Annotated in this window: 47 protein-coding genes and 5 pseudogenes (2 of these 52 only partly in view); 33 read left to right on the plus strand and 19 right to left on the minus strand. The window is 63.5% G+C overall.

Annotated features, from left to right (window positions below; all coding sequences use genetic code 11):
- Both X760_RS48305 and X760_RS48310 read left to right on the plus strand, forming a co-directional pair.
- Nucleotides 1-324 carry the final stretch of a class II glutamine amidotransferase gene (locus tag X760_RS48305; RefSeq protein WP_023717933.1) on the plus strand. It extends 477 nt beyond the left edge of the window, so only the last 324 of its 801 coding nucleotides appear in the window; the start codon falls outside the window, past its left edge; the stop codon is at nt 322-324.
- 156 nt (nt 325-480) lie between these two features.
- Complete coding sequence (locus tag X760_RS48310; protein ID WP_023717934.1) at nt 481-1,854, plus strand: amidase; 1,374 nt, start codon at nt 481-483, stop codon at nt 1,852-1,854.
- Here X760_RS48310 and X760_RS48315 read toward each other — a convergent pair.
- Nucleotides 1,848-2,924, minus strand: coding sequence for an FAD-binding oxidoreductase (locus tag X760_RS48315; RefSeq protein ID WP_023717935.1), 1,077 nt, complete (start codon nt 2,922-2,924; stop codon nt 1,848-1,850). The genes X760_RS48310 and X760_RS48315 overlap by 7 nt on opposite strands.
- A 117-nt stretch (nt 2,925-3,041) precedes the next feature.
- On the opposite strand from X760_RS48315, the gene X760_RS48320 reads away from it, so the two are divergent.
- Nucleotides 3,042-3,632 (plus strand): TetR/AcrR family transcriptional regulator, encoded by a 591-nt coding sequence (locus tag X760_RS48320; protein ID WP_023717936.1) that lies wholly within the window; start codon nt 3,042-3,044, stop codon nt 3,630-3,632.
- A 4-nt stretch (nt 3,633-3,636) separates the two neighbouring features.
- Nucleotides 3,637-4,563, plus strand: a complete 927-nt coding sequence (locus X760_RS48325) for a haloalkane dehalogenase (RefSeq protein ID WP_023717937.1) — start codon at nt 3,637-3,639, stop codon at nt 4,561-4,563.
- 1,747 nt (nt 4,564-6,310) lie between these two features.
- On the opposite strand, the gene X760_RS48335 is transcribed toward X760_RS48325, so the two are convergent.
- A complete protein-coding gene (locus X760_RS48335) occupies nt 6,311-6,784 on the minus strand; it encodes a VOC family protein (protein ID WP_023717939.1) in 474 nt (157 codons plus the stop codon).
- A 54-nt stretch (nt 6,785-6,838) separates the two neighbouring features.
- Here X760_RS48335 and ilvD point away from each other — a divergent pair, with 54 nt between their 5' ends.
- The 3 genes and pseudogenes from ilvD (at nt 6,839) to X760_RS48345 (ending at nt 11,436) form a co-directional block, all read left to right on the plus strand.
- On the plus strand, nt 6,839-9,028 hold the full coding sequence (gene ilvD / locus X760_RS48340; protein ID WP_348633210.1) for a dihydroxy-acid dehydratase: 2,190 nt from the start codon (nt 6,839-6,841) through the stop codon (nt 9,026-9,028).
- Nucleotides 9,029-9,056: 28 nt separating this feature from the next.
- Nucleotides 9,057-10,331 (plus strand): amidohydrolase family protein, encoded by a 1,275-nt coding sequence (locus X760_RS0137330; protein ID WP_031193659.1) that lies wholly within the window; start codon nt 9,057-9,059, stop codon nt 10,329-10,331.
- A gap of 114 nt (nt 10,332-10,445) precedes the next feature.
- A pseudogene (locus X760_RS48345) lies at nt 10,446-11,436 on the plus strand (DMT family transporter).
- Here the strand turns inward: X760_RS48345 and X760_RS48350 are convergent.
- The gene (locus tag X760_RS48350) at nt 11,433-12,335 is read right to left on the minus strand and encodes a phosphotransferase family protein (RefSeq protein ID WP_023717941.1); all 903 of its coding nucleotides are present in this window, start codon (nt 12,333-12,335) and stop codon (nt 11,433-11,435) included. The pseudogene X760_RS48345 and the gene X760_RS48350 sit on opposite strands and share 4 nt — an antisense overlap.
- 104 nt (nt 12,336-12,439) lie before the next feature.
- Here X760_RS48350 and X760_RS48355 point away from each other — a divergent pair, with 104 nt between their 5' ends.
- Nucleotides 12,440-13,072 (plus strand): class I SAM-dependent methyltransferase, encoded by a 633-nt coding sequence (locus X760_RS48355; RefSeq protein ID WP_023717942.1) that lies wholly within the window; start codon nt 12,440-12,442, stop codon nt 13,070-13,072.
- Between the two features lie 18 nt (nt 13,073-13,090).
- On the opposite strand, the gene X760_RS48360 is transcribed toward X760_RS48355, so the two are convergent.
- On the minus strand, nt 13,091-15,544 hold the full coding sequence (locus X760_RS48360) for an FAD-dependent oxidoreductase (RefSeq protein WP_023717943.1): 2,454 nt from the start codon (nt 15,542-15,544) through the stop codon (nt 13,091-13,093).
- A complete protein-coding gene (locus X760_RS48365) occupies nt 15,541-16,425 on the minus strand; it encodes a phosphotransferase family protein (RefSeq protein WP_023717944.1) in 885 nt (294 codons plus the stop codon). Before X760_RS48365 ends, X760_RS48360 begins: the two co-directional genes overlap by 4 nt.
- A gap of 435 nt (nt 16,426-16,860) precedes the next feature.
- Between X760_RS48365 and X760_RS48370 the strand changes: the two genes are divergently transcribed.
- From X760_RS48370 to X760_RS48400, 7 genes are all read left to right on the plus strand, one after another.
- Nucleotides 16,861-17,637 (plus strand): DeoR/GlpR family DNA-binding transcription regulator, encoded by a 777-nt coding sequence (locus X760_RS48370; RefSeq protein WP_023717946.1) that lies wholly within the window; start codon nt 16,861-16,863, stop codon nt 17,635-17,637.
- 66 nt (nt 17,638-17,703) lie between these two features.
- The gene (locus X760_RS48375) at nt 17,704-18,630 is read left to right on the plus strand and encodes a LysR substrate-binding domain-containing protein (protein WP_023717947.1); all 927 of its coding nucleotides are present in this window, start codon (nt 17,704-17,706) and stop codon (nt 18,628-18,630) included.
- Nucleotides 18,631-18,828: 198 nt separating this feature from the next.
- A complete protein-coding gene (locus tag X760_RS48380) occupies nt 18,829-19,983 on the plus strand; it encodes an ABC transporter substrate-binding protein (RefSeq protein WP_023717948.1) in 1,155 nt (384 codons plus the stop codon).
- Between the two features lie 182 nt (nt 19,984-20,165).
- Nucleotides 20,166-21,164, plus strand: coding sequence for an ABC transporter ATP-binding protein (locus X760_RS48385; RefSeq protein ID WP_023717949.1), 999 nt, complete (start codon nt 20,166-20,168; stop codon nt 21,162-21,164).
- 14 nt (nt 21,165-21,178) lie between these two features.
- On the plus strand, nt 21,179-22,129 hold the full coding sequence (locus X760_RS48390; protein WP_023717950.1) for an ABC transporter permease: 951 nt from the start codon (nt 21,179-21,181) through the stop codon (nt 22,127-22,129).
- Nucleotides 22,119-22,934, plus strand: coding sequence for an ABC transporter permease (locus X760_RS48395; protein ID WP_023717951.1), 816 nt, complete (start codon nt 22,119-22,121; stop codon nt 22,932-22,934). Before X760_RS48390 ends, X760_RS48395 begins: the two co-directional genes overlap by 11 nt.
- A 25-nt stretch (nt 22,935-22,959) precedes the next feature.
- Nucleotides 22,960-24,387: a gamma-aminobutyraldehyde dehydrogenase gene (locus X760_RS48400; protein WP_023717952.1), complete on the plus strand. Its 1,428-nt coding sequence runs from the start codon at nt 22,960-22,962 to the stop codon at nt 24,385-24,387.
- A 49-nt stretch (nt 24,388-24,436) separates the two neighbouring features.
- Here the strand turns inward: X760_RS48400 and nhaA are convergent, their stop codons facing one another.
- From nhaA to X760_RS48425, 5 genes and pseudogenes are all read right to left on the minus strand, one after another.
- Nucleotides 24,437-25,621, minus strand: a complete 1,185-nt coding sequence (gene nhaA / locus X760_RS48405) for a Na+/H+ antiporter NhaA (RefSeq protein ID WP_023717953.1) — start codon at nt 25,619-25,621, stop codon at nt 24,437-24,439.
- A gap of 91 nt (nt 25,622-25,712) precedes the next feature.
- Entirely contained in the window at nt 25,713-26,276 is a 564-nt protein-coding gene (locus X760_RS48410) for an ActR/PrrA/RegA family redox response regulator transcription factor (RefSeq protein WP_023676342.1), read from the minus strand.
- A gap of 63 nt (nt 26,277-26,339) precedes the next feature.
- Nucleotides 26,340-27,665 carry an ActS/PrrB/RegB family redox-sensitive histidine kinase gene (locus X760_RS48415; RefSeq protein WP_023717954.1) on the minus strand — a complete coding sequence of 442 codons (1,326 nt, stop codon included), beginning with the start codon at nt 27,663-27,665 and terminating at the stop codon, nt 26,340-26,342.
- 91 nt (nt 27,666-27,756) lie between these two features.
- Nucleotides 27,757-30,409 (minus strand): annotated as a pseudogene (gene hrpB, locus X760_RS79060) (ATP-dependent helicase HrpB).
- 75 nt (nt 30,410-30,484) lie between these two features.
- On the minus strand, nt 30,485-31,375 hold the full coding sequence (locus X760_RS48425) for a DMT family transporter (protein ID WP_023717955.1): 891 nt from the start codon (nt 31,373-31,375) through the stop codon (nt 30,485-30,487).
- Between the two features lie 26 nt (nt 31,376-31,401).
- Between X760_RS48425 and X760_RS48430 the strand changes: the two genes are divergently transcribed.
- The 14 genes from X760_RS48430 (at nt 31,402) to X760_RS48495 (ending at nt 44,190) form a co-directional block, all read left to right on the plus strand.
- Nucleotides 31,402-32,091, plus strand: coding sequence for a PIG-L deacetylase family protein (locus X760_RS48430; protein WP_023717956.1), 690 nt, complete (start codon nt 31,402-31,404; stop codon nt 32,089-32,091).
- A gap of 210 nt (nt 32,092-32,301) precedes the next feature.
- A complete protein-coding gene (locus X760_RS48435; RefSeq protein ID WP_023717957.1) occupies nt 32,302-33,633 on the plus strand; it encodes an ABC transporter substrate-binding protein in 1,332 nt (443 codons plus the stop codon).
- A 122-nt stretch (nt 33,634-33,755) separates the two neighbouring features.
- Nucleotides 33,756-34,703 carry a sugar ABC transporter permease gene (locus X760_RS48440; RefSeq protein ID WP_031193666.1) on the plus strand — a complete coding sequence of 316 codons (948 nt, stop codon included), beginning with the start codon at nt 33,756-33,758 and terminating at the stop codon, nt 34,701-34,703.
- Nucleotides 34,700-35,650: a carbohydrate ABC transporter permease gene (locus tag X760_RS48445; RefSeq protein WP_023717959.1), complete on the plus strand. Its 951-nt coding sequence runs from the start codon at nt 34,700-34,702 to the stop codon at nt 35,648-35,650. The genes X760_RS48440 and X760_RS48445 overlap by 4 nt, the downstream gene beginning before the upstream one ends.
- Complete coding sequence (locus X760_RS48450) at nt 35,647-35,847, plus strand: hypothetical protein (protein WP_023717960.1); 201 nt, start codon at nt 35,647-35,649, stop codon at nt 35,845-35,847. Before X760_RS48445 ends, X760_RS48450 begins: the two co-directional genes overlap by 4 nt.
- A 3-nt stretch (nt 35,848-35,850) precedes the next feature.
- The gene (locus X760_RS48455; protein WP_023717961.1) at nt 35,851-36,963 is read left to right on the plus strand and encodes an ABC transporter ATP-binding protein; all 1,113 of its coding nucleotides are present in this window, start codon (nt 35,851-35,853) and stop codon (nt 36,961-36,963) included.
- Entirely contained in the window at nt 36,956-37,969 is a 1,014-nt protein-coding gene (locus tag X760_RS48460) for an ABC transporter ATP-binding protein (protein WP_023717962.1), read from the plus strand. Before X760_RS48455 ends, X760_RS48460 begins: the two co-directional genes overlap by 8 nt.
- Nucleotides 37,970-38,036: 67 nt before the next feature.
- Nucleotides 38,037-39,680: a dihydroxyacetone kinase subunit DhaK gene (locus X760_RS48465; protein ID WP_023717963.1), complete on the plus strand. Its 1,644-nt coding sequence runs from the start codon at nt 38,037-38,039 to the stop codon at nt 39,678-39,680.
- An 81-nt stretch (nt 39,681-39,761) separates the two neighbouring features.
- The gene (dhaL, locus tag X760_RS48470; RefSeq protein WP_023717964.1) at nt 39,762-40,364 is read left to right on the plus strand and encodes a dihydroxyacetone kinase subunit DhaL; all 603 of its coding nucleotides are present in this window, start codon (nt 39,762-39,764) and stop codon (nt 40,362-40,364) included.
- Nucleotides 40,361-40,753, plus strand: a complete 393-nt coding sequence (gene dhaM / locus X760_RS48475; protein WP_023717965.1) for a dihydroxyacetone kinase phosphoryl donor subunit DhaM — start codon at nt 40,361-40,363, stop codon at nt 40,751-40,753. Before dhaL ends, dhaM begins: the two co-directional genes overlap by 4 nt.
- A 22-nt stretch (nt 40,754-40,775) precedes the next feature.
- Nucleotides 40,776-41,078 carry an HPr family phosphocarrier protein gene (locus X760_RS48480; protein WP_023717966.1) on the plus strand — a complete coding sequence of 101 codons (303 nt, stop codon included), beginning with the start codon at nt 40,776-40,778 and terminating at the stop codon, nt 41,076-41,078.
- Nucleotides 41,062-42,678: a phosphoenolpyruvate--protein phosphotransferase gene (gene ptsP / locus X760_RS48485; RefSeq protein WP_023717967.1), complete on the plus strand. Its 1,617-nt coding sequence runs from the start codon at nt 41,062-41,064 to the stop codon at nt 42,676-42,678. The genes X760_RS48480 and ptsP overlap by 17 nt, the downstream gene beginning before the upstream one ends.
- A 7-nt stretch (nt 42,679-42,685) precedes the next feature.
- Nucleotides 42,686-43,108 (plus strand): hypothetical protein, encoded by a 423-nt coding sequence (locus X760_RS48490; protein ID WP_023717968.1) that lies wholly within the window; start codon nt 42,686-42,688, stop codon nt 43,106-43,108.
- Between the two features lie 26 nt (nt 43,109-43,134).
- Nucleotides 43,135-44,190, plus strand: a complete 1,056-nt coding sequence (locus tag X760_RS48495) for a dihydroxyacetone kinase subunit DhaK (protein WP_023717969.1) — start codon at nt 43,135-43,137, stop codon at nt 44,188-44,190.
- Between the two features lie 282 nt (nt 44,191-44,472).
- Here the strand turns inward: X760_RS48495 and X760_RS48500 are convergent, their stop codons facing one another.
- Nucleotides 44,473-45,270, minus strand: a complete 798-nt coding sequence (locus X760_RS48500) for a DUF2259 domain-containing protein (RefSeq protein ID WP_023717971.1) — start codon at nt 45,268-45,270, stop codon at nt 44,473-44,475.
- Between the two features lie 171 nt (nt 45,271-45,441).
- Between X760_RS48500 and X760_RS48505 the strand changes: the two genes are divergently transcribed.
- Both X760_RS48505 and X760_RS48510 read left to right on the plus strand, forming a co-directional pair.
- On the plus strand, nt 45,442-47,349 hold the full coding sequence (locus tag X760_RS48505; RefSeq protein ID WP_023717972.1) for a propionyl-CoA synthetase: 1,908 nt from the start codon (nt 45,442-45,444) through the stop codon (nt 47,347-47,349).
- Nucleotides 47,350-47,477: 128 nt separating this feature from the next.
- Nucleotides 47,478-48,242, plus strand: coding sequence for a metallophosphoesterase family protein (locus X760_RS48510; RefSeq protein ID WP_023717973.1), 765 nt, complete (start codon nt 47,478-47,480; stop codon nt 48,240-48,242).
- A 102-nt stretch (nt 48,243-48,344) separates the two neighbouring features.
- On the opposite strand, the gene X760_RS74470 is transcribed toward X760_RS48510, so the two are convergent.
- Complete coding sequence (locus X760_RS74470) at nt 48,345-48,512, minus strand: Thivi_2564 family membrane protein (protein ID WP_023717974.1); 168 nt, start codon at nt 48,510-48,512, stop codon at nt 48,345-48,347.
- 222 nt (nt 48,513-48,734) lie between these two features.
- Between X760_RS74470 and X760_RS48515 the strand changes: the two are divergent.
- Nucleotides 48,735-49,067: pseudogene (locus X760_RS48515) on the plus strand (BA14K family protein); the annotation flags it as partial.
- 109 nt (nt 49,068-49,176) lie between these two features.
- On the opposite strand, the gene X760_RS48520 reads toward X760_RS48515, so the two are convergent.
- Both X760_RS48520 and X760_RS48525 read right to left on the minus strand, forming a co-directional pair.
- Entirely contained in the window at nt 49,177-49,365 is a 189-nt protein-coding gene (locus X760_RS48520; RefSeq protein WP_023717976.1) for a hypothetical protein, read from the minus strand.
- A gap of 164 nt (nt 49,366-49,529) precedes the next feature.
- Nucleotides 49,530-50,598: pseudogene (locus X760_RS48525) on the minus strand (histidine kinase dimerization/phosphoacceptor domain -containing protein).
- A 166-nt stretch (nt 50,599-50,764) separates the two neighbouring features.
- Here X760_RS48525 and X760_RS48530 point away from each other — a divergent pair.
- The gene (locus tag X760_RS48530; RefSeq protein ID WP_023717977.1) at nt 50,765-52,045 is read left to right on the plus strand and encodes a glucoamylase family protein; all 1,281 of its coding nucleotides are present in this window, start codon (nt 50,765-50,767) and stop codon (nt 52,043-52,045) included.
- A 65-nt stretch (nt 52,046-52,110) separates the two neighbouring features.
- Here the strand turns inward: X760_RS48530 and X760_RS48535 are convergent.
- The 5 genes and pseudogenes from X760_RS48535 to X760_RS48555 all read right to left on the minus strand — a co-directional run.
- Nucleotides 52,111-54,626, minus strand: a pseudogene (locus X760_RS48535) (polysaccharide biosynthesis tyrosine autokinase).
- A 149-nt stretch (nt 54,627-54,775) separates the two neighbouring features.
- Complete coding sequence (gene galU, locus X760_RS48540) at nt 54,776-55,672, minus strand: UTP--glucose-1-phosphate uridylyltransferase GalU (protein ID WP_023717978.1); 897 nt, start codon at nt 55,670-55,672, stop codon at nt 54,776-54,778.
- Between the two features lie 76 nt (nt 55,673-55,748).
- Entirely contained in the window at nt 55,749-56,699 is a 951-nt protein-coding gene (locus X760_RS48545) for a glycosyltransferase family 2 protein (RefSeq protein ID WP_023717979.1), read from the minus strand.
- Complete coding sequence (locus tag X760_RS48550; protein ID WP_023717980.1) at nt 56,689-57,639, minus strand: glycosyltransferase; 951 nt, start codon at nt 57,637-57,639, stop codon at nt 56,689-56,691. The genes X760_RS48545 and X760_RS48550 overlap by 11 nt, the downstream gene beginning before the upstream one ends.
- Nucleotides 57,639-57,671, minus strand: partial view of a glycosyltransferase family 2 protein gene (locus X760_RS48555; RefSeq protein ID WP_023717981.1) — the end only. It continues 963 nt past the right edge of the window; 33 of the gene's 996 nt are visible here — the last part of the coding sequence; its start codon lies beyond the right edge, outside the window; its stop codon occupies nt 57,639-57,641. Before X760_RS48555 ends, X760_RS48550 begins: the two co-directional genes overlap by 1 nt.

The following is a 57,671-nucleotide window of genomic DNA, read 5'->3' on the forward strand; positions in this document are numbered from 1 at the left end:
CAGGGCGCCGTATCGCGTGCCACCAGCCGCGTCATCGACGCCTCGCGCCGCGGCGGCTTCGAGCCGGCGCTGAAATTGACGGCGGCTTTTTCCGACGGACAATCGCTTTACGCGGTGCGCTATACGAGCGACGGCCACGCGCCGACGCTCTACACGTCCGCCTTCCGCAATGGCGGAGGCCGTTGCGTCGTGTCGGAACCCTTCGACGGCGACGGCAGCGACTGGCAGGCGATTCCGCCCTCGAGCTTCGTCACCATCGGCAGAGACGGCATGAGCATTCGTCCGTTTGTGCCCGCCGCGGCAAAGCTGGCGCTGGCCGTGTAGATTCCTCGCTACGCGTCGCAGGACAGCGTCGATTGCAACAGGCAGCGCAATTCCGATCAAGCACCGCCTGTCCTCGAATGCTGAACTCGGCTTGAAGACGCGCCGTTGCCCGCCATTTGGTGAGGCTGGCGCCGCTGGCAAGCCGGAGTATTGGTCATGGACCTCGCCTTTTCCTCCGCCACAGAATTGGTTGCCGCCATTCGTGACCGCAAGATTTCCGCTGTGGAAGCGCTGGACGCGCATCTGGCGCAGATCGACAGGCACAATGAGGCGGTCAATGCCGTCGTAACCCTCGATCGGGAAGGTGCGCGGCAGCGCGCCGGCAAGGCCGACGAAGCGCAGGCGCGCGGCGAAGCCCTTGGGCCGCTGCACGGCGTGCCGTTCACACTGAAGGACACGCACGAAACCGCGGGCATGAGAACCACTGTCGGCTTCCCGGCCTTCGCCGACTATGCCGCGAGGGCAGACAGTCCAGTCGTTGCACGGCTGAAAGCGGCAGGCGGCATATTGGTGGGCAAGACGAACGTGGCGACAATGCTTAGTGACTGGCAGTCGAGCAATCCGCTGTTCGGCCGTACCGGCAATCCTTGGGACCTCCAGCGCACCGCCGGCGGCTCCAGTGGCGGTGCGGCGGCGGCGCTCAGCGCTGGAATGACGCCGTTCGAGGTCGGCACCGACATGCAGGATTCGATCCGGCTGCCCGCTGCCTTTTGCGGCGTCTACGGCCTCAAGCCGACCGAGCACCGCGTCTCGCTCGCCGGCGCCTTCCCCGATCCAGGCGGCGCGCCGCGCAGCGTCCGGCGGATCTCCTGCCTCGGACCGATGGCGCGCAGCGTCGAAGACCTGGTACTGATCTACCGCCTCATTGCCGGGCCGGATGGAAGCGACACCGACCTTGCGCCGGTACCGGTCGAAAGCATGCCGGAGTTGGATCTCAGGAATTTGCGCATCGCCATCGCGCCGTCCTTTCCGGGCTTTCCGGTGGTCGGCGAGATCAGCGCGGTGGTCGAAAGTCTGGCAAAAGAGCTTCAGGCCGCGGGCGCCATCGTCGAGGAAGCCAAATTGCCGGAGCTCGACCTGCACGACGACCTGGAGCAGGGCGGCGTCCTGATCGGCATGATGCTGGAGGCGGCGCAGCCCGAACCACCGGAGAAGCCGACGCCGGTCTCGCGCTGGTTCGAGGCGCTCGCCCGCCGCGACCGCTCCATCCTGGCGTGGGATCGGTTCTTCGACGGTTGCGACGCCTTGCTGTGCCCGGTCGCAATGGTCACCGCCTTCCCGCATTGCGAGCCGGGAACGCCGATCGAGGTCGACGATAGCGAGCAAAGCTACTGGATGCTGCCGGCCTATGGCGCGGTGTTCAACTACAGCGGCCATCCCGCACTGTCGCTGCCCCGCGGACAGGATAGCAATGGCCTGCCCATCGGACTACAGCTTGTTGGCAAACGCTGGTCGGAGTCGCGCCTGCTCGGGATCGCCAGGGCAATCGAGCCGCTGGCCGGCGGCTTTCGCCGCCCGCCCGGTTATTGAGTAAACCGCGCCAGCCCGTAGGGATCAAGCAGCGGATCGCGATCGCCGTCGAGGATCTCGCGGGCGGCGAACAGGCCGACGGCCGGTGCCAGCGTGATGCCGGAATGCATAACGGCGACGTAGACGCCGCCCCCGCCTTCGGCGCGGCCGATGATCGGAAAGCCGTCGACCGGCGTCGGCCGGTAGCCAATGGTGTGGAAATCGAGTTCCAGCCCATCTGCGCCGCGCAGCATGGCCTTCATCGCCGCAAACAGGTCGCGGGCGGTCGCCGCGGCATCCATGCCGGGATCGGCGCCGCCGAAATCCGAGCCGGCGATGGTGCGGCCTTCCGCGGTCTGGCGCATATGCAGTCGGTCGCCGATCACCAGGCCATTGAGCAGCTTTTGGTAGGGGCGCGAATGCACGATCAGGCCGGGCGGTGTCCCGATCGGCAGTTCTATCCCGGCTGTTGCCGCTAGTGCCGGAGAGCCGGCTCCGGCCGCGATCACCACCTCGTCGGCAACAATCCGCCCGGCGGATGTGTCGACACCGGAGACCTGGCCGTTGGCCCGCACAAGCGCGGTCGCGGTAACTCCTGTCAGCAGCCGCGCGCCGCGCCGTTCGACGTCGGCCAGCAGTGCTTGCGTGGCGGCGACCGGCTCGGCGACACCTTCCTCGGCGACATAAAGGGCGAAATCGGGAAGTTCGGTCAGATTGGGCTCGATGCGCGCAGCTCCGGCACGGTCGACACGCTCGATGCCGTAGCCCCAGGCGGAGTGCTCGGCCGCATAGGCCTCAAGTTCGGGACGTGGCAGGTCCCAGCACAGGCCGCCGCACCATTGCAACGGGATGCCGGGCACCTCGTTCGCCAGTCGCGTCCATTCGGCCATCGACCGAATGCGCAGCCGGAAATAGGGCTCCGGATTGCCCCAGCTGGCATTGATCCAGGCAAAGGAATTCGGCGTCGCGACGCCGCCGGCGCCGCTGCCGGCAATGACCGTCACCTTTGCTCCGGCCTTGGTCAGGTGCCAAGCGATGGAGGCGCCCATGATGCCGGCGCCGGTGACAATCACTTCTTTCGCCTCTGTCATGCTTCACTCCTCGTTCCAACGCCACCACCGCGATGCCATTGCCCGTGGGTTCTGCCAAGAGCGCGCGGTATCAAATATGCTTCTTGACTTTAATACGTACGTACGTATTGTATCGATATGGCCAGACATTCACTTCGCGAAAAACTTCTCGACGCCGGTTTCAAAACCATCTGGAATTCCGGCTATTCGTCCGCCGGCGTACGCGACATCGTCGCCGCGGCCGATGCCCGCCCGGGGTCCTTCACCAATCATTTTGCCTCCAAGGAGGCGTTCACCGGCGAGGTGCTGGACCGCTATTTCGCCTATGTGAGCGGCTTGGTGGAGCAGGCCCTCGCCCGAGACGGCACGCCCCCGGTCGGGCGCTTGCGCCGCTATCTCGAAATCATCACGTCGAAGCTGGAGGCGCATGATTGGGCACGGGGCTGCATGATCGGCAATCTCAGCCTCGAGACGGCGGCTCACAGTGAGGCGCTGAGGCTGCAACTCGTCGCCATTTTCGAACGTTGGCGTAAGCCCTTTGCCGAATGCATCGCCGAAGGCCAGGCGGCCGGCGATATCACCGACGCGTTCGATGCCGAGGATCTCGCCGATTTCCTTTTGAGTTCCTGGCAAGGCGCGATGCTGTGCATGAAGGTGGAGCGCAGTCCCGAACCGCTCGAGCGTTTCAAGAATATCGTCTTCAAAACAGTCTTCGCAAAAAGGAGCTGATCCGATGAACCCGAAACTCGAAAAGCAGCAATCCCGCACAATGTTGCCGCGCTCGCAAGTCGCGGTACTCGATTCAACCATGTCCTATGTGGAGGCAGGCACTGCCGGTCCGACGGTGCTCTTCCTGCACGGCAACCCGACGTCGTCCTACATCTGGCGAGACATCATCCCGCATGTGGCGCCGTTCGGCCGCTGCATAGCGCCCGACCTGATCGGCTATGGCCAGTCCGGCAAGCCGGACATCGACTATCGCTTCTTCGACCAGGTCCGTTATCTCGATGCTTTCATCGAGACGCTTGGCGTCGCCGATATGGTGGTCGTCGCGCAGGACTGGGGCACCGCACTCGCCTTCCATCTCGCAGCCCGGCGATCGCAGCGGATGCTCGGCCTCGCCTTCATGGAATTCATCCCCCCCTTCGAGAGCTGGGACGATTTCCACCAGCGTCCACAGGCGCGCGAACTGTTCAAGGCAATGCGCACTCCTGGCGTCGGTGAGAAGCTTGTTCTGGAAGACAACGTCTTCGTCGAAAAGGTGCTGCCGGCCGCTGTGCTGCGCACGATGAGCGATGAGGAAATGGCCGCCTACCGGGCGCCGTTCCCGACACCGCAATCGCGCAAGCCGATCCTGCGGCTGCCGCGCGAACTGCCTATCGAAGGCCAGCCTGCCGATGTCGCTGCCATCAATGAGCACGACCATCGGGCGCTCCGGGCTTCCTCCTACCCGAAGCTGCTTTTCTCAGGCGATCCCGGCGCCCTCGTCTCGCCGCAGGCGGCCCGGGAATTCGCGGCTGGCCTGAAGAACTGCCGGTTGATCGATCTCGGACCCGGCGCGCATTATCTGCAGGAGGACCATGCCGACAAGATCGGCGCCACAATTGCCGAGTGGATTCCCGAGGTGGCCTTCGAGAGCCATGCCGCCGAACCGGCCTGACGTCGGGACGTGAACCGGCGGCTGCGGCAGCCGGAGAGGTCGACAGCACTGCACTCCGCTGCTAGAAGCCCGGCCTCACACGGAAATCCTGAAAAATGTCCGAAATGATTACAGAAGCGGTATCGCGCCGCCGCACTTTCGCGATCATCGCGCACCCCGACGCCGGCAAGACCACGCTCACCGAAAAGTTGCTTTTGTTCGGCGGCGCGATCCAGCTTGCCGGCGAGGTCAAGGCCAAGAAGGATCGTATCCAGACCCGCTCCGACTGGATGAAGATCGAGCGCGAGCGCGGCATTTCGGTGGTCACCTCGGTGATGACCTTCGAATATGAGGACACTGTCTTCAACCTGCTCGACACGCCAGGCCACGAGGATTTCGCCGACGACACCTATCGCACGCTGTCGGCGGTCGACAGTGCGGTCATGGTCATCGACGCCGCCAAGGGCATCGAGCCGCGCACGCTGAAACTGTTCGAGGTCTGTCGGCTGCGCGACATCCCGATCATCACCTTCGTCAACAAGATGGACCGCGAAAGCCGCGACCCGTTCGATATCCTCGACGAGATCGAGCAGAAGTTGGCGCTGGACACAGCACCGATCACCTGGCCGATCGGCCGCGGCAAGACCTTTTCCGGCACCTACCATCTGGCGCTGAACGCGGTGCGCAAGGGCGACGCCGAAAAGGAGCGCACGCCGGTCCACGGCCCCGATTCCAACCGCGTTGCCGGCCTGCTGCCGGAGAACGAGCGCGAGGCTTTCATCGAAGAGCTGGAGCTGGCGCGCGAAGCCTGCCGCCCGCTCGACCTCGATGCCTTCCGCGAGGGCCATCTGACGCCGGTCTATTTCGGCTCGGCGCTGCGCAATTACGGCGTGCGCGACCTGATCGAGGCGCTCGGCGCCTATGGGCCGCCGCCGCGTGCGCAGGAGGCCGACAGCCGCAAGGTCGAGGCGACCGAGGACAAGATGACGTCCTTCGTCTTCAAGATCCAGGCCAATATGGACCCCAACCACCGCGACCGCATCGCCTTCGTCCGGGTCTGCTCCGGCAAGCTCGAGCGCGGCATGAAGGCCAAGCTGGTGCGCACGGGCAAGCCGATGAGCCTGTCGGCGCCGCAATTCTTCTTCGCCCGCACCCGCGTCACCGCCGACGAGGCGTTCGCCGGCGATGTGGTCGGCATCCCCAACCACGGCACGCTGCGCATCGGCGACACGCTGACCGAGGGCGAGGAGATCCTGTTTCGCGGCGTGCCGAATTTCGCGCCTGAGATCCTGCGCCGCGTTCGCCTCGGCGACGCTATGAAAGCCAAGAAACTCAAGGAGGCGCTGCATCAGATGGCCGAGGAAGGCGNGGAGTTCAGACGTGTGCTCTTCCGATCTTTGCAGCTCGACGTGCTAAAGGAGCGGCTGAACTTCGAATACACGCTGCCGGTCGATTTCGAGATGTCGCGCTTTTCCGTCTGCCGCTGGATATCGGCCGACGACAGGGCCGAACTCCAGCGCTTCATCGAAGCGCATCGCGGCGACATCGCCCGCGACCTCGACAATGATCCAGTGTTCCTCGCCCAGCACGCCTTCTCGCTAAACTACGAAGCCGAACGCTGGAAGGCGATCCGCTTCGCGGCGGTGAAGGATTACCAGGTCCGCGACAGAGCGGCTTGATGCGGCGCTTTCCTTCTCCCCTTGCGGACCTGTTGCGCAGTCATGAGCAACAGGTCCCTTACAGGGGGAGAAGGGAAGATCGCGTTCGTTCACGCCTTGGCCGCCTCTTCGATCTTGGCGACGTCGATCTTGGTCATCTGCATCATCGCCTGCATCACGCGGCCGGCCTTTTCCCTGTCGGGGTCCAACAGCAATTTGGGCAGCTGCTCGGGAACGACCTGCCAGGAGAGGCCGAATTTGTCCTTCAGCCAGCTGCACTGGCTGGGCTCGCCACCGCCCGCGATGAGCCTGTCCCAGAAATAGTCGACCTCTTCCTGCGTCTTGCAGTCGATGGAGAGCGAGACCGCCTCGGTGAACTTGAATTGCGGGCCGCCGTTGAGGGCCTGGAACGGAACGCCGTCGAGCTCGAATGAGACCATCAGCACCTTGCCCTCACGATCGCCGCTGCCCTTGGGCCAGCGCATCACGCTCAGCACCTTCGAATTCTTGAAGATGGAAACGTAGTGGTTCATGGCCTCCTCGGCCTGGTCGTCGAACCACAGGCAGGTGGTGATCTTTTGCATTCTCTTGCTCCTCGGGCTGGTTTGTTTGCTTTCGAAACGGCCGGCTGGTGATTGATGCCCCGCTCCTGCCGTCTGCCCAAGGACGCTCGAGCAAAACACGATCCGACAGCACCTCTGACTTTTTTGCGGTCTGGACCGGCTGCGTCGTTGGCTGGCCGCTCGTTCCGCTACCTGGGGCAGCGCAAAATTGTGGCCAGACCAGAGCGTGGCGTCTATAAGACCTGCGGCTCAATTCCGGTTTTCCGCACCTTTGGGTGCGACGCAGACAGCAAGGACAGTTCAATGCCCGCCTACCGTTCCCGCACCACCACCCATGGCCGCAACATGGCCGGCGCCCGCGGCCTGTGGCGCGCCACCGGGATGAAGGATTCGGATTTCGGCAAGCCGATCATCGCCGTGGTCAATTCCTTCACCCAGTTCGTGCCGGGCCACGTCCATCTCAAGGACCTCGGCCAGCTGGTTGCCCGCGAGATCGAGAAGGCCGGCGGCGTCGCCAAGGAATTCAACACCATCGCCGTCGACGACGGCATCGCCATGGGCCATGACGGCATGCTGTATTCGCTGCCGTCGCGCGAATTGATCGCCGATTCCGTCGAATACATGGTCAACGCGCATTGCGCAGACGCCATGGTCTGCATATCGAATTGCGACAAGATCACGCCGGGCATGCTGATGGCGTCGCTGCGCCTCAACATCCCGACTGTCTTCGTCTCCGGCGGACCGATGGAGGCCGGCAAGGTGGTGCTCGCCGGCAAGAGCCAGGCGCTCGACCTGGTCGACGCCATGGTCGCCGCCGCCGACGACAAGATCTCCGACGAGGACGTCAAGATCATCGAGCGCTCGGCCTGCCCGACCTGCGGCTCGTGCTCGGGCATGTTCACCGCCAATTCGATGAACTGCCTGACCGAGGCGCTCGGCCTCTCGCTACCCGGCAACGGCTCGACGTTGGCGACGCACGCCGACCGCAAGCGCCTGTTCGTCGAGGCCGGCCATCTGATCGTGGATCTCGCCCAGCGCTATTACGAGCAGGACGACGACACCGCGCTGCCGCGCAGCATCGCCTCGAAGGGCGCCTTCGAGAACGCCATGACGCTCGACATCGCCATGGGCGGTTCGACCAACACCGTGCTGCATATCCTTGCCGCAGCACATGAGGGCGAGGTCGACTTCACCATGGAGGACATCGACCGGCTGTCGCGGCGGGTACCGGTGCTTTGCAAGGTGGCTCCGGCCAAGGCCGACGTCCACATGGAGGATGTCCACCGCGCCGGCGGCATCATGGCGATCCTCGGCCAGCTAGATAGCGCCGGGCTGATCAACCGCGACCTGCCGACGGTGCACACCGCGAGCCTCGGCGAAGCGCTCGACCATTGGGATATCTCGCGCACCACCAGCCAGAATGTCCGCGATTTCTTCCTGGCGGCACCCGGCGGCGTGCCGACGCAAGTCGCGTTCAGCCAGGACCGCCGCTGGGATGATCTCGATCTCGACCGCGAGAAAGGTGTCATCCGCTCGGCCGAACATCCTTTCTCAAGGGATGGTGGCCTCGCCGTGCTGAAAGGCAATCTCGCATTCGACGGCTGCATCGTGAAGACTGCCGGCGTCGATGAATCGATCCTGAAATTCACCGGTCCGGCAAGAGTGTTCGAAAGCCAGGACGCCAGCGTCAAGGCGATCCTGTCGAACGAGGTCAAGGCCGGCGATGTCGTCGTCATCCGCTATGAAGGGCCGCGCGGCGGCCCCGGCATGCAGGAAATGCTCTATCCGACCAGCTATCTTAAATCGAAGGGTCTCGGCAAAGCCTGCGCACTGATCACCGACGGGCGTTTTTCCGGCGGCACCTCCGGCCTGTCGATCGGCCACGTCTCGCCGGAAGCGGCGGAAGGCGGGCTGATCGGGCTGGTCAGGGAAGGCGACACGNGCGCGCTGGTCACCGACGGCCGCTTCTCCGGCGGCACATCAGGCCTGTCGATCGGCCATGCCTCGCCCGAAGCAGCGGAAGGCGGCACGATCGGACTGGTGCAGGAAGGCGATACGATCGAGATCGACATCCCCAACCGCACCATCCGGCTGGCTGTCGACGACGCGGAACTCATCGCCCGTCGCGCGGCGATGGAGGCGAAGGGAACGGCTGCCTGGAAGCCCGAGGAAAAGCGCAAGCGCAAGGTGACGATGGCCTTGCGCGCCTATGCGGCGATGGCAACCAGTGCTGCCAAGGGTGCGGTGCGGTACGTGCCGGAATAGGCATCATTCTTCAACGAGGTGGCGATAAATGGATTTCGACCTTGTGGTGCGCGGCGGGACGCTGCCCGACGGCAGGATCGCCGATATCGGCATCGTCGGCGAGACGATCGCGGCGATCGAGCCTGAGCTCAACATCAGCGCCGGCACGGCGATCGATGCCCATGGCAATCTGGTCTCGCCGCCTTTCGTCGATCCGCATTTCCATATGGACGCCACGCTTTCGCTCGGCATTCCCCGCATCAATGTCTCGGGCACGTTGCTCGAAGGCATTTCTCTGTGGGGCGAGCTGAAGCCGCTTCTGACCCACGAGGCGGTGCGCGACCGTGCGCTTGCCTATTGCGACTGGGCGGTGTCGATGGGCCTGCTCGCCATCCGCACCCATGTCGATGTCTGCGACGATCGCCTGCTGGCGGTGGAAGCGCTGCTCGACGTGAAGAAGACGGTTGCGCCGTATATCGACCTGCAATTGGTCGCCTTCCCGCAGGACGGGTTTTACCGCTCGCCGACGGCGCGCGACAACACCACCCGCGCGCTCGACATGGGCGTCGATGTCGTCGGCGGCATCCCGCATTTCGAGCGCACCATGGCCGACGGTACGCGCTCCGTCACCGAGCTCTGCGAGATCGCGGCCGAGCGCGGCCTGATGGTCGACCTGCATTGCGACGAGACCGACGATCCGCTGTCGCGCCACGTCGAGCAGCTTGCCTATGAGACGCAGCGGCTTGGATTGCAGGGCAGAGTGGCCGGCTCGCACCTCACCTCGATGCATTCGATGGATAATTACTACGTCTCGAAGCTGTTGCCGCTGATCGCCGAGGCCGGCGTTTCGGCGATCCCCAATCCGCTGATCAACATCATGCTGCAGGGCCGCCACGACACCTTTCCCAAGCGCCGCGGCTTGACGCGGGTCAAGGAAATGCTGGCGCACGGGATCCGCGTCGGCTGGGGCCAGGATTGCGTGCTCGACCCCTGGTATTCGCTGGGCACCGCAGACATGCTCGACGTCGCCTTCATGGGCCTGCATGTCGCGCAGATGTCGAGCCCGGCCGAGATGGCGTGCTGTTTCGACATGGTCACCAACGTCAATGCCGCCATCATGGGCCTCGACCACCTTGGCCTGGCCGTCGGCAAGCGCGCCAGCCTGATCGTTCTCGATGCCGGCAACCCGGTCGAGGCGCTGCGCCTGCGCCCCGAGCGTCTCTGGGTCATTGCCAGGGGCAAGGTGGTGGCCGAGCGCAGCCGGCAGGACACGCGGCTTTCGATCGCCGGAAGGCCGGGCACCGTGAACCGGCGCCACGCTTAGTCCAGCCGATTTCCGGCGCTGGTCTTACCGAATTCTCGATTTTCGCCTCGTCACGGCCGCTGCTAGCGACTACGACGCGGGTCACCGTATCCACGGCGAGGAACCGGTAACGGAATGGCGCAGCCTGCAGCCCAGAATTCGACCATCAGGAACGTGCTGCTGGCCGGCATCCTGCTGATGCTCGCCGGCGATTTCCTGTTTGCGCTGAACGACGCGATGGGCAAGTGGCTGGTCGCCAGTTTTTCCGTCGGCCAGGTCGTGCTGATCCGCTCGATCGGCGCATTTTTCATACTCGGGCCGATGATTGCACATCAGGGTGCGGCCAAGCTGTTTCGCATGGAGCGGCCGGAGCTGCAGCTGCTGCGCGTGGTGATGACGACGCTCGACACGGCGCTGTTCTACGCGGCAGTCGTCTATCTGCCGCTCGCCGATGTGATGAGCTTCTACATGGCCGGGCCGATCTACGTCGCGGCGCTGTCGCACTTTTTACTCGGCGAAAGGGTCGGCTGGCGCCGCTGGGCGGCTATCCTGGTCGGCTTCTGCGGCGTGCTGATCATCTTGAAGCCCTCTTCGGCTGCGTTCTCGCAGTCCTCGCTGTTCGCACTGGTCGGCAAGNGTGCTGATCATGCTGAAGCCGTCTTCGGCGGCGTTGTCGCTGTCGTCGATGTTCGCGCTCGCCGGCAGCATTTCCTTTGCCTTCGCCATCATCCTCAACCGGCGACTGCGCGGCACCAGCGACACCTCGCTGGTCACCTGGCAAACCATCGGCACGCTGCTGGTCGGCGCTGCGTTGACCATCGGCAGTTGGAAGACGCCGTCCTCGCTCGATTTCGGCGCCATGCTGCTTCTGGGCATTGTCTCCTGCGGCGCGCATCTGATGATCACCAGGGCATTGAAGCTTGCGCCTGCCTCGACCTTGGCGCCGCTGCATTACAGCCTGCTGTTGTGGGCAGTGGTCTTCGGCTCGGCCTTCTTCGGCGATGTGCCTGGGCCACGCATCCTGGTCGGCTCGGCCATTGTCGTGCTGGCCGGCCTGTTCATCTTCCACCGCCAGAAGGTGGTCGACACGGTGCCGCCCGAAAACGTGCCGAAGGGTGTGAACTAACCCTGGCGCACCGCCGCGAGATGCCGTGAAAATTCCGGCGTCTCCATCAGTGCCTTGCAGCGCGCGAAGCGGCCGTCGGCGTAGGCGCGGAAATCGTCGACCGGATTGCCGTTGGCAAGCTGGATCAAGCCCCACAGCGTCCACAACAGGTCGCACATCGCCTTGTAGATGACGATGCGGGCGCGCTCCGCCGGTCTCGGCTCGCCGCCGAAATAGGCCAGCATCATCTCCTCGTCCTGCCCGGCGTCGAATTGCCCTTCGACGCTGAGGTCGCCGAGATCCCAGAGCGGATCGTTCATCCCGGAATATTCCCAGTCGACGATCCACATCCTGTCGCCCGTATCGAGAAAGTTTTCGCAGAGCGGATCGCAGTGGCAGGCGACGATTGGCAGAGGATGAGCCGCAAGTGCCGAGCGCACGGTTTCCGCTTCGCGGACCCCATCGTGGTAGCCGGCAGGCAGGGCGACGTCCTTGGTCGACAGCACTTTCAGATAATCATCGATCATCGCAAACAGTTCAAAGCGGAAGGGGAACACCGCGCCGGATGTGTGCAGTTTGCGAAAGGCCTTGCCGGCGCGTGCCGGGCTGCCCGGTCGGGTCTTGAATTTTTCCGGCGACATCGTCTCGGCGCCGGCGATGAAGCGGGTCACCAGCACGCCGGTCTCGGCATCGACATGCAGCACTTCCGGGCTGACGCCGGCCTTCGCCGCTTCCCGCGCCGCCACTGCCTCGTTGGCGCGGTTGATGTATTCCTCGGTACCCTTGCCGGGGATACGCAGGCAGAAATCCTTACCCCTGAAGACGAGGTTGGTCAGGCCGCCGAGCCGTTCCAGCGGGCCGTCATAACCGGCCAGCATCGGAATGGCCGCAAGTGCGGCGCGTGCCTGGTCGTCCGCCATGGCTTTCGCTCCTTTTCCAGTCTTTATTGTCGCGACGACGGTTCCACAGTTTTCGCCGTTTGGCTATGATCGCGTCGCAGATCGATACCAGGCGACGGAAAGCGATGACGGACAGCAAACAGCAGAGCGCGCTCGCCGCAGCCTATGCGGCGAAGCGACCGGAAGACGTCGCGGCGCTCTACGACAGCTGGGCCGGCACCTATGACGCCGACATGTCGGCGGCCGGCTATCGCCATCCGACCATCTGCCTTGCCTTGCTGGCCCGCCATCTGCCGCGCGGCGCCGCTCCTCTCCTCGATGCTGGCGCAGGCACCGGGCTCATCGGCGAATGGCTTGCCATCACCGGTTATCCGCAGGTCGAGGCGCTCGACATTTCGGAAGGCATGCTGGCGCAAGCCGCGCGCAAAGGCGTCTATTCGGCCCTTCATTGCCTGGCGCTTGGCGCGCCGCTGCCTTTCGTGGACGATGCCTATGCCGGGATCATCTCAGCCGGCGTCTTCACGTCCGGCCATGTCGGGGCCGAGGGTCTGGACGAGCTGATCCGCATCTGCCGGCCGGGCGGGGTGATCGTGCTGACGGTGAAGAACACGCTGTGGGATGCGGGTTTTGCCGCGCGGATCGCCGAGCTCGAGGCGCAAGGCACCGTCACCCGCGCCGAGGAGACGCCGCCCTATGTCTCGATGCCAGGCGAGGCCGATACGGTGCCCAGCCGGGGGCTGGTGCTCATCGTGAACTGAGGCTGAAACCGGAAGGCTCTAGGCCTTCACCTTTGCTCCCGCCGGATCGTAAAGCGGCTCGAGGTGGATTTTAGCCGGCGTCCGTTCCATCGCCACCACCAGCTCGTAATCGCCGGAGGTGAGGAAATCATCGCCGACGCCATCGGCATTGCGCACATAGCCGTAGCCGATGTTCTTGCCGACGGTGTAGCCATAGCCGCCGCTGGTGAGATAACCGACGGCCTCGCCATTGCGCAGGATGGTCTCACGCCCGAGCAGCACGATATCCGGATCATCGACTGTGAAGCCGGCAAAACGTTTCCTGAGCGCCGCGCCGTCGAGCTTTTCAAGCGCCCGCCGGCCGAGGAAATCGGTGTTCTTCCTGAGCTTCACCGCCCAGCCGAGGCCGGCCTCCTGTGGCGTGTCGTTGGGCGTGATATCGGCGCCCCAGGCGCGGTAACCTTTTTCCAGCCGCAGCGATTCCAGCGCCCGATAGCCGACCGGGCGAATGTCGTGGACAGCGCCCGCCGTCATCAGCGCGTCGAAAACCTCGCCCGTCGCCGCGATCGGCGCATGCAGCTCCCAGCCGAGCTCGCCGACATAGGTGACGCGCAGTGCCCGAATGACGTGGCCGGCAATGGCGATCTCGCGAACATGGCCGAACGGAAAGGCGGCGTTCGAGACGTCGGCATCGGTCACCGCTGACAGCACGTCGCGGGCGCGCGGCCCCATCAGCGACAATGTGCCGAACTCCTCGGTGACGTCGGTCAGCGTCACGTCGAACTCGCTGCCGATATGATCGGCAATCCAGGAGAAATCATGCGTGCGGAAACCGGTGCCGGTGACGATGTAGAATTTCTCCTCATCGAGCCTCGCCACGGTCAAATCGGCCTCGATGCCGCCGCGCGTGTTGAGGAGCTGCGTGTAGGTCAGCCGGCCGACCGGCTTGGCAACGTCGTTGGCGCAGATCCAGTCCAGCGCCTTCAGCGCGTCGGCACCGGTCATTTCGTATTTGGCGAAAGACGACTGGTCGAAAATGCCGATCTTTTCGCGCACGTGGCGGTGCTCGTCGCCGACGGGTGAAAACCAGTTCTGCCGGCCCATCGAATAGAGGTCCTTCGGCTCGATGCCTTCCGGCGCGAACCAGTTCGGCCGCTCCCAGCCAAGTTTCGAGCCGAACACGGCGCGATGTTTTTGCAGCCGTTCGTATAAAGGCGAAACGATGCGTGGCCGGCCGCTGACATATTCCTCGTGCGGGAAGCCGATCGTGTAGTGCTTGCCGTAGGCTTCCAGCGTGCGGTCTCGGACCCATTGCCGGTCGCGGTGCAGATCGGAAAAGCGGCGGATGTCGACCACCCACAGATCGAGCGGCGCCTCGCCGTCGACCACCCATTGCGCCAGCACCCAGCCGGCGCCGCCGCCGGATGCAATGCCGAAGGCGTTGAAGCCGGCGCCGACGAACATATTGGGGCATTCCGGCGCCACACCGAGGATGAAATTGCCGTCCGGCGTAAAGCTCTCCGGACCGTTGATCATCTGCTTGACGCCGACATTGGTGAGCGCCGGGACACGCTCGATCGCCTGGCTCATATGCTGCTCGAAATGATCGTAATCATCGTCGAACAGCCGGAACTCCCAATCGTCCGGCACATCGCCGCCGGGCAGACCGGTCGTCCAGGCCTGCGGGTTCGGCTCGTAGCCGCCCATCACCAACCCGCCGACCTCCTCCTTGAAATAGGTGCGGCGATCGGGGTCGCGAATCGTCGGCGCATCGGTCGCCAAGCCGTCGATCCTCCCGGTGATGATGTACTGGTGCTTCACCGGCTGCAGCGGCACGTTTATGCCGGCGAGCGCACCCACCTGCCGCGCCCATTGCCCGGCGCAGTTCACCACCTTGTCGCAGGCGATATCGCCCTTGCTGGTCTTCACCGCGGTGATGCGGCCGTCTCTCATTTCGAAGCCGGTGACCCGCACCTCCTCGAACAATTTTGCGCCGTGCATGCGCGCGCCCTTGGCCAGCGACTGGGTGATGTCGGAAGGGCTTGCCTGACCGTCGCTGGGCAGCCAAGAAGCGCCGACGAGGTCGCCGGTTTCCAGCAGCGGCCACATTTCCTTGACCTCGGCCGGCGACAGCAGATGCATATCCATGCCGAAGCTCTTTGCCGTCGTTGCCAGCCGCTTATACTCGGTCAAGCGGTCGGCATTGGTGGCTAGCCGCAGGCAGCCGGTCTTCTTCCAGCCGGTGGCAAGGCCGGTTTCGGCTTCCAGCCCTTTGTAGAGATCGACCGAATATTTGAGCACCCGCGTGATCGACGCCGACGAGCGCAGTTGACCGACCAGCCCGGCAGCATGCCAGGTCGAGCCCGAGGTCAGCTTGCCCTGTTCGAGCAGCACGATTTCGGCCTTGTGGTCGCGCGCCAGATGATAGGCCGTCGAACAGCCGATGATGCCACCGCCGATGACGACGATGCCGGCGTGGGCGGGCAAGGTCATGGCCGCATCCCGTATTTTGTCCTGTAGTTTTCCAGGGCGGCTTCGAGCCGCGCCAGGTTTTCGTCGGCGTAGGCGGCGTAGTCGACGCCGGGCGCATCGAGGTAGAGCTCGGAAACCATGCCCCACATCGCCTCGCGCAGCAGCGACGCGCATTGCATGGCGGCGTGCGAGCGCCGTATCGCTTCGTCCGGCTCCTTCATGAAGTAGGCGGTCAGGAAGGCGAAGGATTCCTCGTCGCTCATGCCGGCATTGGAAGCCGCGCCGGCAAGGTCGAACATCGCGGTGTTGAAGCCGGCATATTCGAAATCGATGAGCCATAGCCTGTGACCGTCATCGATTATGTTAGCCGGCAGAAGATCGTTGTGGCCGAAGACGATCGGCAGCAGTTTTTGCGCGCGCTCGAGCTCGTCCGCCAGCGTCAGCAGGCGTGGCAATTCGCCCAGCTTGCGGCTGCCGCCTTCCTCCAGCGTGCGCGCATAGTCGCGAATGACGTGGAATACCCAGAACATGAAGCCAGCGCCGGAGACATGACCGGGCATCTCCCGGTGGAAACCGCGCAGCAACGCGGCGACGCGGCCGAGATCGGCGCGCACGTCTTGCGCGACATAGGCCTTGGCGCCGAGATACTCCGTCACCATGACGCCGGGTCCGGTGTAGCGGACGGCCGGAGCGAAGCCTGCCGCGTGTGCTGCCCGCGCGGTCATCATCTCGCGCTCGCGAAAGACATGGTGGAACGGATAGTCCTGCCCGATGCGCACGACGTGCCGCCCGGCCGCGTCCTTGACCAGGTAATTGGCATTGCTCAACCCGCCCGGCAGCGGCGCAATGTCGATGCTGCCGGTCCAGCAAGGCAGCGCGCGGATGCGGTCTTCGACAGTCACGATCTCGTCCAACATTGGGTCAATTTTCCACGCATGTCATGGCTGGCCAGCGATGACAATCGGACGGAGGAATGGAGGCAACGCGAAGATCTCGTCGGTGCAGATCTCGGGATCGGTATCCCGCACCGCACCGACGAGCCCCTTTGTGCCGGGTTCTTCGACGCCGGCATCCGCCCCCGCGGATCCTAATTTTCGGTTCCCTCGCACCCGAGGATTTCCCAGGCGTTCAGGCAGGCAATTTTTCGTGCGGCTCAGCCGTCGGCCTCCGTTCCGAGCTTGTCACAGCGATAATGTCGCGCCAGGCTGGAGACGTTGTCAACGCGAAATTGTGGTGTTTTCTGCTTTTTTGCCCGAATTTTGCGAAATATCTTGGAGTAAGTGGCATTTATGCCGTAGAAACGGTCAATGGTGCAACAATTCGACCGGTTGGAACCGATGGGCCACTCGAAGCGGCATGGCGAAATCCTGCGCCTCCTCAAGGAGGAAGGCACCGTCACCATTGCCAGCCTGGCTGACCGGCTGGGCGTCTCGCTGGAGACGGTACGCCGCGATGTCAAGCCACTGACCAGCGATGGTTCCATCCTCAAGATGCATGGCGCCGTCGGCCTGCCGTCGATTGCCGGCGAAGCGCCGTTCGAGCGGCGCATGCGTGAGAACGCCGATGCCAAGCGGGCAATTGCCCGCATGGTCGCTGCCACCATCCGCGACGGCGAGTCGATCATGCTCGACACCGGCACGACCACGAGCTTCCTGGCCCGCGAGCTGCTCGGCCACCGGCGGCTGACGGTCGTCACCAATTCCTCCGACATCGCCCGCACGCTGGCCACCGTCAACGGCAACAAGGTCTATATGGCCGGCGGCGAGCTGCGCAGCGATTCCGGTGCTGCTTTCGGCGTCTCAGCCATCGAATTCGTCAGCCGCTTCTCCGTCAGCCACGCGGTGATTTCGACCGGCGCGGTCGATGCCATCACGGGTGTCATGGACTATGACCTCGAAGAGGCTGAGTTCGCCCGCATGGTGCTGTCGCGCGGCCAGCGTTCGCTTGTCGTCACCGACCACAGCAAATTCGGCCGGCAGGGTCTGGTTCAGGTCTGCGGCTTCGACGGCTTTTCCGAACTCGCGACCGACCGTCCGCTGCCGCATGACATCGCCGCCGCCCTTGCCCAGGCCGGCGCGCGGCTCAGCATTGCGGATGGCGGAAGCGAGGACTGAGCTCTATCGGGAGAACGGCACCAGCACCCACTTCCCAGCGCCGCCTCTGCCGTGTTTAGTCCGGCCATGGCTTTCACCATCCGCCAATTGCAGTTCTTCATCGCCGTCGCCGAGCAAGGCACGGTGTCGGGCGCCGCCCAGAATCTGTCGATCTCGCAATCCTCGGTCACCGAGGCGATCAAGGAGCTGGAGCACGATCTCGGCGTCGAGCTGTTCGAGCGCCACCCGCGCGGGCTGAACATCACCCACAAGGGCCACCAGTTCCTGCGCCATGCGAGGAAGATCCTTGCCGACGTTTCCGATGCGCGCCGCGCGTTCTTCGGCGAACAGATCGCGGCAAGCGGGCGGCTGCAACTTGGCGTCACCTCGCTGGTCGCCGGCTATGTGCTGTCCGATCTTCTTGCCCGCTACCGCCGCGCCTATCCGGGTGTCGAGGTCTCGGCGATCGAGGACAATGGCGACTATCTCGAGCACCTGTTGATCGGCGGCAAGCTCGACATTGCGGTCATGGTCACCTCGAACCTGCGCGACCGCACCGCGCTGCAGTCCGAAATCCTCGAAGTCTCGGCCTACCGGCTGTGGCTGCCGCTCGGCCATCCGTTGGCCGGTGCCGACATCATCGGCATCGGCGATATCGCCTCGGAACCGCTGATCATGCTGACCGTCGACGAGATCGAGGAGAATACCGGAAAGCTGCTGACGGCGATCGGCGCCAAACCGCACGTCGCATTCCGCACCCGCTCGGTCGAAGCGGTGCGCAGTCTCGTCGCCACCGGCGCCGGCGTGGCGCTGCTGCCGGACCTCGTCTACCGGCCATGGTCGCTGGAAGGCGACCGCATCGAATCGCGCGATATTTCGGGATCGTTGCCGGTCGTCCAGGTCGGCATGGTCTGGCGGCGCGGCTCCGGCCTGCCGCAGGCGGCGCGCGACTTCATCGGACTTGCCCAGTCGCAGCGCATGGTGCGCCAACGGCCCGAGAAGATCGGCCGGTGATGTATCGGAAAAACCGATATCGGCTTTCTGATAAATGAATTTGCGAAACCGGAAATTTCGCAGCACTTTTGAGCCAGGGAACAAAGCTGCCGCAGGAGCACGGCCCCTTAGAGCCGCGCATCCAACGTTTGAACGGGCGCATGACCTTTTCCGAAAACCGAAACCGGTTTCGAGGTCATGCAAAATGGGAGATCGACGATGAATTCATTGCTGAAATCATGCACTGCCTTGACGGTCGCGCTGACCTTCTCCGGCCAGGCCATCGCCCAGGTCAAGGAGCTGGGCAAGGGTGAAGGCGAGGTCAATATCGTCGCCTGGCCGGGCTATATCGAGCGCGGCGAAACCGACAAGGGCTATGATTGGGTCACCTCGTTCGAGAAGGAAACCGGCTGCAAGGTCAACGTCAAGACCGCCAACACCTCCGACGAGATGGTTTCGTTGATGAACGAAGGCGGTTTCGACCTTGTCACTGCCTCGGGCGACGCCTCGCTGCGCCTGGTTGCGGGCAAGCGCGTCCAGCCGATCAACACCGACCTCATCCCGAGCTGGAAGACGGTCGACGACCGGCTGAAGGATGCGCCCTGGTTCACCGTCGGCGGTGTCCATTACGGCGTGCCGTACCAATGGGGGCCGAATGTGCTGATGTACAACACCGAAGTGTTCAAGGAGGCGCCGAAGAGCTGGAACATCGTGTTCGAGGAAATGAAGCTACCCGACGGCAAGTCGAACAAGGGCCGCGTCCAGGCCTATGACGGGCCGATCCACATTGCTGATGCCGCCAACTACCTGATGGCCCACAAGCCGGAGCTCGGCATCAAGGATCCGTACGAACTGACTGAGGACCAGTACAAGGCTGCGCTCGACCTGCTGCGCGTCCAGCGTACGCTGGTCGGACGCTACTGGCATGACGCTGCCATCCAGGTCGACGATTTCCAGAACGAAGGCGTCGTCGCCTCCGGTTCATGGCCCTATCAGGTCAACACGCTGATCGCGGCAAAGAAGCCGGTCGCCTCGACCATTCCCGAGGAGGGCGTCACCGGCTGGGCCGACACCACCATGATGGAGGCCGATGCGGCCCACCCGAACTGCGCCTACATGTGGATTGAGCATTCGCTGTCGCCGAAAGTGCAGGGCGACGTCTCCGCCTGGTTCGGCTCGCTGCCGGTGGTGCCCGCCGCCTGCAAGGGCAACGAACTGCTCGGCGAAGAGGGCTGCAAGACCAACGGCTACGACAATTTCGACAAGATCAAGTTCTGGAAGACGCCGGTCTCGAAATGCGCCACCCAGAACGACCAGTGCGTGCCCTATTACCGCTGGGTGTCGGACTATATCGGCGTCATCGGCGGACGGTGAGTTCGTCTCACCTACGAAGCTCGGCGCTGCCCCTCACCCTTACCCTCTCCCCGTGAAGAACGGGGGGTCGCCAGCGTTGGAGCGCCTCCCTTCTCCCCGTCCACTACGGGAGAAGGTGCCGGCAGGCGGATGAGGGGCAGCGCTACCCTGAATTTGATGAGCCTGACAGATCAGGACAACCCATGACCTTCGCCGTTTCTTTCCAAAAAGTCTCCCGCCATTTCGGCAGCGTGCGTGCCGTCGACGCGGTCGATCTCGACATCGTGCCGGGCGAGTTCTTCGCCATGCTCGGGCCTTCCGGCTCGGGCAAGACGACGTGCCTGCGCCTCATCGCCGGGTTCGAGCAGCCGACGGCGGGCTCGATCTCGATCTTCGGCGAACGCGCCGAGGGCGTGCCGCCCTATCGCCGCAACGTCAACACCGTGTTCCAGGATTATGCGCTGTTCCCGCATCTCAACGTGCTCGACAACGTCGCCTATGGGCTGATGGTCAAGGGCGTCGGCAGACCGGAGCGGCAAAAGGCGGCGGAAGAAGCGCTGGCGCTGGTGCGGCTTCCCGGCTACGGCGCGCGTCGCCCTGGCCAGCTTTCCGGCGGCCAGCGCCAGCGCGTCGCGCTCGCCCGTGCGCTGGTCAACCAGCCCAAGGTGCTGTTGCTCGACGAGCCGCTCGGCGCGCTCGACCTCAAGCTTCGCGAGAACATGCAGGAGGAGTTGAAATCGCTGCAGAAGGCGCTCGGCATCACCTTCGTGTTCGTCACCCATGACCAGGGCGAGGCGCTGTCGATGGCCGATCGCGTCGCCGTCTTCAACGACGGCAAGATCATGCAGATCGGCACGCCGGAAGACATCTACCAGCGCCCCAAGACCCGCTTCGTCGCCGATTTCGTCGGCTCGTCCAACGTACTGCCGCCGGATTTCGTCCAGCGCTATGCCGGCCAGCATCGCTGGGGCAGCCTGCGCCCTGAATCCATTCGCATCGGCCGGGCGGCCAAGGGCGACGGCGTTGCGGCTCGCCTGGTGTCGACCAACTATCTCGGCGCGACGATAAGACTGGCGCTCGATGCCGAAGGCTTGCGGCTGCATGCCATCGTGCCGGCGGGTGCTGCCTTGCCCAGGGAAGGCGAGGCGGTGGTGCTCACCTTCAACCGCGAGCATTTGCATCTGATGGACGAGCTGGGATGAGCCTGGACGCCGCCATGCCGCGGGCCACGACCCCCGCCATCCTGCCGGGAAGCGGCGGCCTGCGCGGCGCGCTCTCCGACCTCTTCTGGCGCCGGCCCCAACTCCTGCTTCTGCTCATGCTGCTGCCGCCGGTTCTTTGGCTCGGCATCGTCTATATCGGCTCGCTGTTCGCGCTGCTTTTGCAGAGCTTCTTCTCGATCGACGAGTTCTCCGGCCTCATCAACCGCGAGTTCACGCTGAAGACTTATGGCGACCTGCTGCAGGCCGCCAATCTCGACATCATCCTGCGCACGGTGACGATGGCGGCGCTGGTGACGTTTGCGTCGGCGGTCATTGCCTTTCCCATCGCCTATTACGCGGCGCGCTATGCGCGCGGCCGTTGGAAGGCGTTGTTTTATCTCGGCGTCATGCTGCCGCTGTGGTCGAGCTACCTGGTCAAGATCTATGCCTGGAAGCTGATCCTCGCCAAGGAAGGCATCCTGACGTGGCTGCTGGCCAAATTGCATCTTCTGTGGCTGCTTGATGCCTGGCTGTCGCTGCCGATCGTCGGCGGCAACTCGCTGTCGGTATCGTCCACCGGCACCTTCATCGTCTTTGTCTATGTCTGGCTGCCGTTCATGATCCTGCCGGTGCAGGCGGCCCTCGAGCGCGTGCCGGGCAATCTGGTCGAGGCTTCTTCCGATCTCGGCGCGTCACCCGGCCAGACCTTCCGCAACGTGCTGTTCCCGCTGGCATTGCCGGGTATCGTCGCCGGTTCGATCTTCACCTTCTCGCTGACGCTCGGCGACTACATCATTCCGCAGATCATCGGCACCTCGCGGCTGTTCATCGGCCAGGCCGTCTATTCGCAGCAGGGCACCGCCGGCAACATCCCGCTCGCCGCCGCCTTCACTGTGGTGCCGATCGTCATCATGGGCTTCTATCTCTGGGGCGCCAAGCGCATGGGGGCCTTCGATGCGCTCTGACCGCGGCCAATCCGCGCCGATCGGCCTGAAGCTCGCTGCCACCGGGGGCCTGCTTTTCCTGCATTTGCCGATTCTGCTGATCTTCGTCTATGCCTTCACCACCGAGGAGAAGAGCTTCGTCTGGCCGCCGCCGGGCCTGACCACGCAATGGTTCGCCATCACCTGGAACCGCCCCGACGTCTGGCAGGCGCTGTCGCTGTCTGTACGGGTCGCGGCGATCTCGACCGCCATCGCGCTGGTCCTCGGCACGCTGTGCGCCGCCGCCGTGTCCCGCACAAAATTCTTCGGCCGCGAAACCATCTCGCTGCTGGTGATCCTGCCGATCGCGCTGCCCGGCATCATCACCGGCATCGCGCTGCGCTCGGCGTTCGCGCTGGCCGAAATCCCGTTCTCGTTCTGGACGATCGTGCTCGGCCACGCCACCTTCTGCGTGGTCGTCGTCTACAACAATGCGGTCGCCCGTTTCCGCCGCACGTCCGGCTCGATGATCGAGGCGTCGATGGACCTCGGCGCCGACGGTTTCCAGACCTTTCGGCATGTCGTGCTGCCCAACATCGCAACCGCGCTGCTGGCCGGCGGCATGCTGGCCTTTGCGCTGTCCTTCGACGAGGTCATCGTCACCACCTTCACCGCCGGCCAGCAGCAAACGGTGCCGATCTGGATGCTCGAAGAGTTGATCCGTCCGCGCCAGCGTCCGGTCACCAATGTCGTGGCGATGGTCGTGGTGCTGGTGACGCTGCTTCCCATCCTCGCTGCCTATTACCTGACCCGCGACGGCGACCAGATCGCCGGTTCGGGCAAATGATCTCGTTCATAAGGGAGAGACTTCCATGGACACGCAGATGCTGATCGGCTCGAAATTCGAAAAAGGCACCGAGACCGAGGAACCGATCCTCAACCCGAAGACCGGGGCGACCATCGTCAACCTGCCCGAGGCCAGCCCGGCGCAGATCGAGGCAGCAGTGCTTGCCGCGGAAAAAGCGTTCGTCACCTGGTCCCGCACAACACCGGCGCAGCGCGCCGGCTATCTCCTGAAGATCGCCGATCGCATCGAGGCCGCGGCAAAGGATTTCGCGACGCTCGAGGCGCTGAACTGCGGCAAGCCGATCAATGCCGTGCTCAATGACGAGATCCCGGCGATCGTCGACTGCTACCGCTTCTTTGCCGGTGCGGTCCGCTCGATGCCCGGCCAGGTCGCCGGCGAATACATTCCCGGCCACACCTCGATGGTCCGCCGCGACGCCATCGGCGTTGTCGCGTCGATCGCGCCGTGGAACTATCCGCTGATGATGATGGCCTGGAAGCTGGCGCCGGCGATTGCCGGCGGCAACACCGTCGTCTTCAAGCCGTCGGAACAGACGCCGCTGACCGCGCTGAAGCTGGCGAAAATCCTTGCCGATATCCTGCCGGAAGGCGTCGTCAACGTCGTGCTCGGCCGCGGCGACAGTGTCGGCAACACGCTGATCAACCACCCGAAGGTCAACATGATCTCGATCACCGGTGACGTCGCCACCGGCAAGAAGGTGCTGCAGGCCGCCGCCAAATCGGTCAAGCGCACACATCTCGAGCTCGGCGGCAAGGCGCCGGTCATCGTCTTCGATGACGCCGATCTCGGTGCGGTGGTCAACGGCCTGCGCGCCTTCGGCTATTACAATGCCGGCCAGGACTGCACCGCCGCCTGCCGCATCTACGCCGGCAAGAAGATCTACGACAAGCTTGTCGCCGACCTCTCCGCTGCGGTCTCGACCATCAAGTATGATCGCCCCGACGATACCGAGAACGAGATCGGCCCGCTGATTTCGCGTCGCCAGCGTGATCGCGTCTCGAGCTTCGTCGAGCGCGCCTCTGAGCTCAAGCATATCGAGATTACCACGGGCGGCAAGCCGGGCGAGGGCTCCGGCTTCTTCTACCAGCCGACCGTCGTCGCCGGCGCGCTGCAGGAAGACGAGATCATGCGCCGCGAAGTGTTCGGCCCGGTGGTCTCGGTCACCCGTTTTTCCGAAGTCGACGAGGCGGTGAACTGGGCCAATGACTCTGACTATGGCCTGGCGTCATCGGTGTGGACCAAGGACGTTTCGCGCGCCATGGCGACGGCCGCCCGCCTGCAATATGGCTGCACCTGGATTAACACCCACTTCATGCTGACAAACGAGATGCCGCATGGCGGGTTGAAACAATCCGGCTACGGCAAGGACATGTCGCTCTATGCGCTGGAGGATTACACAGCCGTCCGCCACGTCATGATTGCGCACGGGTAGGGTCCAGATGCGGGAGAAGGTGGCCTGAAGGCCGGAAGTGGCGGCGCGACTATTCTTCCGCCTCGTCCGTCCCGTCCGCCGCCGGCGCCACCAGCAGCACGGTGGCGCCGAGGAGCGCGGCGATGAAGGAGCCGGCGAGGATGCCGACCTTGACCGCGTCCTGCAGAGCGACGTCGCTGGCGAAGGCGAGCAGGCCGATGAACAGGCTCATGGTGAAGCCGATGCCGCAGAGCAGCGAAATGCCGATCATGTGCAGCCAGCCGGCATTGACCGGCAGATCGGCGAAGCCGAGCCGGATGGCAAGCGCAGAAGACCCGAACACGCCGACCAGCTTGCCGGCGACGAGGCCGGCGGCGACGCCGAGCGTCAGCGGCTCGGCCAGGGCGGCAGCGCTGAGACCGCCGAGCGAGACGCCGGCGTTGGCAAAGCCGAAAATCGGGATGACGAAAAAGGCGACGACTTTGTGCAGGCCGTGTTCGAGCCGGTGCAGCGGCGAATGGTCGAGATCGTGGCCGCTGCCCGGCGATATCTTCAATGGAATGGTGAGGGCCAGCGCGACGCCGGCAAGCGTCGCATGGACGCCCGATTTGAGCACCAAAACCCACAGAACGATGCCGAGCAAGACGTACGGCAGCAACGTCAGCACCCGCATGCGGTTGAGCACCACCAGCAGCGCGATGACGGCGAAGGCGGCGCCGAGATAGGCGAGCGACAGCCCGCTGGTATAAAACACCGCGATGATGAGCACGGCGCCGATGATGGCGAGCGCGGTGAGGAATATCTTCAGCGAGCCCGGCACGCGGCCGCCAAGCAGCGACAGCACGCCGAGCGCAAAGGCGATATCGGTGGCGGTCGGGATCGCCCAGCCGGACAGAGCGGCTTCATTGTTGCGGTTGATGGCGACGTAGACCAGTGCCGGCACCGCCATGCCGCCGGCGGCGGCGATGCCGGGCAGCACGCGGCGCGGCCAGGTCGAGAGCTGGCCGTCGAGCATCTCGCGCTTGATCTCGAGGCCGACCAGCAGGAAGAACACCGCCATCAGGCCGTCATTGATCCAGTGCGAGACGCTGAGCGGTCCGAGATAGGCGTGGAGGGCGGAGAAATAAGCCTCGCCCAGCGGCGAATTGGCGACGATCAGGGCCAGGGCCGCCGCAGCCATCAGGATGAGGCCGCCGGCCGCCTCGCTGTCGAGGAATTCGCGCAGCATGGAGACCAGCCGCTTTTCGTCCTGCATGTCGCCTCCGTCGTATCAGCGGCAAGGTCCGACACCGCCAAGCGATGATGCGCAAACAGCGCTGGCCGGGCAAGCCTGCAGTCAGAGCCTTTTAGCGCGGCGCGCGCTTGGCGAGGATACGCTGCAGCGTGCGGCGATGCATGTTCAGCCGGCGCGCGGTTTCCGAGACGTTGCGGTCGCACATTTCATAGACGCGCTGGATGTGCTCCCAGCGTACCCGGTCGGCCGACATCGGATTTTCGGGCGGTGCTGCGCGTTCGCCCGCCGTGCGGGTCAGGGCTGCAAAGATGTCGTCGGCGTCGGCCGGCTTCGACAGATAGTCGATAGCGCCGAGCTTCACCGCCGTCACCGCGGTGGCGATGTTGCCGTAGCCGGTGAGGATGATGGCGCGGGCATCGTCGCGCTTCTCGCGGATCGCGGCGACGACGTCGAGGCCGTTGCCGTCGGCCAGCCGCATGTCGACCACCGCATAGGCCGGCGGATTGGCGCGCGCCTTGGCAACCGCTTCCTCGACGCTCTCTGCCGTCTCGACGACAAAACCCCTGGTTTCCATGGCGCGGGCAAGCCGCGTCAGGAACGGCTTGTCGTCGTCGACGATCAGCAGCGAGGTGTCCTCGCCTTCGACCATTGCGCCAATCGTTTCGTCAGTACTCATCGTGCTGAAAATCCTGCTGCCTGATTTTTACGCAAATATAGTTTCGCAACGCTATTGTCCAATTTAGGCCGTGTCGAACATGGTGGCCGAAGCCTGCTCGGGATTGAGGAAGACGCTGCGCGGCCACGATATCTGCACGATAGCGCCCTCGCCGGGCTCGCTCGAATTGCGGAAATCGAGCGTCGCGCCGGAGCGTTCGAGCAAGGTCTTGGCGATGAATAGGCCGAGGCCGAGGCCGCCGCCGGCTTCGGTGCCTTGTCGCGTTGACATATAGGGTTCGCCGATGCGGTCGATGATCTCGGGCGGAAAGCCCGGCCCGTCGTCGATGATCGTGAAGCTGACAACGGCCTCGTTCCAGCTCCAGCGCACGGTGACATTCTTGCGGGCGAAGTCGACGGCGTTCTCGACCAGATTGCCGAGGCCGTAGATGACGCCGGGATTGCGCCGGCCCACCGGTTCCGGGCCGATGCGCTCGCCCGGCCGAAGCTTAATCGAGATGCCGAAATCGCGGTGCGGTGCCGTCACTTCCTCGACCAGTGAGGTCAGCGGCAGGCGCGAGAGATGCACCTCGCTCTCGGAGGACAGGCTGGTCAGGCGCTTCAGGATTTCGCGGCAGCGCTCGCTCTGCGAACGCAGCAGCTTCACGTCCTCGCCGTATTTGGGATCTTCGCCAAGCGCCTTCTCCATCTCCTTGGCGACAAGCGCGATCGTGGCGAGCGGCGTGCCGAGCTCGTGCGCGGCGGCGGCGGCGAGGCCGTCGAGGGCCGAGAGATGTTGCTCTCGCTGCAGCACCAGTTCGGTGGCGGCAAGCGCGTTGGCAAGCAGCCGCGCCTCCTCGGCCACCCGGAAGGCATAGATCGCGGTAAAGGCGATGGAGCAGAACACCGCCATCCACATGCCGGCGACATAAATGAACGGCATCGCCAATGGCGCGCCCTCATGCCAGGGCAGCGGCAGGTGGTAAAAGACCAGCAGCGTCGCCGCCACGATCACCAGCGCGCCGAGCATGGCGGTCAGCCGTAGCGGCAGCGACGTCGCCGAGACGACGACGGGCACGGTCATCAGCAGCGAAAACGGATTGGTGAGGCCGCCGGTCATGTAGAGCAGGCCGGCAAGCTGCAGGCTGTCGAAGGTCAGGATGGCAAAGGCCGAGGGCGGGGTAAGCCGATGCGCCGCCGGATAGCGGAAGGTCAGCAAAAGGTTCATCCAGGCCGAACAAGCGATCAGCGCAAAACACATGCTGACCGGCAGCGGAAATTTCAGCCCGTAAGCGACGACAAGCACGGTCAGGCTCTGGCCGACGATGGCAAGCCAGCGCAACCTGATCAGCGTGTTGAGGCGCAGCCGCTGGCTTTGCTGGAAGTCGGGTGCGTGCAGGATGTTTATCATGGCCAATGATTATAGAGGGGAAACAGCCGGAGGTCTTTTCCGAAAAAGCGCCGAAGCTGGCCTTCCGTTCGGGATAACAGTCCGGGAATCATTAGGTACCGCGCGGTTTGGCGCGGCTCGTGGCGGCGGCGAGAAGCGGGTTCTCCGGCCAGACATGCCTGGGATAGCGGCCGCGCATGTCTGTCCGCACATCGGCCCAGGAGCCGCGCCAGAATCCGGGCAGGTCGCGCGTCGTCTGGATCGGCCGGCGCGCCGGTGACAGCAATTCGAGCGTCAGCGGCACAGTGCCGTTGGCGATCGCGGGATGCCGGTCGAGGCCGAACAGCTCCTGCACGCGGATTGCCAGTACCGGCCATTCGCCGTCATAGCGGATCGGCAGCCGACTGCCCGACGGCGCGTCGAAATGGGTCGGCGCCAATGTGTCGATCTTGCGCTGCAATTCGTGCGGTACCAGCGTCATCAGGCCTTGCGAAAGCACGCTGGGATCGATCGCGGCAAAGGATGCGGCACCGGAAAGGAACGGCAGCAGCCAGTCGTCGAGGCGCTCGACGAGCGCCGCATCGGAGACATCGGGCCATGGCGCACCGAGGCCGCGATGCAGCCAGCCGAGCCGCTGCCGCAACGTCTCCGCTTCCCTGCTCCACGGCAGCAGCGACAGGCCGTGTTCGCGCAAGGCGTCGAGAATGGCGCTGTCTGCGTCGGCACCGGTCGGCGCCGGCAGCATGCGTTCGGACAACGTGATGGCGCCGAGCCGAACCGTTTCGCGCACCCGCACCGCGCGCCTATCGCGGTCGAAGCTCACCTCGCGGCGAGTCTCGATCTTTTCCGCCAGCGCGGTGCGGATGTCGGCCTCGTCGAGCGCCGCCGCCGCGGTGATGCGGGCGTTCTGCGCCTTACCCTGCAGATCGGCGACGACGAGCCAGGTCTCGCCGGCCAGCGGGTCGGAGGCGTCGAGCATGGCGCCGGAGCCGTTGGCAAGCACGAAGCGGCCACGCTCGCCGCGAGCTTTAGCGACCCGGTCCGGCCAGGCATGGATGAGGAGAGCGCCGGCGGTGCTGCCCTCTCCCTTGAGGGGAGGGTCGATCCGCGTAGCGGACCGGGGTGGGGTCGGTTCGGGCACGCCATCGGCGACCCCGCGTCTCCCTCGTCTCGCTGCGCTCGGCTCGCTCGCCGACCCTCCCGTCGAGGGGGAGGGTGAAGCCTGCTTTGCCAACCTCTCGGCCAGCTGCCGGGCAGCGGTGGCACGCGGCGATCTTTCGGCATGAAAGCGCATCAGCCGCCGTTCGAGATCGGCACCATCGCCGCCAAGGCCGCGCTCGGTGAGCAGCATGGCCAGCATCGCCGCCTCGAGCGCCTGGCCGGTCCTTGCCGCCTCGGCGACCATGTGGGCGAGCCGGACCGGCAGAGCCAGCTTGCGCATCGCGGCACCGGCCTCCGTCAAGCGCCCTGCCGCATCGACGGCATCGAGCGCGCGCANGAGCCAGCTTGCGCATCGCGGCACCGGCCTCCGTCAAGCGCCCTGCCGCATCGACGGCATCGAGCGCGCGCAGCAGCGCCCTTGCCTCGTTGAGCGCCGGAGCCGGCGGGGGGTCGAGGAAGGACAGGCTCGTCGGATCGGCAACGCCGAACGCCGCGCAATCGAGCAACAGGCCGGAGAGATCGGCTTCGAGAATTTCCGGTGGCGTGAAGGCCGGCAGTGCCGCTGTCTGCTCGGCCCGCCACAGCCGGATAGCGACGCCCGGCTGTGTGCGCCCGGCCCGGCCGGCGCGCTGGTCGGCGGAAGCGCGGGAAGCACGCACCGTCTCCAGCCGCGTCAGGCCGCTGGCCGGCTCATAGCGCGGCAGCCGCGACAGGCCGGAATCGATGACGACCCGCACGCCGTCGATGGTGATGGAGGTTTCGGCGATCGACGTCGCCAGCACGACCTTGCGACGGCCGGGCGGCGCCGGCTTGATCGCTGCGTCCTGCGTCCTGTTGTCGAGCATGCCGTAGAGCGGCACGATGTCGGTGTCGGCGCCGACCTTGCCCGCCAGCCGCTCGGCGGTGCGCTCGATCTCGCGCTGGCCGGGCAGGAAGACAAGCACGCTGCCCTCCTCCCCGGCAAGCGCCGAGCGGATCACCCTGGCCATGGCATCCTCGATGGTGACGCCGGCCGGCCGCTCGTCATAGCGGATGTCGACCGGAAAGGCGCGGCCTGCGCTCTCGATCACCGGCGCGCCGGAAAGCAATTTTGCGACACGCGCGCCATCGAGCGTCGCTGACATGACCAGCAATCTGAGGTCGGGCCTCAGCGCACCCTGCACGTCGAGCGCCAGCGCCAGCCCGAAATCACCGTCGAGCGAACGTTCGTGGAACTCGTCGAACAACACCGCCGAGACACCAGGCAGCTCGGGATCGTCGAGGATCATGCGGGACAACACGCCTTCGGTGACGACGACGATCCTGGTCTTCGCGGAAGTCCGGTTTTCCATGCGCATGGCATAGCCGACGGTTTCACCGGGCTCTTCGCCAAGCAGTTCGGCCATGCGGCGGGCGGCAGCGCGGGCGGCGAGGCGGCGCGGCTCGAGCAGGATGATCTTTCCGGCGCCGAGCCATTGCGCATCGAGCAGCGTCAGCGGAACCAGCGTCGTCTTGCCGGCGCCGGGCGGAGCCACCAGCACGGCGCTGTTATCATGGCTCAGCGCTTCATTGAGCGCCGGCAAGACCGCGGAGACCGGCAGGTCCGGCAAAGGTTTTGTCGTCATTGTCCTATGATGTGCAGCCAGTTGGCAGCGATCGCATATCAGCGGTGGCGGTCGCCGCGCAAGCTTGGTACCAGCTCAAAGTCGGGTCCGCGCAAACGGGTTCCAGCGCACCGTGCCGAGCCGCACCTCCTCGCGCACTATCGTCAGCAGACCGGAACCGCCGACCACGGCAAGCCCGACCAGCGACAGAAAATCCGGATATTCCCTGAAGAACAGTGCGCCTAGAACCACCGCCCAGACGATCTGCGAATAATGCGTTGGCGCGATGCGGTTGGCCGGCGCGTATTTGACCGCCAGCAGATGCAGCAACTGACCGCCGGCGGTAAAGGCGCCGGCCAGCACCAGCCACGCCCATTGCCTGCCATCCGGCAGCGAGAACGAGGTAGCCGCCGCACCGACGCCGTTGAAGAGCAGGCCGTAGCCGATCAGCACGCCGAGCATCGTCGTGCGCTTTTCCTGCGCGGCGAGCGAACGCATCAGGATGACATTGGTGGCGGCCAGGAAGGCGATGATGAACGCCGCCAGATGACCAAGATGCAACTCGCGAAACCCAGGCCTGACGACCAGCATCACCCCGGCAAAGCCAGCGACGACCGCCAGCCACCGCCATGGGCCGACCTTCTCTTTGAGGACGAGCGTGGCCAGGATGGTGACGAACAGCGGCGCCAGGAAGATCAGCGCATAGACTTCCGCCAGCGGGATGGTGGTGAAGGCGTAGACGCTGAGCACGCCGGAGGCGATGCCGGCCCAGGCGCGGGCCTGTACCGCCCAAGGCCGTGTCGTGCGCCAGAAATCGCGCCAACGCTCGCTTGGCGGCCTGGCAAAGAGCAGAAAGCAGCCGGCAAACAATGTCGAGAAGAAGCCGATCTCGAAGACGTTGAACTGCCCGCCCAGGCTTTTGACAACCGCGTCGCTGCACGAATAGCTTGCATAGGCGATGAGAGCGAGCAGAATTCCGTTGGGCACGTTTTCCATTTCCGGGAGGGATGAGAGTGAAGATATTGGCGCTTGGCGCGCATCCGGACGACATCGAGATCTTCATGTTCGGTACGATGGCCGCCTATGCCGCGCAAGGCGCAGAACTCTTTTTTGCCGTAGCCACGGATGGCGCCAGGGGCGGCTACGGCGATCCGGCCGCGCTTGCCCGCACGCGCCGCAAAGAGGCGACGGCGGCGGCCGGTCTGCTTGGCGTGACGCCGCGCTTCATCGATTTTCCCGATGGCGCGCTGGTGGCGGACGCCGCCCTGATCGCGGCGCTGAAAGCACTGATCGGCGAGATAGGGCCGGATCTGGCGATCACCCATGCGCCGAACGACTATCATGGCGACCACCGCGCGCTATCGGATAGCGTGCGCATCGCAGCGTCATTCTCGGTGCCGGTGCTGCATGCCGACACGCTCGGCGGCACCGGGTTTTCGCCAACGCATTACGTCGATACCTCCAGGCATTTCGATCTCAAGGCGGAGGCGATCCGGGCGCATCAGTCGCAGGATCCCGAGCGTTTCGTCAATGCGGCGCGCACGCTGAACGCCTTTCGCGCCGGCCAGTGCAACGGCCCAGCCGGAGCGTTCGCGGAGGCCTTCCGCTTCGAGCCGATCTTCCCCTTCGCCGACATCCGCGCCCTGCTGCCGCCGCCCCCAGCGATCCGTCCGGTGACGGTCAGCAACAAGACGGTGACCTAGGCGGGCGCCGCAACTCCGACATTGCTCCCCGATTCGACATGCTGCGGTGCAGCAACGAATTCGCTTGCCTTGTTTAGTAAAAATTGCATCACTAAACAAATTACTAAACATCCGACGTGTTGCCGCGCCGTTGTGTTTAGGCCCCGGAGGAGGGGTTTAGCGGGCTCTTGAAACCGTCATCCGGACGCGTTTCGCAAATGGGAGGAAGGCATGAAATCGACCTTGAAACTGGCGTTGGGACTGGCATCGACACTCCTCGCGTCGACAGCCGTTTCGAACGTCGCGCAGGCAGAAGATCTGACGCTTTGCTGGGCAGCCTGGGACCCGGCTAACGCGCTCGTGGAATTGTCCAAGGACTTCACCAAGGAAACCGGCATCGGCATGAAATTCGAATTCGTGCCGTGGACCAACTATGCCGACCGCTTTCTCAACGAGCTGAATTCGCACGGCAAGCTGTGCGACATGATCATCGGCGACAGCCAGTGGATCGGCGGCGCCGCCGAGAACGGCCATTACGTCAAGCTGAACGACTTCTTCGACAAGGAGAAGATCAGCATGGACGATTTCGTGCCGGCGACTGTCGTCGGCTACTCGGAATGGCCGAAGAACTCGCCGAATTACTGGGCGCTGCCGGCTATGGGCGACGTCGTCGGCTGGACCTATCGCAAGGACTGGTTCTCCAAGCCGGAACTGCAGAAGGAATTCAAGGAGAAATACGGTTGGGATCTCGGCCCGCCGACAACCTTCGACCAGCTGAGGCAGATCGCCGAATTCTTCCAGAAGCGCGAGATCGACGGCAAGACCGTCTATGGCGCGTCGATCTACACCGAGCGCGGCTCGGAAGGTATCACCATGGGTGCCATGGACGTACTCTACAGCTTCGGCTTTCAGTATGAAAATCCGAAAAAGCCCTACGAGATGGAAGGTTTCGTCAACTCCGATAAATCGGTGAAGGGCTTGGAGTTCTACAAGGCGCTCTATGATTGCTGCACCCCTCCCGGCGCCTCGAACAGCTACATGGGCGAAGGCGTCGACGCCTTCAAATCCGGCCAGGTGGCGATGCACATGAACTTCGCCTTCACCTGGCCAGGCCTGCAGAAGGACGAAAATGTCGGCGGCGACAAGATCGGCTATTTCGTCAATCCCAAGGGTCCCGACGGCGACCAGTTCGCCCAGCTCGGCGGCCAGGGCATCTCGGTGGTCTCCTATTCCGACAAGCAGGAAGCCGCGCTCAAATACATCAAATGGTTCGCCAACAAGGACGTGCAGTCCAAATGGTGGTCGCTCGGCGGCTATTCCTGCCTCAACGCGGTCGTCAAGGACCCGGGCTTCCCGGCCAGCCAGCCTTATGCGCAGACCTTCCTCGACTCTATGGCCATCGTGAAGGATTTCTGGGCCGAGCCGAGCTACGCACCGCTGCTGCAGGCATCGCAGAAGCGCTTCCACGACTATGTCGTTGCCGGGCAAGGCTCGGCCAAGGACGCGCTCGACGGCCTCGTCAAGGACTGGACCGAGGTCTTCCAGGACGATGGCAAGATGTAATCGGATGTAACCGGCTCCTCCCGAGCCCATGACCGAACCGTCCCGTGCCGCCCTTGGCACGGGACACAGTTCAGATAAATTCCATTCTCGAGACGATCCAAGTGACCGAAGCAGGACTGACTATGCTCAATCGGACGGCGGACAGCGTTGCCCGGGCTACGCCTGAGCCGTTGGCCCGCAAGGTCCGGGGCATCAGCGACAAGGGCCTCGCCTGGCTGTTCATCTCGCCGACGATCCTGTTGCTTCTCGCCATCAATATCTTCCCGCTGTTCTGGGCGATCTATCTGTCCTTCACCAACTTTCGCGCCAATCGCCCCAACGAGGTGGCGAAGAACCTTGGGCTGGCCAACTACAAGCGCATCCTCGCTGACCAGGACATCTGGATCGCCATGCAGACGACGGCGCATTTCGTGTTCTGGACCATCCTGCTGCAGACGCTGATCGGCTTCACGCTGGCCTGGCTGATCGACCGTAAGTTTCGTGGCCACGCCTTCTGGACGACCATCATCCTGGTGCCGATGATGCTGTCGCCGGCGGTGGTCGGTAATTTCTGGCGCTTCCTCTACGAGCCACAGATCGGGCTGTTCGCCTACGCCGTTTCGTTCGTCACCGGCATTCCGGCAACCGAGATCAGCATGCTGTCCAACGTCTCGCTGGCGCCATGGTCGATCATCATCGTCGATACCTGGATGTGGACTCCCTACGTGATGCTGATCTGCCTCGCCGGCCTGCGCTCGATCCCCGAATACATCTACGAAGCGGCCGAGGTCGACCGCGCCTCCAACTGGCGGCAGTTCTGGTCGATCACGCTGCCGATGGCGCTGCCCTTCATCATGCTGGCGGTGTTGTTTCGCGGAATCGAGAACTTCAAGATGTTCGACATGGTCAATTTGCTCACCGGCGGCGGGCCGGGATCGACCACCGAAGTGGCCTCGATCACGCTGAAGCGGCAGGCCTTCGAAAGCTGGCGGACGGGCTATTCCTCGGCCTTCGCCATCATCCTGTTCGTCGCGGTGTTCGGCCTGGCGAACATCTACGTCAAGGCGCTCAACAAGGTGAAGCAGAGATGAGCCTGACGTCAGCCCATTCGGTCGTCGCACCCTCGGCCACGTCGAAGCGCGTCGCCGGCACGATTATCGTGGCCTACGCGCTGATCTCGATCGTACCGCTGCTGTGGATCTTCGCGACAAGCTTCAAGACGCCGCCGGATTCGATTGCCTATCCGCCGAAGATCCTGTTCCAGCCCAGCGTTGAGGGCTACTGTAACCTGTTCACGACGCGGACAAGGCAGACGCCGGAATACATCAACTCGCTGGGGCCGGCGACGGGCCTTTGCGACGAGACGGTGCGCAAGCGCAACATGGTGATCGCCGGCCCCTCGAACTTCATGCCGCGCTTCGTCAATTCGCTGATCATCGCCTTCGGCTCAACCTTTTGCGCAGTGTTCCTCGGCACGCTGTCGGCCTACGGTTTTTCGCGCTTCAAAGTGCCGCTCGCCGACGACCTTTTGTTCTTCATCCTGTCGACGCGGATGATGCCGCCGATCGCGGTCGCGATTCCCATCTACCTGATGTATCGCGAGCTTGGCCTGTCGGACACGGCTCTCGGCATGATCCTGCTCTATACGGCGGTTAACGTGTCGTTGGCAGTGTGGCTGCTGAAAGGCTTCATCGACGAGATCCCGCGCGAATATGAAGAAGCGGCGATGATCGACGGCTACACCAGGCTGCAGGCGTTCTGGCGCACGGTACTGCCGCAGGCGACCACCGGTATTGCCGCAACCGCCATTTTCTGTCTGATCTTTGCCTGGAACGAATATGCCTTCGCTGCGCTACTGACCTCGGGCACGGCGCAGACCGCGCCGCCCTTCATCCCGACCATCATCGGCGAAGGCGGCCAGGACTGGCCGGCGGTCGCGGCCGGCACAACGATCTTCCTGGTGCCGATCCTGGTCTTCACTATCCTGCTTCGCAAGCAATTGCTGCGCGGCATCACCTTTGGCGCGGTGCGCAAATGAACCTGACCGCAAAACGCAAATCGCGCTGGCCCGTTTGGGCCAGGCGCGGGCTGATGGAAAACGTCGCCACCGCGATCATCGCCATCGGCTTCCTGATGCTGTTCCAGCCCTTCGCACTGGCGCTCTACACCTATTCCTTCATCACCATGCTTGCCGGCACGGCGATGTTCATCATCGTCTCGAAATTTCCGGAGTAGACGATGGCCGAGATCAGGATCGAACATCTGAGGAAGGCTTTCGGCGATTTCGTCGCCGTGCAGGATTCCAACTTCGTCGTCGAGGACGGCGAGTTCTTCGTCATGCTGGGGCCGTCGGGCTGCGGCAAGACGACGACGCTTCGCATGATCGCCGGGCTCGAACTGCCGACCGGCGGCAAGATCCTGCTTGGCGGCGAGGACGTCACCATGCGGCGTGCCCGCGAGCGCGACATCGCCTTCGTCTTCCAGCTGTTCGCGCTCTATCCGCACATGAATGTGAGAAAGAACATCGGCTTTCCACTTCTGGCGCAAGGCATGCCAGGCGCTGAAATCCGGAGCCGAGTGGAAGAGACGGCGAAGCTCTTGCGGATCGACCATCTGCTCAACAAATCCGTCTCCGGGCTTGCCGGCGGCGACCGCCAGCGCGTGGCGCTCGGCCGCGCCATCGTGCGGCGGCCAAAGTGTTTCCTGATGGACGAGCCGCTCGGCACGCTCGACACCGAATTCCGCGACCTGATGGTCCATGAGCTGCGCGAATTGCACAACCGCATCCACGCCACCACCGTCTATGTCACGCACGACCAGATGGAAGCGATGTCGATGGCCGACAAGATCGCGGTGATGAACCATGGCGTCATCGAGCAGTTCGGCACGCCGCGTGAGATCTACGACCGGCCGGCGACGATGTTTGTCGCCGACTTCATCGGCTCGCCGCCGATGAATTTCCTCGGCTTCGGCGGCGGCCTTTCAAAGGGCGCCAGGGAAATTGTTGTGCAAGGCGCGAAGGTGGCCGTGCCGGAAGTGCGCGAGGATGTTGCACCGGCCGAGATGGCGCTTGGCATCCGACCGGAGCACATCCGCTTCGACGACGCCTCGAAGCTGCGCGGCGCCATTTACGGCACCGAGTATCTCGGTACCACGCAAATCGTGGCGGTGGAGACGGCAGACGGCATCATCAAGGCCAGGGTGCCGGCCGAAATCCGGCTCAATCCGGGCGATCATGTCGGCCTGGCGCTGAGCAGCGCGCGGCTGTCGCTGTTCGCAAAAGGATCCGGCCGTGCGGTGCGCACCGAAATCCATGAGTCGGCCTCCCAGGGGAGAGCGCATCATGGCTGACGTTCACATCAAAGGCGTGACCAAGGTTTTTGGCGAGCATGTCGCCGTCGACAATCTCGACCTGCATATCGCCGACGGGGAATTCGTCGTGCTGCTCGGGCCGACCGGCGCCGGCAAGACGACGACGCTCAGGCTGATCGCTGGGCTGGAGCGGCCCGAAGCGGGCTCGATCCATATTGCCGGCCACGACACGACGACGCTGTCGCCGGCCGAGCGCGACACCGCTTTCGTGTTCCAGCAATATTCGCTCTATCCGCATCTGTCGGTCTACGACAACCTCGCCTTTCCGCTACGCTCGCCGGCGCGCAAAATGCCGGAGGATCAGATCCGCCGCCGCGTCGAGGACGTGGCCAAGATGGTGCGCATCCACCACAAGCTGAATAATCGCTCGACCAAACTGTCGGGCGGCGAGATGCAGCGCGTCGCCATCGGCCGCGCTCTGGTGCGCAAACCGTCGATCTACCTGATGGACGAGCCGCTGTCGTCGCTTGACGCCAAGCTGCGCGCCGATCTCAGGCTCGAGCTGAAGCGCATCCAGGCCGAACTCGGCGCTACAATGCTCTACGTCACACACGACCAGATCGAAGCGATGACCATGGCCGACCGCATCGGCATCCTCGCCGACGGCGTGCTGGTGCAGATCGGTTCGCCGCGCACGATCTATTCTGAGCCGGCAAACCTTCACGTCGCGGCAAGGCTAGGCCAACCGGCCATCAATTTGTTGCCGGTCGGACTGCTGCCGGATGGCGGCGCGCCGGCGGGAACCAAGACGATCGGAGCGCGCACCGAACATCTTTCGATCGAGAAGGCGGCGAACGGCCATGCCGACGGCGTCGTCGATTGGGTCGAGCATCTCGGCGACCAGAACCATCTGCACGTGACGGTGGGGACCAAGAAGCTGGTGACGCTGACCGACCCCGACACCGACCTGGCGCAGGGCGACAAGATCATGATCCGCTATCGCTCGCCGCTGTATTTCGGCGCCGATGGGCGACGGCTGATGTGAGCGCTGCGCGAGTGTTTTCCTGGCACCTTTCAACCGGCAATTTCGGGCACCGGACTGGACCAATTCGATGAAGCATTTTTTCAATCGCAGGGATACGATCGTAACTGAGGCACTGGACGGCTTTCTCGGCACGACCGGCGCCGGCGATCTCGCTCGCCTCGACGGCTATCCCGAAATCAAGGTCGTCCTCCGTGCGGACTGGGATAAGAGCAAGGTCAGCATCATCTCCGGCGGCGGGGCCGGGCACGAACCCGCGCATGCCGGCTTCGTCGGCGTGGGCATGCTGACGGCGGCAGTATCAGGCGAGATCTTTGCTTCGCCGAGCGTGGAAGCAGTATTGGCCGCCATCCGCGCGGTAACCGGTCCCGCCGGGTGCCTGCTGATCGTCAAGAACTACACCGGTGATCGCCTCAACTTCGGCTTGGCAGCCGAGAAGGCGCGCGCCGAAGGCTTCCGCGTCGAGATGGTGATCGTCGCCGACGACATTGCCCTGCCGGATATTGCCCAGCCGCGTGGCGTTGCCGGCACCTTGTTCGTGCACAAGATCGCCGGCCACCTGTCGGAAGCCGGCAACGATCTGGCGACGGTTGCCGCTACGGCGCGGGCCGCGGCGGTGGACATCGTTTCACTCGGCATATCGCTGTCGTCCTGCTCGATCCCCGGCCAGAGCCATGACGAAAGATTTGGCGCCGACGACGCCGAACTCGGCCTCGGCATCCATGGCGAACCGGGCGTTGAGCGGATTGCGGTGCAAAGTGCCGAAAGGCTGGTTGCGATCATGTCGGAGCGCCTTGCCGCGCGGCTCGATCCCGCCAGTGACTACGCCTTGCTGATCAACAATCTCGGTTCGGTGCCGCCGCTGGAAATGTTGCTTGTCACCAATGCGGTGTTGGCTTCACCGCTGGCACGAAAGGTGACGCTGACGATCGGGCCCGGGCAGCTTATGACGGCGCTCAACATGAACGGCTTTTCCCTGTCGCTGATCCGGCTCGATGCGCCTCGCGAAGTAGCCTTGCGGGCGCCGGTCGGCCCTCACGCCTGGCTGCCGGCAAGAGCCGTTCGCCCAGTGAGCGTCGTGCCGGTGGCCAAAGCTGCCGGCCCGGACAACGCGTCAAAAGCCAGCCAGGATGCACGCACCGAGCAGTTGGTTGTCGCGGTCTGCGAACGGCTGATCTCGCTTGAAGGCGCGTTGAACGGACTGGATGCCAAGGCGGGAGACGGCGACACCGGATCGACTGTGGCGGCCGGTGCGCGGAGCGTGCTTAGCCGCCTTGAGACACTGCCGCTCGCCGACGCTGCCGCAACGCTCGCCACCGTCGGCGACATACTGAGTACCAGCATGGGCGGCTCCAGTGGCGTGCTGCTGTCGATCTTCTTAACCGCCGCCGCGCAGGCGTCGAAATCTGGCGAAACGCTTCCCAAGGCGCTTCTCGTCGGCCTGGATCGGATGTCCTTCCATGGCGGAGCGAGGGTCGGCGATCGCACGATGATCGATGCCCTGGAACCCGCCTTGAGGGCGTTGGATAGCGGCAGTCTGGAGGACGCGGCGGTCGCGGCGCGACGCGGCGCCGAGGCCACCGCGGCCATGCGCAAGGCCAAGGCCGGGCGGTCCGCCTATATTGGCAGCCAGCTCGACGGCGTGGTCGACCCCGGCGCCTTTGCCATCGCCGAGGTCTTCACTGCCCTCGCTGCGTTGCTCGAACCCGCTTGACTGGGGAAAAGAATGCTTCAATTGCCGGATATGCAATTTTCTCGTACTGCCGGCAGCGCGGAGGCCAGGAGCATGGGTGATATGGCGGTAGCGGATCTTTCCAGGCTAATCGAGGCGGCGGCAAACACCATCGCCGCCCATGCCGAAGAGCTGACCGGGCTCGACCAGGCGATCGGCGACGGCGACCATGGGCTCAACATGAAACGCGGCTTCGAGGCCGTGCGGGCCGAGGCCGGCGCGTTCGCGGCAAAGCCGTTGCCCGAGGCGCTGAAGGCGATCGGCACCAAACTGGTGATGACTGTCGGCGGAGCCTCCGGACCCCTGTTCGGCACGCTGTTCATGGCGCTCGGCAAGGAGATTTCCGCCGCGCCGGATCGCGCCAATCTGGCTGCGGCCTTCGGCAAGGCGATCGAAGCGGTGGCCGCCAGAGGCAAGTCGCAGGCCGGGCAAAAAACCATGCTCGATGTGCTGCAGCCGGTGCATGAGGCCCTGCTGCAGGGAAGGGCGGCAGCGGACATCGCCGAGGTCGCTGACAACGCAGCCGAGGCGACCGTGCCGATGAAGGCGTTGCGTGGGCGCGCCTCCTTCCTTGGCGACCGTTCGATCGGTCATATGGATGCCGGCGCACGCTCGACCGCGCTTCTGGTGCGGGCCGTCGCCGAAGCAATCGAGGCGCGCGCATGAGCAATGTCGGCATCGTCATCGTATCGCATTCGCCGCTGGTCGCCGAAGGCACCGCAGACATGGTGCGGCAGATGGTCGGCGACGAAGTGCCGCTTGCATGGTGCGGCGGAAACGGCCATGGCGGGCTGGGAACCAATGTCGAGGCGATCATGGGCGCCATCGACAAGGCGTGGTCGGAGGCGGGTGTCGCGATCCTCGTCGATCTCGGCGGTGCCGAGACCAATAGCGAGATNATGGCGGTAGAGATGATCGGCGAACCACGCGCCCAGAAGATCATCGTCTGCAATGCGCCGATCGTCGAAGGCGCGGTGATGGCGGCGACCGAGGCTTCCGGCGGCGCCTCGCTCAAGGAAGTGGTGGCGACGGCGCACGAACTGTCGCCGTCGTGAGTGAACGGGAACTTTGACAAGCATGTCCGCAGCAGCCGAAGCCAGCGTCCTGATCACCCATGAGGTGGGACTGCATGCGCGTCCTTCGGTGAAGTTCACCAAGCTTGCCAAGACGTTTTCGGCCGACGTCGAGATTGCGCTCGCCGCCAACGGGCCATGGTTCGACGCCAAGAGCATCGTCAAGGTGATGGCTGCGAAAGCGCCGAAAGGCACTGTCCTGCATATCAGGGCCAGAGGCGACGGCGCCGGCGAGGCCGTCGGGGCACTGGTCGAGCTGGTGCGGCGCGATTTCGACGAAGGCAAGGACCATGCCCGAACCGCTTAGGCTGCAGGGCATTTCGGCATCGGCCGGCTATGCCGAGGGGCCGCTGTTCGACCTCGACCAGGCTGCTGTGCGTTATGTCCGCAAGGCGACTGCCGCGGACGAGAAAGCGGCGCTTGAGGCCGCCATCTCCATTGCCGCAGGCCGGCTCGCGATATTGATCGAAACCAGCGACAGCGAGGCGGCCGGGATCCTCGAATTCCAGCTCGCCATGCTGGAGGACGACGCGCTGACCGGCCCGGCTTTTTCGCACATCGCCGAGGGCATGGCTGCTGATGTGGCTTGGCGAACAGCGCTCGACGCCGAGATCGCCGGCTACGAAACATCCGAGCAGGACTATTTCCGGGCGCGCGCGGCCGATATGCGCGATATACGCGACCAGGTGCTACGCGCGCTGACCGGGGGCGGCGACATTGCCGCGCCGGCGGGTGCGATCTTGTATGGCGAGGATATCGCACCGACGCGCTTCCTCGAGGCCGACTGGAGTGCCGGCGGCGGCATCGCGCTTAAGGCCGGAAGCGCCGCAAGTCATGTCGCAATGCTGGCACGCTCGCGCGGCGTGCCCATGGTGGTGGGGCTTGGGCTCGTGGGGCGTGGGGTAGCCGGGCCTGGTGCTTCGCCGGCTCACCTTGCCGGAATCGCACTGCTCGATGCCGAACATGGCGGCATCGTGTTGGGGCCTTCGAAAGCGGAGATCGACGCGTTCCGGCGATCGTCGTCGTCTTTCGCGGCGCATCGCGGCAAAGCGGCAGCCTATCTGACAAGGCCGGCGGCAACGAAGACCGGCATAGCGATCGGGGTGCAGGTGAATATCGCCGATCCGTCCGATGTAGACAGCATCGATGTCGCGACGTGCGACGGTGTCGGGCTGATGCGGACCGAATTCCTGTTCGGCAAGACGCTGCCGGACGAGGAGACGCAATATCACGCCTACCGCAAAGTGCTGGAATGGGCCAGCGACAGGCCGGTAACAATCCGTACCGTCGATGCCGGCGGCGATAAGCCTGTGCCGGGCCTGACCGTCGAGGAAGGTAATCCATTCCTTGGCCTGCGCGGGATCAGGCTGTCGCTGGCGCGCCCAGAGGTCTTTCGCGTGCAGATCCGCGCCTTGCTCCGCGCCGCCATGCACGGCAATCTGAAGGTGATGTTCCCGATGATCGCCGTTCCGGAAGAGTATGAACGCGCCACCGCGCTGTTCGCTGAGGAGCAGGCTGACCTTTTGGCGCGCGGCATCGCGCAAAAAATGCCGCCACTTGGCATCATGGTCGAGGTGCCTTCGGTGGCGATTGCGCCGGAGGCATTCGCCAGGGCCGCCTTCTTCTCGATCGGCTCGAACGATTTGACCCAATACGTGATGGCCGCCGCTCGCGATAACATTTCGGTCGCACATCTGAATTCCGTCAGGCACCCGGCCGTACTCCGGCTGATCGCGTCGGTTGCCGCCTTCGGGCGCGAGCATAATATCCCGGTCAGCCTGTGTGGCGATGCCGGCGGCGACCCCGCCTCGATCCCGGCGCTGCTCGAAGCCGGCCTGCGTGACCTCTCCGTCGCTCCCGCCCAACTCGCGATGGCCAAGGCGGCCATCGCGGACGTTTGGATCTAGGCCCGGCATGTCAGACAAGGCGTCGCAATCCGGCCCCGAAGAGGCGATCCGCGCCTACAAGACGATCCTGTCGCAGGTGATCGATCAGCGCCCGTCCGGCATGCGCCAGCGCCTCGCCGACGCGCTGGGCAAGCATCGCAGCTTCGTCACCCAGATTTCCAGCCCGGCCTATTCGACGCCGATCCCGTCGAAGCATTTGCCGGCTATCTTCTCCGTCTGCCATTTCAGCCCGGCCGAACGCGATCATTTCCTCGAAGCCTACCATCGGGCGCATCCGGGAAAGATGTCGCTGGCTGCAGGCATGCGCAAGACACGCCATGTCTCGCTGATCGTTCCCGATTTCGGCGACGACAAGCAGAACGCGGCGCTCGACCGGGCGGTCAATGATTTCATCCAGAAGATCACCAGCATCGCCGGCAAGGGCAGCTGACGCTGGGCTATTTCGGGAGGACAGCCATGAAGAAATTTCTGAATTCCGTCGACACGGTGCTGACCGAGAGCCTCGACGGCTTCGTTGCCGCGCATGCCGATATCCTGGCGCTTGGCGAGGAGCACAAATTTGTCCGCCGCAAGGTGCTCAAGCCGGGCAAGGTGGCGTTGATCTCCGGCGGCGGCTCGGGTCACGAACCGCTGCATGGCGGGTTCGTCGGGCACGGCATGCTGGATGCCGCCTGCCCCGGCCAGGTGTTCACCTCGCCGACGCCGGACCAGATGATGGCGGCGGCTGAANTGGATGCCGCCTGCCCCGGCCAGGTGTTCACCTCGCCGACGCCGGACCAGATGATGGCGGCGGCTGAAGCCGTCAATACGGGCGCCGGCTGCCTGTTCATCGTCAAGAACTACGAGGGCGACGTAATGAATTTCGACATGGCCGCTGAAATGTCGGAAGGCGTGATGCAAATCGTGACCAATGACGACGTCGCGGTCGAAAACTCGTCCTACACCACCGGCCGGCGCGGCGTCGCCGGTACGCTGGTGGTCGAGAAAATCGTCGGCGCGGCGGCCGAACAAGGCATGCCACTGGAGTCTTTGAAGGCGCTGGGCGAGCGCGTCAACGGCGCAACGCGCTCGATGGGCGTGGCGCTGACCAGTTGCACCGTGCCGGCGGCGGGCAAGCCGACCTTCGACATCGGCGACGGCGAGATGGAGTTCGGGGTCGGCATCCATGGCGAGCCCGGAAGGCGGCGCGACACGTTGAAGAGCGCCGACGCTATCGTCGAGGAGATCTGTACCGCGATCCTCGGCGATCTGGGCGACGGCGCCAAAGGCCGGGCGCTGCTCTTCGTCAACGGCTTTGGCGGCACGCCGCTGATGGAGCTTTATCTGATGTACAACAGCGCCCGCAAAACCTTCGAGAAGCACGGCGTGACGGTGACCCGGTCGCTGGTTGGGTCCTATGTGACTTCGCTCGACATGGCCGGCTGCTCGATCACGCTGAGCATGTTCGACGCCGAGACGGCAGTGTTTTGGGATGCGCCTGTGCACACCGCCGCGCTGCGCTGGGGCATGTAGCGGCGGAGAATGCCCCAGAAATAGTCGGTGATAAGACCGACAGCAGCAGCGTGGTGCATCGCCAGACTGTTGTCCTCCTCACCCTAGGTAAGATAAGGGACTCAGCGGGCTTGCGGAGTTGGGGCATGCGTTACAATTGGGATCGGGCGCCGACAGGTTTCGAGCGTCATGGGAAAATGCTGGCAGCCGCCTTGCTGATCGCCGGCGGGGTTGGCCTCATGCTCGCTGCGCTGCCGCTTTAGGAATCAACTCGAGTAGCAGATTATTTCTCAGCGGGTTGTCTCAACGCGCCTGCCCTGTCACGGCTATGAAACGGCGGTCACGCCCTTCAAATCCCTGGCTGAAACGCTGCACGAGTACGACAAGCACGCCTGCTTTGCGGTCGGGGGTGAATGCGTAAGATTCCGACAGGCTGTAAGAAGTCGGGCAATTCCTCGAACCCGGCACCGCCCTGTCCTCATGCAGCAGCTTGATCGGCTTGCCGTCCTGACCCTGCAGCGTCAGGCGAAAGCCGAGCGCCTTGCCGGTCGTTTCGCCTTGCTGCGTCCTGTCGAAACTCGATGAACAATCCGCCGTGCTGTCGGCAAGGATCTGGTCGAGCTGAATGGTCGAGATGCCAAGCTCGTCATAAGTCGGCCAAAGCCATTTCTGCGAAACCTGCTCGAGGCGCGCAATGTCGTTGTAGGCGACCATGTCGTCGGGAAAAGTGAATTTGTCGAAGCCCGTCCGCTCGCCGCGCAGTGCGATGGCATATTTGGCCAGCAAGGGCGCTGCCAGCTCGGCGGCCTGTGCCCTTGCCTGCGCAAGTGTCAACGTAGAATCCTCCGTCTCGTCGACGATGAGGATCGGCTTGCCGCCGACGAATTGATCGGTGCGGGTGTCGATGATTTCGATCTCCGACCAGCCCGAATCCGAAGCACCGGCATCGAGCGTGCCGTACTGCTCGAAGGCGAAATAGTTGCCGTCGGGCGAAAAGCCGATGATGCGCCGTGCCGCCGCATCGCCGGCCTGAGCAGCTGAAGCGAGTGCGAACGCCAGCGTCGCAACGACGGCAAATCCAAGCTCGTATCGCAGTTTCATCGCGCCCTGCCCCCAATGTCGAAAATTCGGCCGTATCAGCCCCGCAGGCCACGACGACCCTGCATTTGCGGCCGAATTAGACCGACGGCAAACGAAAAGCACAAATACATGGTTACAGAAAGCAGCATACGCTATTTCAAGAACAGCAAACATTCCTGGGGAGGAAGCTGGATGGCGTCACGCTACCACGAGGTCTATGATGGCTGGAAACGCGACCCGGAAAAATTCTGGGCCGATGCCGCCGGCGCAATCGACTGGTTCTCGCCCTTCGAGACCGTGTTCGATGCCAATGCCGGCGTCTATGGCCGGTGGTTCAATGGTGCCTCGTGCAACACCTGCTTCAATGCCGTCGATCGTCATGTGGCGGACGGCCGCGCCGACCAAATAGCGCTTATTCATGACAGCGCGATTTCGGGCACAATCAAGAAATTCACCTATGCCGAGTTGAAGCGCGAGGTGGTTGCACTGACCTCGGTACTCAAGAATCGCGGCATCCAAAAAGGCGATCGCGTCATCATCTACATGCCGATGGTGCCGGAAGCAGCCTTCGCCATGCTTGCCTGCGCGCGGATCGGCGCCGTGCATTCAGTGGTCTTCGGCGGTTTTGCCTCACATGAGCTCGCCACGCGCATCGACGATGCCAAGCCGAAGCTGATCATCTCGGCGTCCTGCGGCCTGGAGCCCGCGCGTGTCGTTGCCTATAAGCCGCTGCTCGACAAGGCGATCGAGATGTCGCGGCACAAGCCCGAAGCCTGCCTCATCCTGCAGCGCGACCAATTGCGCTGCGAGCTCAGGGAAAACTACGACATCGACTATGCCGACGCTGTGGCGCGGGAGCGGGCCGCGGGTGCCAATGTCGACTGCGTTCCGGTGCTTGCCACCGATCCGCTCTACATCATCTACACGTCCGGCACGACCGGCCAGCCAAAGGGCATCGTGCGCGACAATGGCGGCCACATGGTCGCGTTGAAATGGTCGATGGAAAACGAGTTCGGTGTGAAACCCGGCGAAGTGTTCTGGGCGGCTTCGGACGTCGGCTGGGTGGTCGGCCATTCCTACATCGTCTACGGCCCGCTGCTGCATGGCTGCACGACGGTGCTGTTCGAAGGCAAGCCGGTCGGCACGCCCGATGCCGGCACCTATTGGCGTGTGATCGCCGAGCATGGCGTGGTCGCACTTTTCACCGCGCCAACCGCCTTCCGCGCCATCAAGGGACAGGACCCGAGGGGCGAGTTCGTCCCGAAACACGATCTGTCCCGGTTCCGCACGCTGTTCCTTGCCGGCGAGCGCGCCGATGCGGAAACCATCAAATGGGCCGAGCAGAAATTGAACGTGCCGGTGATCGACCACTGGTGGCAGACCGAGACCGGTTCGCCGATGACCATCAATCCCGCCGGACTGGGCCTGCTGCCTGTCAAATACGGCTCGCCCGGCATGCCGATGCCCGGCTACGACATTCGCGTGCTCGACGATGCCGGGCATGCGGTCAAGCGCGGCACACTGGGCAACGTTGTGGTCAAACTGCCATTACCGCCCGGCTGTCTGCCGACGCTGTGGAATGCCGACGAGCGGTTTCGCCAAGCCTATCTCGAGGAGTTCCCCGGCTTCTACAAAACGGCGGATGCCGGCATGATGGACGAGGACGGCTATCTCTATGTCATGGCCCGCACCGACGACATCATCAACGTCGCCGGCCACCGGCTGTCGACCGGCGCCATGGAGGAGGTGTTGGCCGCGCATCCCGACGTTGCCGAATGCGCCGTCGTCGGCATCGCCGATGCGATGAAAGGCCAGGTTCCGCTCGGCTTCGTCGTGCTGAATGCCGGCGTCGACCGCGACGCGGGCATCATCGAAAACGAGGTGGTCGCGCTGGTGCGCGAACGGATCGGCCCGGTCGCCGCCTTCAAGACGGTGGTGACGATCAAGCGCCTGCCGAAGACGCGCTCCGGCAAGATCCTGCGCGGCACCATGCAGAAGATCGCCGACAAGGAGAAATGGAGCATGCCGGCGACGATCGACGACCCCGCCATCCTCGACGAGATCACCGCCGCGCTGAACGGCCGTGGCATCGGCCTGTAGGACGCCGAAGCCGAGTTGCGTCCGAAGCTCCGGTATGGAACGACCGGTGCCAGACATGGTATCCACGCGCTGCGTCGCCATGTTGTTTCGAGATCGAGGCGCATTCATAGCCATACGAGACGCCATTCGTGACCTTGTTCCAGCGATCGAGAAAGCCCCGGACCGTGGCGCGCCAGCGGCTCGAGATGGATCTGCAGGACACGGTCGTCTATGCGATCGGCGACGTGCATGGCTGCTATAAGGAGCTTCGCTCCCTGGAGCAGAACATCCTGGTCGATTCTGCGTCTTTCGAAAGGCGCAAGCTCATCATCATGCTCGGCGACTACGTCGATCGTGGCCCCCAGTCGGCGCGCGTGCTCGATCATCTGCTGGCGCCGCCACTCCAAGGCTTCCAGCGCGTCTGCCTTGCCGGCAACCACGAAGTCGTGATGCTGAACTACCTCGACGGGATCATTTCGAGAGAATCGTGGCTGGCGATAGGTGGCCTGCAAACGCTGTTTTCCTACGGCGTTGATCCGTCGCGCATGGCCGATCTCTACGGTTCAAGCGAGGAGGTCGACCGGCGCATCCGGGAGATCATTCCAGCCGGCCATGTCAGCTTCATGCGTGCGCTGCCGGTCATGGTCTATTCGGCCAAATTCGTGTTCGTACACGCCGGCATCAGGCCCGGCATCGAGCTGGCCGCGCAAGACGAGGACGACCTGCTCAACATCCGCTCGGAGTTCTTCGAAGCCGCGCATCTTCTCGAACGTTATGTCGTGCACGGGCATACGCCGGTCGACATTCCGAAGCTTGAGGGACGCCGGCTTGGCATAGACACCGGCGCCTTCCAAACCGGCCAGCTGGCCGCCCTCAGGATCGTCGACAACCGCGCGAGGCTGATATTTTCCTAGAGCGGGAAGGTCTCAAGCCGCCTGCTCATGAGTGGGTGTAAAGCGCTGGGTTGTCTTGCTCGCTCGGACGCCAGCAGCGTCGCATATCCCAACCGTGATGGCTTAAAACACTGCGAGGTACTTCAGCAGCGAAATGATGCCAATAATGATCACGACAATCTGGGCAATCTGACGAGTGCGACCATCAAGCGGCAGCCGATTGACCAGATACAGCACCAGAATGATGACAAGGAAAGTGATCAGAATGCTGATCAACGGAGTGCCGGCCATTGTCCCTCACTGTATGAAACGTAGAAAAAAGCCAGCACACCGCGTCGAGTGAAGATTGCCCATGCTTGTTCGAGCCGTAGCACCTGACAAGTGATTCGAACAGCCTGGCTGGCGGTGTCGAAGGCTGTCTGGCACGCCACAGAACCTTAACCTCTTTAAATCGTTTTAAATCCGAGAAGGGATATCAACCATTCCTTCAAAGGAGATTTATGAACAAGATATGTGGCGACGGTCGACTACAAGCCGTGGATGAAGCGGAAATCCAACCGCAATCGCAATTTTTCGCGCAACGATGGCGTAAACTGGATCGGTCATCGCGGCTATCGTGAATACCATCGCGGTTATCGCCGTCATGGTGACTACTGGTTTCCTCTGGCGGCCTTCGCTGCCGGCGCGGTGATCAGCGGCGTGATCATTAACAACAACCAGAACCCGGTCGATCGCGGCGATTCGCATGTACAGTGGTGCTACGACCGATACCGGAGCTATCGAGCTTCAGACGATACATTCCAGCCTAGCTATGGCCCTCGGCAGCAGTGTAATTCGCCGTACTGAAACGTAAGGTTTTTGACCGCATCAACAACCTCGCATCGCGCGGGGTTTTCGTAGCGGCGCCAAGGCGGCGATGGAAAAGCGAAAGTAGCGTGGATCTCGGCTTGAGTGTCTATTCCAGACGGAATTCGACAGCGTGCGCTTCAGCCTCGGCAATGAGGCCGCCGTCGACGGCGGCTTCGAACGCTCTGGCAAAATACTGATCATCGGAAGTCTGGTGATCCTGGCCCGAAAGATCGATCGGATACGCGCCGATCACCCGGCCCGTAATTTTCTCGATTACTGTCACCGTCCGCTGCATTGGTTTCTTCTTCAATTAAACGGAACCTATAGCACAGAGAATAGGAACATCAGCGGCAGCCGCTCGCGAGCGGCTTCGCAACGTTCGAGCTACACCACCTGAGGGGACACGACCTTCAAGGCGATATTCGGAACAGCCGCTTGAAACGCATGCCAAGCACCAAACTATGCTGCTTTCGGCATCCGCGACGTGAACGTCGCTCTGGTAATGGCAATCGTCGTGCCAGTATTGCCCGTGACCGTGTCAATGCGTGCTTCAAGCTGTTTAACAAGCGCCTCCACGATCGCTGTCCCCAGTCCCGCACCTGGAATGTCGCGAACGGGTTTGCCCCACCCGTTGTCCGATACGGTCAACTTCCAATCCTCAGCATCGGTCTCATAGGTCACCAAGATCAGCGCATCGACCTTTTCTGTCGAGAATGCATACTTGATGGCGTTGAGAACGAGCTCGGTCACGATCAGGCCAAGGCTGACCGCCTTCTGGGAGTCTATCCTTCCATTTTCCGCCATAACGTTTACAGCAATAGCCTGTGCTTCCCCGATCATCGAAGCGGCCAAACTACTGCAAAGCTTCGACAGATAAGAACCAACCTCGATTTCGTCGGCACCGGTTGAGGCATGGAGATGCCGCTGCACTTCTGCTACCGACAGCACGCGTTGATGGGCATCCTTCAGGTGCTGCCGCGTTTCATCTGAGGTGACGGACCGGGCCTTCAGCAGCAAAATGCTGGCGATGATCTGCAAGCTGTTGGCGACCCGGTGCTCCATTTCGCGCAGCAGCACATCTCTGCCGCAGCAGGTCTTCGGTGCGGCCGAGAAGTTCTTCCTTTTCCCTTTCTATGGCGCGGCGCGCCGTGATGTCATTGAAGGCGAGCAGGATGGTCGCGGCTGAACTGTGGTCGTAAAGGACCTTCCGCGCGTTGAGCTGCATCGTGCGCCGGCCGATATCGGGGAAATCATGCTCGACCTCGAAGCCGTCCATGGCGGTCTTCTCGGGAATGATCGTCTCCAAGAGCAGGTGAAGCGCTGGAATGTCCCACTGGCCGTCGCCCAGCGCGTAGAGCAGCGAGCCGTGCGTCTGCTCGGGGTCGACCCTGAAGGTCTGATAGAAGGAGTGGTTGGCCGCCAGCACGCGAAAGTTCTCATCGAGAACGAGGAAGGGTTCGACCATCGTATTGACGATGGCCTGTGCCAGCGTCTGCGCGTCTTCGATATTCGCAATGGGATGGAACATAGGCTTCGAGGCCAATCCAGGGGCTGTTTCCCCTTGATTTTCTTTCTACCGGGTCGCCAGGCACCTGTCGCGAATTGAATCGGCCTGACACGAGTGAGCGGCCGGTCCGTGCGCACAATTGTTTTAGGAATGGCCTTAGGACACCCGAGGCACTAACACCGGCTCGATGATTCCAGCACTCGACCTCCCGGAAAATACTCTCGAGCTCGACGATGATGCGCTGTTGGATGTCGTGCAGCGGCAGACGGTGCGCTATTTCTGGGAAGGCGCGCATCCCGTCAGCGGTCTTGCCCGCGACCGGCAAAAGACCACAGGTGATCCTGCCAACGATCTGGTGACGATCGGGGGGGCCGGTTTTGGCATTGCAGCCATCATCGTTGCGGTCGAGCGGGGATGGATCGACCGCACCGTGGCTTTGCTGCGATTGCACGGCATGCTCGATTTCTTGGAGAACTCCCCGCGCTACCACGGCGTTTTTCCGCATTTTATCAACGGGCGAACTGGTGCGACGATCCCGTTTCGTCGCAAGGACGACGGCGCTGATCTCGTCGAAACCACCTTCCTGTTTCAGGGTCTGATTTGCGCCCGTGAGTATTTCGCCGGGATGACAACTGGCGAAGTGCGCCTGCGCCAGCGCGTGGACGCGCTGTTGCTACAGGCCGAATGGAACTGGTTTACACGCGGCGCTCGGCAACTCATGTGGCATTGGAGCCCTAATTTTGGCTGGGCGATGGACAGCCCGATCAGGGGTTGGAACGAATGCCTGCTCACTTTCGTGCTGGCGGCGGGATCGGCGCGCCACCCTATTGATCCGGGAATCTATCACGAGGGTTTTGCTGTAGGACCTGGCTTTCGAAACGGGCGCGACCATGACGGGATCGTGCTGCCGTTGGGAATGAATTCTGGTGGCCCGCTCTTCTTTTCGCACTATTCTTTCTGCGGGCTCGATCCCCGGGGCCTAAGTGACCGCTACGCCGATTACTGGCAACAGAACGTCAGTCATACGCAGATCAATTATCGGCATTGCGTTCGCAATCCCCATAGCCATTTGGGATATGGACCGGACTGCTGGGGTCTGACCGCGAGCCATGGGCCGCGAGGATACGTCGCGCATGCACCCGACAGGGACTTTGGCGTGATCACTCCGTCTGCTGCCCTGTCGAGCTTTCCCTATGCCCCGGCGGAGGCGATGCGCGCACTGCGTGGCTTCCTGGGCAAGCCTCGAAAACGCATATGGGGCCGCTTCGGCTTTGTTGACGCGTTTTGCGAAAGCCGCAACTGGTACTCCCGAACCTATCTGGCGATCAATCAGGGGCCGATCATCGCGATGATCGAGAACCATCGTACAGGGCTGTTGTGGCGGCTTTTCATGAGGGCGCCGGAAGTGCGCAGAGGCTTGGAGAGGCTTAGCTTCATCAGCAAGCATCTCAGAATGTCAACACCCTAATAGATCTTTGCGACGCCGGGTGATTCCGCTTCGGTGCAAAAATGCTCGAAACGCGCGGACCGCACTCAGGCAGCCGCCTTTGTGCGCGCTTCCGATTTTTCCAGATAATAGCTCGAATATTTGTCGAAGAATTTTTCCGAGCCGCCGATCGCGCCATACTTGGCGAGTTTCTTCAGCTCGACCTTGTTCAGGACCGCGCCAATGATCTTCTTCGCGATGTAGGGTTCCGAGCTGAGCATCGATTGCACCATCGCACGCGGCGTGCGTCCCCACTCGGTGACCAGCACGAAGCCGTCGACAAGCGGAGCGAAGGCCTTGGCGTCGACGACGGGCCCGAGCGGCGGCAGATCGACGATGATGTACTCGAAGGTTTCCTTCGCGTTGTCGATGAAGCGCCGCATGCCGGCCGAAGACAGAAGCTCGCTGGTATGCGAAAACTGGCCACGCAGGACGGCCGGGATGATCGCCAGTTTGGTCTGCCGGTCGATCTTGCCGACCGACTGCCAGGTCTGCCCGCTCACCACCGCTTCCATCAAGCCCTGCTCGGCCTCCATGCCGAGGCTGCGGCTGAGGCCGGGATTGCGCAAGTCGCCGTCGATCAGCAGCGTTTTCGATCCGTTGGCGGCAAGCAGCCCGGCAAGATTGGCCGCCACCGTCGACTTGCCTTCGCCCGGAAGCACCGAGACCACGCCGATGACCCGGCTGCCCTGGCCTTCTATCACGACGTCGAAGGCGATCTTTGCGTTGCGCAGCGTCTCGGAGAACATCGATGCCGGTGCATCGACGGTTACCCGCATGCGCGCACGTTTTTCGGCTGCCGACAATGTTTTGGAGGGCTGGGATTTGGAGGACTTGACGGTCTTGGATTCAACGACTTTGACGTCAGGCTGACCGCCATTGCGCTGGTCATCCTTGCCAGCCTTGCCGATGACCGGGAGATAGCCGAGGAATTTGAGGCCGACACGGTCGCGCACATCCTCGCCGGTCCTGAAGAANACGTGTGCTCTTCCGATCTCTTGCCGATGACCGGGAGATAGCCGAGGAATTTGAGGCCGACACGGTCGCGCACATCCTCGCCGGTCCTGAAGAAGCGTTCCCTGAATTCATTCAGACCACCAACCCCTGCCCCCATCATTATGCCAAGCGCCAGCGAAAGCCCCAGCACGATGGCCGTTCGCGGGGTTGCGGCCGACTGTGGCATCGTCGCGTCCGAGATGACCCGGATCTTGCCGACTGGGAAGGATTGCTGTTGGGCGGCCTCCTCATAGCGGTTCAGGAATGTCTGGTAGAGTGTCGAGAGCGCCGTCGCCTTCTGGTCCAGTTCACGCAGCTTGACCTGCGACTGGTTGTCGATGGAGCTCTTGCCTGCCGCCAGGGCGACATTTGCGCGGAGCGCGGTTTCGCGCGCCAGAGCGACCTCGTATTCGTTGCGGTAGCTTTCGGTCAGTTGCTTCAGCTCGCCGAAAATCTGCGCCGATATGTCGGCCTTCTCCTTGGCGAGCGCGACGGCCTGCGGATGTTGCGGGCCGAAATTGGCTTCGACGTCCTGCTGCCGCTTGGCGACTGTGAGATAGCGGTTCTTCAGCGTCGTGATGACGGAGCTGCTCGGCTGGTCGTTCGATATCGCGGCGTCCTTGAACGCATTGTCCGACCCGCTTTCGACGATCGACTTGTACTGCTGATAGCGGGCGCCGGCACGTGCGGTATCGGCCTGTGCGACGATCAGCTGAGTGTTGAGATCGGACAGTTGCTTGTCGCTGATCAGCTGGCCGTCATTGACGGCCAATCCATGTTCGGCCCTGAACTTTTCGACCGCCAGTGCGGCCGCCTGGGAGCTCTCACGAAGCTCGGTCAGCCGGCCCTGCAGCCAGACAGCCGCCCGCTCGGTCGCGTCGAAGCTGGCATCAAGCTGATCGGCGAGATAGGCGTCGGCATAGGCCTTGGTGATGGCGGTCGCAAGCGCCGGATCCGTCGCCTGAAAGGAGATGCTGATGACAAAGCTTCGGCCGATCCGCTCGGCATCGAGTTGGTTCTGCAGTTTGAAGATTGCGTAGTCGCGGGACGACGACGATGCGGTGATCGCGTCACGCGTCGCGGCATCAAGCTGAGTGACATCGGTTGTGCTCGCGGCGCGCTTGGGGCGGACAGACTGGATGATACCGCGTACAAAGCTTGCGACCTTAGACAGGGCCGATGTCGGAGGGTTCATGAAAGCGTCGTTCTGATCGAGCTTCAGCTTGTCGACGACCACCCCCGCCAGCCTGGCCGACTGTAGAATTTCGATCTGGCTCAGAACGGCGGAGTCGGTCTGCATGCTGACCGACGCCGCCGAAATATCGTCGACGACCTTGTTCAATCCTTCGTCGATCAGCACGCTGCTCGTCGCCACATAGGTAGGAGGCGTGGTCTGCAAATAGAGCACGCCGAGAAAGAGACCGATGATGGCGCAGGCGGCAACCACTTTCGCCTGCCGCGCGGCCATGCCAAGCAGACGCTCGATGTCGATGAAGTCTTCGGCGTTTGCCGCACTCGAAGTCGGCAATGGCGTCCTCTTGTCGACAGGAAAATTGGCATAGTTCATCTTCGGTCCAATTCTAGTTTGCAGGCGCTACCGCCTCGAAGATCGGCACATAGGGTGCAAACCTTGCGCCGGACAGTGCGCGTTACGCGCGGCGCAACGGCCTGTCCTGCGTCATCAGCCGCACCCACAATGCCTCGAAAAAATGGACATTATGCGGCTTCTTCCCGACGCTGATGCGACCGGACGAATTCCTGCAGCATCTCGAAGATCGGACCCTTCATGTCCTCACGCGCCAGCGCGAAAGCGACATTGGCCTGGATGAAGCCCTCCTTCGAACCGCAGTCGAACATGCGGCCGTTGAAAGGCTGGGCGAAGAAGGCCTGCGTCTGTGCGAGACGCACCATTGCGTCGGTCAGTTGGATCTCGTTGCCGGCGCCGCGTTGCTGGCTGCCCAGCAGCGAGAATATCTCGGGCTGCAGGATGTAGCGGCCGTTGATGTAGAAGTTCGACGGCGCGTTGGCCGGTGCCGGCTTTTCGACCATGGCCGTCACCTCGAAGCCGGTGCCGACATCCGCGCCGCGCCCGACAATGCCGTATTTGTTGGTCTCGGTCGGATCGCAACGCTCGATGGCGATAACGTTTGCGCCAGTCTGCGCATAAAGATCGGCGACTTCGGCAAGACACCCTCGCCCGCCAAAGGACACCATATCCGGCAACAGCAACGCGAAAGGTTCGTCGCCGATGACCTCTCGCGCGCACCAGACGGCGTGGCCGAGGCCTTGCGGCGACTGCTGACGGATGAAGCTCGTCGCGCCGGCGACGGGAAGCAGGCTCTCGAGTGATTCGAGCTGCGCCTTCTTGCCGCTCTGCTCCAGGGTTCCGATCAGTTCAGGATGCAGATCGAAATAGTCCTCGATCACCGCCTTGTTGCGGCCGGTGACGAAGACGATGTGCTCGATGCCGGCCTCGAATGCCTCGTCCACCGCATATTGCACCACAGGCTTGTCGACCACCGGCAGCATTTCCTTCGGCATGGATTTGGTCGCCGGCAGGAACCGCGTTCCAAGCCCCGCCACCGGTATGACTGCCTTCCTGACTTTTTTCATTGCATGTTCCTTCTGAGGAGATCGATTTCAACCCTGTCGCAGGCGGCGAAATTTGTCTTCATTCGCCTGCAGCCCTTTACCTCCCCGCCACCACGGCAAACTGTGCCGCTACCCTTCGCAGCCGGACGGCGATCGGCATGCTCATATGCCGAACCGCCGCCGGATCGCTGAGCGCCGTCCATATCGCCTTGAGCGGGGACCGCGCCTTGATGTGCTGAACCAGCGACAGGAATGATGCCGCCCGCCGCAGGCTGCGAGCGCGCCTGGCGAACGCCGCCGCGGCCGCAGCATCCATGGAATGGGTCGCGGCGAAGGTGGCATCGGCCCGGCGCATCGCCTCGACGTGATGAAGTTCGAGCACCCGGGAGATGGAACCGGTGCGAATGTGGTAAATATAGCCCGTCGTCGGCTCGACCACGCATTTGCCGCCTTTGGCCAGAGCACTGGCCAGGAGGATGTAGTCTTCGCCAATGATCAGGCTTTCATCGTAACGAAGCCCGTTCTCGTTCAGGAACCGGCGCTGGAAGATCGGCTTGAGATAGCCGAGATTGAACCTCGATTCGAAGAGGACATTGCCGCCGATGTAATCCGCCAGCGAGATTTCACTGAGCCCTTCCAGATAGTCGGCCGGGAACATCGTCTCTTCCGCAACGCCGTCCTCCCGAACGACCTGCAGATTATCGACCGCGATCTCGGCGCCGGCTTTTTCCGCGCGTTCGATCATGGTGCAGATTCGCCCGGGATAGACCGCGTCGTCGGAATCGAGAACCGCTACCCACCTGCCGCGGGCAAGCTCAAGGCCGGCATTCCTGGCGCCGCCAGGCCCACGGTTTTGCTCAAGCGCGACAACGCGTACGATGTCTTCGGGGTAGGATCTCGCCAGGTCGAGCGTCCGGTCGCGCGACTTGTCGTCGACGACGATGACCTCGAGGCTGACATTGCGCTGGGCGACGGCGCTGGCAATCGCCCGATCGATGGTCGCCTCGGCATTGTAGGCGGCAATCACGAAGCTCACGTCAGGCTGCACGCTTGCCCCCTTGCTGCGGCGAGGACAGGCCGTATTGGCGGATTTCACGAACCCCGACGAGGCCGCTGACGACGCCGACATGCATAATGCCGCGAAGGACGCTGCGGTTCCGTCGGACGGGGTCGATGGCGACCGGAATTGCCGACAGGAAACTATAGCCGGCCTTTGCCGCGGCAATGCCGACCTGCTTGAGCCGGGCAAGGCCGCGCGCGTTGCGCCCCAGGAGATGACCATGCGTCTGCCCGACGCGGAACCGGCGGCGGCCGAGCCAGTCGAATGCCGCCCTGGCAGGCGGCACCACTTCATCGACCCAAGCCTCTGGCGAAAAGGCGATACTGCCGCCGGCCTTGACCATCTGGTCGAAGAATTCCGTATCTTCGCCGCCGGTCTGGCCACGTGCCAGGCTGAAGCGCCGGCCGCGCAGGCTCTCAGCGCCAATTCTGAGCAGGACGTTGCAGGTGTAGCCGGTGCGGATCTCGCCGCGCACCCAGACCGGCGAGGTCGAGTGGAAATCGCCTTTGCGCATCCAGTCGGGCGCATCCGGCAGGTAACGGGCTTGCACCGGCCCGAGCACGGCCGCAGCACCAGTTGCTTCCACCGCCGCCACCAGTTCGGCAAGCCAGCCAGCGGTGGCCGTCTCGTCGTCGTCGATAAAGGCGACGAAATCCGCCGCACTGGCATCGAGGCAAGCGTTGCGCGCGATCGAAATGTTGCGGGCCGGGGCGTGCCGGTAGGTCACCGGCAGCTTCAACTCCCCCGCTAGCTTGGCGACCAGCGTTTCGGCCGTCGGCGTATCGTCGTTGTCCGCGATGATGACACCGACATCGAATCCCGCGGGCATATCCATGGCTGCTACGGAGCGGAGCGTGTCGACAAGCTCCGGCCGGCGAAATGTGCAGACGCAAATATCGATGCTTCGATTTTTCTTGACCGGGTCCATCACGCTACCCCGCGCTGCGGTCGCGGTGCTAG

The organism is Mesorhizobium sp. LSHC420B00, from assembly GCF_000503055.1.
In the GTDB taxonomy this organism is placed as follows: Bacteria; Pseudomonadota; Alphaproteobacteria; order Rhizobiales; family Rhizobiaceae; genus Mesorhizobium.

Bases quoted from the DNA above. Each gene is read 5' to 3' on its own strand.
- X760_RS48325 (WP_023717937.1), top strand. From the start codon at position 3,637: ATGAACCCGAAACTCGAAAAGCAGCAATCCCGCACAATGTTGCCGCGC.
- X760_RS48455 (WP_023717961.1), top strand. From the start codon at position 35,851: ATGGCCGAGATCAGGATCGAACATCTGAGGAAGGCTTTCGGCGATTTC.
- X760_RS48355 (WP_023717942.1), top strand. From the start codon at position 12,440: ATGACGGACAGCAAACAGCAGAGCGCGCTCGCCGCAGCCTATGCGGCG.
- X760_RS48465 (WP_023717963.1), top strand. From the start codon at position 38,037: ATGAAGCATTTTTTCAATCGCAGGGATACGATCGTAACTGAGGCACTG.
- X760_RS48385 (WP_023717949.1), top strand. From the start codon at position 20,166: ATGACCTTCGCCGTTTCTTTCCAAAAAGTCTCCCGCCATTTCGGCAGC.
- X760_RS48350 (WP_023717941.1), bottom strand. From the start codon at position 12,335: ATGGCGGACGACCAGGCACGCGCCGCACTTGCGGCCATTCCGATGCTG.
- X760_RS74470 (WP_023717974.1), bottom strand. From the start codon at position 48,512: ATGGCCGGCACTCCGTTGATCAGCATTCTGATCACTTTCCTTGTCATC.
- X760_RS48450 (WP_023717960.1), top strand. From the start codon at position 35,647: ATGAACCTGACCGCAAAACGCAAATCGCGCTGGCCCGTTTGGGCCAGG.
- X760_RS48445 (WP_023717959.1), top strand. From the start codon at position 34,700: ATGAGCCTGACGTCAGCCCATTCGGTCGTCGCACCCTCGGCCACGTCG.
- X760_RS48370 (WP_023717946.1), top strand. From the start codon at position 16,861: ATGGGCCACTCGAAGCGGCATGGCGAAATCCTGCGCCTCCTCAAGGAG.
- X760_RS48335 (WP_023717939.1), bottom strand. From the start codon at position 6,784: ATGCAAAAGATCACCACCTGCCTGTGGTTCGACGACCAGGCCGAGGAG.
- X760_RS48360 (WP_023717943.1), bottom strand. From the start codon at position 15,544: ATGACCTTGCCCGCCCACGCCGGCATCGTCGTCATCGGCGGTGGCATC.
- X760_RS48375 (WP_023717947.1), top strand. From the start codon at position 17,704: ATGGCTTTCACCATCCGCCAATTGCAGTTCTTCATCGCCGTCGCCGAG.
- X760_RS48550 (WP_023717980.1), bottom strand. From the start codon at position 57,639: ATGGACCCGGTCAAGAAAAATCGAAGCATCGATATTTGCGTCTGCACA.
- dhaL (WP_023717964.1), top strand. From the start codon at position 39,762: ATGGCGGTAGCGGATCTTTCCAGGCTAATCGAGGCGGCGGCAAACACC.
- X760_RS48380 (WP_023717948.1), top strand. From the start codon at position 18,829: ATGAATTCATTGCTGAAATCATGCACTGCCTTGACGGTCGCGCTGACC.
- nhaA (WP_023717953.1), bottom strand. From the start codon at position 25,621: ATGCAGGACGAAAAGCGGCTGGTCTCCATGCTGCGCGAATTCCTCGAC.
- X760_RS48310 (WP_023717934.1), top strand. From the start codon at position 481: ATGGACCTCGCCTTTTCCTCCGCCACAGAATTGGTTGCCGCCATTCGT.
- X760_RS48390 (WP_023717950.1), top strand. From the start codon at position 21,179: ATGCCGCGGGCCACGACCCCCGCCATCCTGCCGGGAAGCGGCGGCCTG.
- X760_RS48415 (WP_023717954.1), bottom strand. From the start codon at position 27,665: ATGATAAACATCCTGCACGCACCCGACTTCCAGCAAAGCCAGCGGCTG.
- galU (WP_023717978.1), bottom strand. From the start codon at position 55,672: ATGAAAAAAGTCAGGAAGGCAGTCATACCGGTGGCGGGGCTTGGAACG.
- X760_RS48460 (WP_023717962.1), top strand. From the start codon at position 36,956: ATGGCTGACGTTCACATCAAAGGCGTGACCAAGGTTTTTGGCGAGCAT.
- X760_RS48395 (WP_023717951.1), top strand. From the start codon at position 22,119: ATGCGCTCTGACCGCGGCCAATCCGCGCCGATCGGCCTGAAGCTCGCT.
- X760_RS0137330 (WP_031193659.1), top strand. From the start codon at position 9,057: ATGGATTTCGACCTTGTGGTGCGCGGCGGGACGCTGCCCGACGGCAGG.
- X760_RS48480 (WP_023717966.1), top strand. From the start codon at position 40,776: ATGTCCGCAGCAGCCGAAGCCAGCGTCCTGATCACCCATGAGGTGGGA.
- X760_RS48400 (WP_023717952.1), top strand. From the start codon at position 22,960: ATGGACACGCAGATGCTGATCGGCTCGAAATTCGAAAAAGGCACCGAG.
- X760_RS48410 (WP_023676342.1), bottom strand. From the start codon at position 26,276: ATGAGTACTGACGAAACGATTGGCGCAATGGTCGAAGGCGAGGACACC.
- X760_RS48505 (WP_023717972.1), top strand. From the start codon at position 45,442: ATGGCGTCACGCTACCACGAGGTCTATGATGGCTGGAAACGCGACCCG.
- X760_RS48315 (WP_023717935.1), bottom strand. From the start codon at position 2,924: ATGACAGAGGCGAAAGAAGTGATTGTCACCGGCGCCGGCATCATGGGC.
- X760_RS48440 (WP_031193666.1), top strand. From the start codon at position 33,756: ATGCTCAATCGGACGGCGGACAGCGTTGCCCGGGCTACGCCTGAGCCG.
- X760_RS48520 (WP_023717976.1), bottom strand. From the start codon at position 49,365: ATGCAGCGGACGGTGACAGTAATCGAGAAAATTACGGGCCGGGTGATC.
- X760_RS48490 (WP_023717968.1), top strand. From the start codon at position 42,686: ATGTCAGACAAGGCGTCGCAATCCGGCCCCGAAGAGGCGATCCGCGCC.
- ptsP (WP_023717967.1), top strand. From the start codon at position 41,062: ATGCCCGAACCGCTTAGGCTGCAGGGCATTTCGGCATCGGCCGGCTAT.
- X760_RS48435 (WP_023717957.1), top strand. From the start codon at position 32,302: ATGAAATCGACCTTGAAACTGGCGTTGGGACTGGCATCGACACTCCTC.
- X760_RS48320 (WP_023717936.1), top strand. From the start codon at position 3,042: ATGGCCAGACATTCACTTCGCGAAAAACTTCTCGACGCCGGTTTCAAA.
- X760_RS48530 (WP_023717977.1), top strand. From the start codon at position 50,765: ATGATTCCAGCACTCGACCTCCCGGAAAATACTCTCGAGCTCGACGAT.
- X760_RS48500 (WP_023717971.1), bottom strand. From the start codon at position 45,270: ATGAAACTGCGATACGAGCTTGGATTTGCCGTCGTTGCGACGCTGGCG.